50 protein-coding genes are annotated in these 56,801 nt (G+C 70.2%); 32 read left to right on the top strand and 18 right to left on the bottom strand.

Annotated features, from left to right (window positions below; all coding sequences use genetic code 11):
* The first annotated feature begins 123 nt into the window (after positions 1-123).
* The 3 genes from lipA to EAO73_RS19530 all read left to right on the top strand — a co-directional run bounded on the left by lipA (position 124) and on the right by EAO73_RS19530 (position 2,313).
* Complete coding sequence (gene lipA, locus EAO73_RS19540; protein ID WP_147973542.1) at positions 124-1,059, top strand: lipoyl synthase; 936 nt, start codon at positions 124-126, stop codon at positions 1,057-1,059.
* 317 nt (positions 1,060-1,376) lie between these two features.
* A complete protein-coding gene (locus tag EAO73_RS19535) occupies positions 1,377-1,592 on the top strand; it encodes a hypothetical protein (protein WP_147973541.1) in 216 nt (71 codons plus the stop codon).
* Between the two features lie 10 nt (positions 1,593-1,602).
* Positions 1,603-2,313 (top strand): DUF4191 domain-containing protein, encoded by a 711-nt coding sequence (locus EAO73_RS19530; RefSeq protein ID WP_147972812.1) that lies wholly within the window; start codon positions 1,603-1,605, stop codon positions 2,311-2,313.
* An 80-nt stretch (positions 2,314-2,393) separates the two neighbouring features.
* Here EAO73_RS19530 and EAO73_RS19525 read toward each other — a convergent pair whose 3' ends face one another.
* Complete coding sequence (locus EAO73_RS19525; protein WP_191134144.1) at positions 2,394-2,861, bottom strand: RDD family protein; 468 nt, start codon at positions 2,859-2,861, stop codon at positions 2,394-2,396.
* A 285-nt stretch (positions 2,862-3,146) separates the two neighbouring features.
* Between EAO73_RS19525 and glnA the strand changes: the two genes are divergently transcribed.
* The 4 genes from glnA (at position 3,147) to EAO73_RS19505 (ending at position 8,855) form a co-directional block, all read left to right on the top strand.
* Positions 3,147-4,556, top strand: a complete 1,410-nt coding sequence (gene glnA / locus EAO73_RS19520; RefSeq protein ID WP_147972811.1) for a type I glutamate--ammonia ligase — start codon at positions 3,147-3,149, stop codon at positions 4,554-4,556.
* 480 nt (positions 4,557-5,036) lie between these two features.
* Positions 5,037-6,437 (top strand): 3'-5' exonuclease, encoded by a 1,401-nt coding sequence (locus EAO73_RS19515; protein ID WP_147972810.1) that lies wholly within the window; start codon positions 5,037-5,039, stop codon positions 6,435-6,437.
* Positions 6,434-7,135, top strand: a complete 702-nt coding sequence (locus EAO73_RS19510) for a DarT ssDNA thymidine ADP-ribosyltransferase family protein (protein ID WP_147972809.1) — start codon at positions 6,434-6,436, stop codon at positions 7,133-7,135. The genes EAO73_RS19515 and EAO73_RS19510 overlap by 4 nt, the downstream gene beginning before the upstream one ends.
* 46 nt (positions 7,136-7,181) lie before the next feature.
* Positions 7,182-8,855 carry an ADP-ribosylglycohydrolase family protein gene (locus EAO73_RS19505; protein ID WP_224756414.1) on the top strand — a complete coding sequence of 558 codons (1,674 nt, stop codon included), beginning with the start codon at positions 7,182-7,184 and terminating at the stop codon, positions 8,853-8,855.
* 27 nt (positions 8,856-8,882) lie between these two features.
* Here EAO73_RS19505 and EAO73_RS19500 read toward each other — a convergent pair whose 3' ends face one another.
* Both EAO73_RS19500 and EAO73_RS19495 read right to left on the bottom strand, forming a co-directional pair.
* Positions 8,883-9,416: an NUDIX domain-containing protein gene (locus EAO73_RS19500; protein ID WP_147972807.1), complete on the bottom strand. Its 534-nt coding sequence runs from the start codon at positions 9,414-9,416 to the stop codon at positions 8,883-8,885.
* A gap of 1 nt (position 9,417) precedes the next feature.
* Complete coding sequence (locus tag EAO73_RS19495) at positions 9,418-10,776, bottom strand: tetratricopeptide repeat protein (RefSeq protein WP_147972806.1); 1,359 nt, start codon at positions 10,774-10,776, stop codon at positions 9,418-9,420.
* A gap of 228 nt (positions 10,777-11,004) precedes the next feature.
* On the opposite strand from EAO73_RS19495, the gene EAO73_RS19490 reads away from it, so the two are divergent.
* The 4 genes from EAO73_RS19490 (at position 11,005) to EAO73_RS19475 (ending at position 14,054) form a co-directional block, all read left to right on the top strand.
* A complete protein-coding gene (locus tag EAO73_RS19490; RefSeq protein WP_147972805.1) occupies positions 11,005-11,763 on the top strand; it encodes a hypothetical protein in 759 nt (252 codons plus the stop codon).
* Between the two features lie 75 nt (positions 11,764-11,838).
* Entirely contained in the window at positions 11,839-12,750 is a 912-nt protein-coding gene (locus EAO73_RS19485; protein WP_147972804.1) for a phosphotransferase family protein, read from the top strand.
* Positions 12,751-13,446, top strand: coding sequence for a class I SAM-dependent methyltransferase (locus tag EAO73_RS19480; protein WP_147972803.1), 696 nt, complete (start codon positions 12,751-12,753; stop codon positions 13,444-13,446).
* Positions 13,447-13,475: 29 nt separating this feature from the next.
* The gene (locus EAO73_RS19475; RefSeq protein WP_147972802.1) at positions 13,476-14,054 is read left to right on the top strand and encodes an HAD domain-containing protein; all 579 of its coding nucleotides are present in this window, start codon (positions 13,476-13,478) and stop codon (positions 14,052-14,054) included.
* A gap of 117 nt (positions 14,055-14,171) precedes the next feature.
* Here EAO73_RS19475 and EAO73_RS19470 read toward each other — a convergent pair whose 3' ends face one another.
* The 4 genes from EAO73_RS19470 to EAO73_RS19455 all read right to left on the bottom strand — a co-directional run bounded on the left by EAO73_RS19470 (position 14,172) and on the right by EAO73_RS19455 (position 18,962).
* Positions 14,172-15,860 (bottom strand): relaxase/mobilization nuclease domain-containing protein, encoded by a 1,689-nt coding sequence (locus EAO73_RS19470; RefSeq protein WP_147972801.1) that lies wholly within the window; start codon positions 15,858-15,860, stop codon positions 14,172-14,174.
* Complete coding sequence (gene mobC, locus EAO73_RS19465) at positions 15,850-16,461, bottom strand: plasmid mobilization relaxosome protein MobC (RefSeq protein ID WP_147973539.1); 612 nt, start codon at positions 16,459-16,461, stop codon at positions 15,850-15,852. The genes EAO73_RS19470 and mobC overlap by 11 nt, the downstream gene beginning before the upstream one ends.
* Positions 16,462-16,776: 315 nt before the next feature.
* Positions 16,777-17,991, bottom strand: a complete 1,215-nt coding sequence (locus EAO73_RS19460; RefSeq protein WP_224756374.1) for a DUF3631 domain-containing protein — start codon at positions 17,989-17,991, stop codon at positions 16,777-16,779.
* Positions 17,992-18,734: 743 nt separating this feature from the next.
* Positions 18,735-18,962 carry a helix-turn-helix domain-containing protein gene (locus EAO73_RS19455; RefSeq protein ID WP_147972799.1) on the bottom strand — a complete coding sequence of 76 codons (228 nt, stop codon included), beginning with the start codon at positions 18,960-18,962 and terminating at the stop codon, positions 18,735-18,737.
* A gap of 402 nt (positions 18,963-19,364) precedes the next feature.
* Between EAO73_RS19455 and EAO73_RS19450 the strand changes: the two genes are divergently transcribed.
* The 4 genes from EAO73_RS19450 (at position 19,365) to EAO73_RS19435 (ending at position 22,546) form a co-directional block, all read left to right on the top strand.
* Positions 19,365-19,631, top strand: coding sequence for a helix-turn-helix domain-containing protein (locus EAO73_RS19450; RefSeq protein WP_147972798.1), 267 nt, complete (start codon positions 19,365-19,367; stop codon positions 19,629-19,631).
* On the top strand, positions 19,624-20,901 hold the full coding sequence (locus EAO73_RS19445; RefSeq protein WP_147972797.1) for a tyrosine-type recombinase/integrase: 1,278 nt from the start codon (positions 19,624-19,626) through the stop codon (positions 20,899-20,901). Before EAO73_RS19450 ends, EAO73_RS19445 begins: the two co-directional genes overlap by 8 nt.
* Before the next feature lie 122 nt (positions 20,902-21,023).
* Complete coding sequence (locus tag EAO73_RS19440; RefSeq protein ID WP_147972796.1) at positions 21,024-21,389, top strand: effector-associated constant component EACC1; 366 nt, start codon at positions 21,024-21,026, stop codon at positions 21,387-21,389.
* Between the two features lie 2 nt (positions 21,390-21,391).
* Entirely contained in the window at positions 21,392-22,546 is a 1,155-nt protein-coding gene (locus EAO73_RS19435; protein ID WP_224756413.1) for a caspase family protein, read from the top strand.
* Between the two features lie 339 nt (positions 22,547-22,885).
* Here EAO73_RS19435 and EAO73_RS19430 read toward each other — a convergent pair whose 3' ends face one another.
* The gene (locus EAO73_RS19430; protein WP_147972794.1) at positions 22,886-23,716 is read right to left on the bottom strand and encodes a hypothetical protein; all 831 of its coding nucleotides are present in this window, start codon (positions 23,714-23,716) and stop codon (positions 22,886-22,888) included.
* 325 nt (positions 23,717-24,041) lie between these two features.
* Between EAO73_RS19430 and EAO73_RS19425 the strand changes: the two genes are divergently transcribed.
* Positions 24,042-24,644 (top strand): TetR/AcrR family transcriptional regulator, encoded by a 603-nt coding sequence (locus EAO73_RS19425; RefSeq protein WP_147972793.1) that lies wholly within the window; start codon positions 24,042-24,044, stop codon positions 24,642-24,644.
* A gap of 88 nt (positions 24,645-24,732) precedes the next feature.
* Here EAO73_RS19425 and EAO73_RS19420 read toward each other — a convergent pair whose 3' ends face one another.
* Positions 24,733-26,241: a SulP family inorganic anion transporter gene (locus EAO73_RS19420; protein ID WP_147972792.1), complete on the bottom strand. Its 1,509-nt coding sequence runs from the start codon at positions 26,239-26,241 to the stop codon at positions 24,733-24,735.
* Between the two features lie 315 nt (positions 26,242-26,556).
* Between EAO73_RS19420 and EAO73_RS19415 the strand changes: the two genes are divergently transcribed.
* Both EAO73_RS19415 and EAO73_RS19410 read left to right on the top strand, forming a co-directional pair.
* On the top strand, positions 26,557-26,931 hold the full coding sequence (locus EAO73_RS19415) for a VOC family protein (protein WP_147972791.1): 375 nt from the start codon (positions 26,557-26,559) through the stop codon (positions 26,929-26,931).
* Between the two features lie 77 nt (positions 26,932-27,008).
* A complete protein-coding gene (locus EAO73_RS19410; RefSeq protein WP_147972790.1) occupies positions 27,009-27,449 on the top strand; it encodes a hypothetical protein in 441 nt (146 codons plus the stop codon).
* A gap of 47 nt (positions 27,450-27,496) precedes the next feature.
* Here the strand turns inward: EAO73_RS19410 and EAO73_RS19405 are convergent, their stop codons facing one another.
* Positions 27,497-27,778 carry a hypothetical protein gene (locus tag EAO73_RS19405; RefSeq protein WP_147972789.1) on the bottom strand — a complete coding sequence of 94 codons (282 nt, stop codon included), beginning with the start codon at positions 27,776-27,778 and terminating at the stop codon, positions 27,497-27,499.
* 141 nt (positions 27,779-27,919) lie between these two features.
* Between EAO73_RS19405 and EAO73_RS19400 the strand changes: the two genes are divergently transcribed.
* The gene (locus EAO73_RS19400) at positions 27,920-28,288 is read left to right on the top strand and encodes an arsenate reductase family protein (RefSeq protein ID WP_147972788.1); all 369 of its coding nucleotides are present in this window, start codon (positions 27,920-27,922) and stop codon (positions 28,286-28,288) included.
* Here EAO73_RS19400 and EAO73_RS19395 read toward each other — a convergent pair.
* A complete protein-coding gene (locus EAO73_RS19395; RefSeq protein ID WP_147972787.1) occupies positions 28,285-29,148 on the bottom strand; it encodes an alpha/beta fold hydrolase in 864 nt (287 codons plus the stop codon). The two genes, EAO73_RS19400 and EAO73_RS19395, sit on opposite strands and share 4 nt — an antisense overlap.
* A gap of 70 nt (positions 29,149-29,218) precedes the next feature.
* Here EAO73_RS19395 and EAO73_RS19390 point away from each other — a divergent pair, with 70 nt between their 5' ends.
* Positions 29,219-29,701 (top strand): MarR family winged helix-turn-helix transcriptional regulator, encoded by a 483-nt coding sequence (locus tag EAO73_RS19390; RefSeq protein WP_147972786.1) that lies wholly within the window; start codon positions 29,219-29,221, stop codon positions 29,699-29,701.
* Between the two features lie 19 nt (positions 29,702-29,720).
* Here EAO73_RS19390 and EAO73_RS19385 read toward each other — a convergent pair whose 3' ends face one another.
* Positions 29,721-30,647, bottom strand: coding sequence for a Gfo/Idh/MocA family protein (locus EAO73_RS19385; RefSeq protein WP_147972785.1), 927 nt, complete (start codon positions 30,645-30,647; stop codon positions 29,721-29,723).
* Positions 30,648-30,900: 253 nt separating this feature from the next.
* Here EAO73_RS19385 and EAO73_RS19380 point away from each other — a divergent pair, with 253 nt between their 5' ends.
* The 5 genes from EAO73_RS19380 to EAO73_RS19360 all read left to right on the top strand — a co-directional run bounded on the left by EAO73_RS19380 (position 30,901) and on the right by EAO73_RS19360 (position 36,581).
* Positions 30,901-32,385, top strand: coding sequence for a hypothetical protein (locus tag EAO73_RS19380; protein WP_147972784.1), 1,485 nt, complete (start codon positions 30,901-30,903; stop codon positions 32,383-32,385).
* Positions 32,382-33,497 (top strand): ARPP-2 domain-containing protein, encoded by a 1,116-nt coding sequence (locus EAO73_RS19375; RefSeq protein ID WP_147972783.1) that lies wholly within the window; start codon positions 32,382-32,384, stop codon positions 33,495-33,497. The genes EAO73_RS19380 and EAO73_RS19375 overlap by 4 nt, the downstream gene beginning before the upstream one ends.
* Before the next feature lie 131 nt (positions 33,498-33,628).
* Positions 33,629-34,663 carry a glutamine synthetase gene (glnII, locus tag EAO73_RS19370; protein WP_147972782.1) on the top strand — a complete coding sequence of 345 codons (1,035 nt, stop codon included), beginning with the start codon at positions 33,629-33,631 and terminating at the stop codon, positions 34,661-34,663.
* An 84-nt stretch (positions 34,664-34,747) separates the two neighbouring features.
* Entirely contained in the window at positions 34,748-35,662 is a 915-nt protein-coding gene (locus EAO73_RS19365) for a DUF6891 domain-containing protein (RefSeq protein ID WP_147972781.1), read from the top strand.
* 316 nt (positions 35,663-35,978) lie between these two features.
* Positions 35,979-36,581, top strand: coding sequence for a winged helix-turn-helix domain-containing protein (locus tag EAO73_RS19360; RefSeq protein WP_147972780.1), 603 nt, complete (start codon positions 35,979-35,981; stop codon positions 36,579-36,581).
* Between the two features lie 78 nt (positions 36,582-36,659).
* Here the strand turns inward: EAO73_RS19360 and EAO73_RS19355 are convergent, their stop codons facing one another.
* Positions 36,660-38,792, bottom strand: coding sequence for an MMPL family transporter (locus tag EAO73_RS19355; RefSeq protein WP_191134141.1), 2,133 nt, complete (start codon positions 38,790-38,792; stop codon positions 36,660-36,662).
* Positions 38,793-39,030: 238 nt separating this feature from the next.
* Here EAO73_RS19355 and EAO73_RS19350 point away from each other — a divergent pair, with 238 nt between their 5' ends.
* Positions 39,031-40,299: a sensor histidine kinase gene (locus tag EAO73_RS19350; protein ID WP_147972779.1), complete on the top strand. Its 1,269-nt coding sequence runs from the start codon at positions 39,031-39,033 to the stop codon at positions 40,297-40,299.
* A complete protein-coding gene (locus tag EAO73_RS19345; protein WP_147972778.1) occupies positions 40,284-40,931 on the top strand; it encodes a LuxR C-terminal-related transcriptional regulator in 648 nt (215 codons plus the stop codon). Before EAO73_RS19350 ends, EAO73_RS19345 begins: the two co-directional genes overlap by 16 nt.
* Here the strand turns inward: EAO73_RS19345 and EAO73_RS19340 are convergent.
* Complete coding sequence (locus tag EAO73_RS19340) at positions 40,928-42,589, bottom strand: alpha-L-fucosidase (protein ID WP_224756373.1); 1,662 nt, start codon at positions 42,587-42,589, stop codon at positions 40,928-40,930. The genes EAO73_RS19345 and EAO73_RS19340 overlap by 4 nt on opposite strands.
* A 145-nt stretch (positions 42,590-42,734) precedes the next feature.
* On the bottom strand, positions 42,735-43,238 hold the full coding sequence (locus EAO73_RS19335; protein WP_147972777.1) for a MarR family winged helix-turn-helix transcriptional regulator: 504 nt from the start codon (positions 43,236-43,238) through the stop codon (positions 42,735-42,737).
* A 68-nt stretch (positions 43,239-43,306) separates the two neighbouring features.
* Between EAO73_RS19335 and EAO73_RS19330 the strand changes: the two genes are divergently transcribed.
* From EAO73_RS19330 to EAO73_RS19310, 5 genes are all read left to right on the top strand, one after another.
* On the top strand, positions 43,307-43,852 hold the full coding sequence (locus EAO73_RS19330) for a carboxymuconolactone decarboxylase family protein (RefSeq protein ID WP_147972776.1): 546 nt from the start codon (positions 43,307-43,309) through the stop codon (positions 43,850-43,852).
* 67 nt (positions 43,853-43,919) lie between these two features.
* On the top strand, positions 43,920-45,845 hold the full coding sequence (locus tag EAO73_RS19325; RefSeq protein WP_147972775.1) for a hypothetical protein: 1,926 nt from the start codon (positions 43,920-43,922) through the stop codon (positions 45,843-45,845).
* Between the two features lie 82 nt (positions 45,846-45,927).
* Entirely contained in the window at positions 45,928-46,833 is a 906-nt protein-coding gene (locus EAO73_RS19320; protein WP_147972774.1) for a metal-dependent hydrolase, read from the top strand.
* 2 nt (positions 46,834-46,835) lie between these two features.
* Positions 46,836-47,927: a PDR/VanB family oxidoreductase gene (locus EAO73_RS19315; protein WP_147972773.1), complete on the top strand. Its 1,092-nt coding sequence runs from the start codon at positions 46,836-46,838 to the stop codon at positions 47,925-47,927.
* A gap of 34 nt (positions 47,928-47,961) precedes the next feature.
* Positions 47,962-48,684, top strand: coding sequence for a TetR/AcrR family transcriptional regulator (locus EAO73_RS19310; RefSeq protein WP_147972772.1), 723 nt, complete (start codon positions 47,962-47,964; stop codon positions 48,682-48,684).
* A gap of 52 nt (positions 48,685-48,736) precedes the next feature.
* Here the strand turns inward: EAO73_RS19310 and EAO73_RS19305 are convergent, their stop codons facing one another.
* The 3 genes from EAO73_RS19305 to pulA form a co-directional block, all read right to left on the bottom strand.
* Positions 48,737-49,087 carry a 5-carboxymethyl-2-hydroxymuconate Delta-isomerase gene (locus EAO73_RS19305; RefSeq protein ID WP_147972771.1) on the bottom strand — a complete coding sequence of 117 codons (351 nt, stop codon included), beginning with the start codon at positions 49,085-49,087 and terminating at the stop codon, positions 48,737-48,739.
* 99 nt (positions 49,088-49,186) lie between these two features.
* Positions 49,187-51,223 (bottom strand): ATP-binding protein, encoded by a 2,037-nt coding sequence (locus EAO73_RS19300; protein ID WP_147972770.1) that lies wholly within the window; start codon positions 51,221-51,223, stop codon positions 49,187-49,189.
* Between the two features lie 200 nt (positions 51,224-51,423).
* Entirely contained in the window at positions 51,424-56,748 is a 5,325-nt protein-coding gene (gene pulA, locus EAO73_RS19295) for a pullulanase-type alpha-1,6-glucosidase (RefSeq protein WP_147972769.1), read from the bottom strand.
* Positions 56,749-56,801 lie beyond the last annotated feature (53 nt).

The following is a 56,801-nucleotide window of genomic DNA, read 5'->3' as shown; positions in this document are numbered from 1 at the left end:
CCCCAGGTTGGGCAGACGTACAACCGAATGAACTACGGGCGTACCCTGGTGTTCGCCGAAGAATCCAATGCAGTGAAAGCAAAGGGGAGTGCCGGAGTGTCTGTCGCACCCGACGGGCGCAAGATGCTGCGCCTTGAGGTCCGGAACAGCCAGACCCCCATCGAGCGCAAGCCCGAGTGGATCAAGACACGGGCGAAGATGGGCCCCGAGTACAACCAGCTGCAGAAACTCGTCAAGAGCGAGGGCCTGCACACGGTGTGCCAGGAGGCAGGCTGCCCCAACATCTTCGAGTGCTGGGAGGACCGCGAGGCCACGTTCCTCATCGGCGGCGACCAGTGCACCCGGCGCTGTGACTTCTGCCAGATCGACACGGGCAAACCGCAGGCGCTGGACCGGGACGAACCCCGCCGCGTCGGCGAGTCGGTCGTCACGATGGACCTGAACTACGCCACCATCACCGGCGTCGCCCGCGACGACCTGGAGGACGGCGGCTCCTGGCTGTACGCCGAGACCGTGCGCCAGATCCACCGGCTCACCGCGGACCGGGAGGCCGGCCGCACCAAGGTCGAGCTGCTGATCCCCGACTTCAACGCCGAGCCCGAGCAGCTCGCCGAGGTCTTCTCCTCGCGCCCCGAGGTGCTCGCGCACAACGTGGAGACGGTGCCGCGCATCTTCAAGCGCATCCGCCCCGGCTTCCGCTACGAGCGCTCCCTGGAGGTCATCACCCGCGCCCGCGAGGCCGGCCTGGTGACCAAGTCCAACCTCATCCTCGGCATGGGCGAGACCCGCGAAGAGGTCAGCGAGGCGCTCCAGGACCTGTACGACGCGGGCTGCGAGCTCATCACCATCACGCAGTACCTCCGCCCCTCGGTGCGCCACCACCCCGTCGAGCGCTGGGTGAAGCCCAACGAGTTCGTCGAGCTGAAGGACGAGGCCGACGCGATCGGGTACTCGGGCGTCATGTCCGGACCGCTCGTCCGCTCCTCGTACCGCGCGGGCCGGCTGTTCCAGCAGGCGATGGACCGGCGCGAGGCGCAGGTTCCGACGCCCTCCGCGTAAGCACTCCGCCGGTGGCCGCCCGTGTGAATCCGCACACAGGCGGCCATCGCCGTGTCATGCCCTCCCCCGCACGGTCCGCACGCCCGCCGCAGGTCCGGGAGGCCCCGCGGCGCGGACGGACCGCGTCGGCGTGCGCGGCGCCCGTATCAAGGTTTCATTGGTGTTTGACCGACCGGTCATGCGCTGGTAACACCGAACAGTGACCCTGGATGAACGCGCAGCGCGATGACGTGGTGACTCCGGCCACCACCGCCTCCCCTGCGCAGCGTCTCCAGTCCGCGCAGCACACGCACATCGTTTCCGAGGGGACTTCCACGATGCAGGCCGCGCCGGTACGCGCCACCGTCATTCCCACCGTCACCGATGCCCTCCGCGCCGTCGAGTCGCTGCTGCTCAGCAGCGGCCAGCGCACCGCCCGCCGCAACGCCTGGACGGCCGTCCTGGAGGACCGCCGCCGGGCCAGGGACCGGGCCGAGTCCGGCTACGCACTGGAACGGGAGGCCGTGGCCGCCCGTCGTTCCCGGGCCACGTAAACTTCATTGCATGGCGAGGAAGGCAAACACCACTGAAGGCGCGGACAGCGCCGAGAACGCGGGGCGGCTCAAGCAGATCGCTCTGACCTACAAGATGACCAGGCGGACCGACTCCAAGATCGGTCTTGTGGTCGCGGGTGTGGGAATCGTCACCTTCGGTGTCATCCTCGCGATCGGTTTCCTGATCGATCACCCGATCTACCTGGGCATCCTGGGCTTCGTGCTCGCCCTCCTCGCGATGGCGATCGTCTTCGGACGCCGCGCCGAGCGCGCCGCCTTCGGGCAGATGGAGGGCCAGCCGGGCGCGGCGGCGGCGGTGCTGGACCGCGTGGGCCGCGGCTGGACGACGACCCCGGCGGTCGCGATGAACCGCAGCCAGGACGTCGTCCACCGCGCCGTGGGCAAGGCAGGCATCGTGCTGGTCGCCGAGGGCAACCCGAACCGGGTGAAGAGCCTGCTCGCGGCCGAGAAGAAGAAGATGGCCCGCATCGTGGTCGACGTTCCCGTCCACGACATCATCGTCGGCAACGGCGAGGGCCAGGTGCCCCTGAAGAAGGTCCGCACCAAGATGCTCAAGCTCCCCCGCGTCCTGACCGGCCCCCAGGTCACGGCCGCCAACGACCGCCTCCGCGCGATGGGCGACCTGATGAGCAACATGCCCCTCCCGAAGGGGCCCCTCCCCGGCCGCGGCGGCGCCGGCCGCCCGCCCCGCGCACGCTAGGGCCTGTACGCCGGAAGCGCGAAGAGGGCGGGCCGTGAACCACCTGGTTCACGGCCCGCCCTCTTCGCGCTTCGTACGGCTCAGATGCGGATCTGGACCGCGCGGGCCAGGCGGTCGTGGAGGCCGCGGCCGTCGCGGTCCCAGACCAGGGCCGGGATCGCCAGGCAGAGGAGCACGCTGCGGACGAGGACGCGTACGAGGCCGAGGCGGCCGCCGTCCTCGGCGACGACGCGGATGCCCATGAGGCGCTTGCCCGGGGTGCAGCCGATGGTGCCGACGGTGAGCACGCTCATGACGAGGAAGATGCCGAGCGCCCAGTTTCCGGACGCCTGCTGGTCACCGCGAGCGAACAGCCCGTATGCGATCAGCAGGCACAGGGCCCAGTCGATGAAGAGGGCCCCGAAGCGCCGGCCGAGCGGGGCAACGGCCCCGGGACCCTGCTCGGGAAGGCCGAGCCGCTTGCCCCGGTAGCCGAAGTCGGCGCCCATCTCCTCGGCTGCCGCGCGCGGCCCGGAGAGCCACGATCCGATTGCTTGCCTATTGTCCACCCGACCACGGTACTGCGCCGGGCCGCGCGCCTTCCCCTGCGGGTGCCGTCCCACTCCTCGGACATCTGGTTGAGACGCCCCGGAAACCCGTCCGACCCCGGTACGACGCCGGTCCGGGGCCCGTAGGACCGTCTGTCGCACTCGCGCCGGTTAACTTCGGCGAAACAAATGGGTCATGCTTGAGAAATCCGGTCTGCCTATGGTCGGGTCCAGCGTGTGCCACCGCACTGGTCACACAACGAGCTGCAACCCCGTCCCTCCCGGGCCGGGAGTAGGAGGAGTTGGATGTTCCAGAACGCCGACGACGCGAAGAAGTTCATCGCCGACAACGACGTCAAGTTCATCGATGTCCGGTTCTGCGACCTGCCCGGTGTGATGCAGCACGTCACCGTGCCGGCGGCGACCTTCAACCCGGCCGACGAGCTTGCCTTCGACGGCTCGTCGATCCGCGGCTTCCAGGCCATCCACGAGTCCGACATGTCGCTCCGCGCGGACCTGTCGACCGCCCGTGTCGACCCCTTCCGCCGCGACAAGACCGTCAACATCAACTTCTTCATCCACGACCCGATCACCGGCGAGCAGTACAGCCGTGACCCGCGCAACGTGGCCAAGAAGGCGGAGGCGTACCTCGCCTCCACCGGCATCGCCGACACCGCGTACTTCGGTCCCGAGGCCGAGTTCTACGTCTTCGACAACGTCCGCTTCCAGACGTCGGCGAACGAGAGCTTCTACCACATCGACTCCGAGGCCGCGGCCTGGAACACCGGTGCGGTCGAGAACAACCGCGGTTACAAGGTCCGCTACAAGGGCGGCTACTTCCCGGTCTCCCCGGTCGACCACCACGCGGACCTGCGCGCCGAGATGTCCCTGGAGCTGCAGAAGAGCGGCCTGGAGATCGAGCGCCAGCACCACGAGGTCGGCACCGGCGGCCAGGCCGAGATCAACTACAAGTTCAACACGCTGCTCGCCGCGGCCGACGACCTGATGCTCTTCAAGTACATCGTGAAGAACGTCGCCTGGCGCAACGGCAAGACCGCGACCTTCATGCCGAAGCCGATCTTCGGCGACAACGGCTCGGGCATGCACGTCCACCAGTCCCTGTGGGCCGGCGGCGACCCGCTGTTCTACGACGAGCAGGGCTACGCGGGCCTCTCGGACACCGCCCGCTACTACATCGGCGGCATCCTGAAGCACGCCCCGTCGCTGCTGGCCTTCACCAACCCGACGGTGAACTCCTACCACCGCCTGGTGCCCGGCTTCGAGGCCCCGGTCAACATGGTGTACTCGCAGCGCAACCGCTCCGCCGCGATGCGCATCCCGATCACGGGCTCCAACCCGAAGGCCAAGCGCGTCGAGTTCCGCGCCCCGGACCCGTCGTCCAACCCGTACCTGGCGTTCTCGGCCCTCCTGATGGCCGGCCTGGACGGCATCAAGAACAAGATCGAGCCCGCCGAGCCGATCGACAAGGACCTGTACGAGCTGGCTCCCGAGGAGCACGCCAACGTCCAGCAGGTCCCGACGTCCCTCCCGGCCGTCCTGGACGCCCTGGAGGCGGACAACGAGTACCTCCAGGCCGGCGGCGTCTTCACGTCCGACCTGATCGAGACGTGGATCGACTACAAGCGCACGCACGAGATCGCCCCGATCCAGCTGCGCCCGCACCCGCACGAGTTCGAGCTGTACTTCGACATCTAAAGATCAGGTCCGGGTGACCTGGGAGGGCTCCTGGAAACATGCGTTGACCTGCGAAAACACTGCTCAGCAGTGCTCGTTGTTACCGCTTGATTTCCGCGCCCTTGTGCACCGCGTGTGCACCGCCGGACCGATCCTCTGACGTAGCGTCAGCAGCAGTGAGGCCGCCACCCCGCTTCGGGGGGCGGCCTCACTCGCCTTATGGCACAGCCTCGTCCGAGAACTACGCATTACGGCGGCATACAGGGTCGTAACAGCTGTCGCCGCAGTTGCGCATGGGGTCCCGTCCCGGCTGGCCAGGAGCACAGCGATGCCCACGTCCGCGATTCTTGATCCAACGCCTGCCTTCCCGTCCGCTCACACATCAGGACATATGCGGTTCGCACGTCGCCTCAACTCGATCGAGGGCGCTCAGGCAGGGTTCTCTTCAAGATTCCTCAACTCCCTATACCTAGACGAACGCGGAAGCGTCATACTGACGCGATGGGGCTTTCGTTACCGGACCCGAAGGGTCAACAACGCGATGTTGTCTTCCTGAACGGGCGCGGCCACTGCGCCGTTCTTGGTACAGCAGGCAGCGGCAAGACCACAATGGCCGTCCATCGCGCCCACTATCTGGCGACTGCGCCGGGCATAGGAGGGCGCACGCTACTGGTGACCTTCAACAAAGCGCTCGTCACCTACCTCAAGGGGATGGGCACTGCACCACCTAACTTGCAGATCGAGAACTACCACCGGTTCGCACTCGGCTACATAAGCCACCACACGGCCTCTCACGTACGCATCTGCAAGTTCAAGGGACGACTTGTCGAGCAAGCATTGGCGGAAGTGCAGAATCGCTACCCAACTCGAGCAATAACCCAGCGCCCGCTGGACTTCTATCTGGATGAGCTCCACTGGATGGTGGGTCACGGCATCACCGACCAGGCGATCTACATAGACGGCCGCACCCGACGCGTGGGCCGAGGCAGGCCCCTCCTGCCCGCCGACCGCGAGGTGGTCTTCGACGTCTATCAACGGTACGTACAGCTACGCCGCGAATCGGGCTATGAACACGACTGGGACGACGTCGCATCCACTGCATTGGCGTCTCTCCAGGACGACCTATCCGATCGACATTACCGACATGTAGTCGTCGACGAGGGCCAAGACTTCACCCCTGAGATGATCCGAAGCCTGGCAGCAGCCATACCCGACGATGGTTCACTCACGTTCTTCGGGGACTACGCACAGCAGATCTACGGGAGCCGCATGTCGTGGAGGTCACTGGGGCTTCGGGTGACCAGCGTAGTGGAATTTGCCCACAATTACCGCAACAGCCGACAGATAGCCCAACTGGCCCAGGCTGCCTCTGAGATGCCTCACTTCCGTGACGACGTGGACCTGGTCCAACCCACTCGCCCTGCAGCCGATGGGCCGAAGCCCACCATCCTTGAGGTCGCCGACAAGGACGAGCAGCTAAGACACGCTGCCGCCAACGCGATCGCGTTGGGGGTCGATCGCCAAGTAGCCATCCTCACGCGGACTCGCGATCATGAAGAGGGAATCAGATCGCTCCTTGCTGGCACTCGGGTACCAATTCACCGCCTTCATCGCGAACTGGCCAGGTGGACAGACGAACCCGGAATCTTCTACGGAACCTACTCTTCAGCCAAGGGTCTTGAGTTCGACTCGGTGATCCTCCCTCTATGCGACGCCGATGAACTACCCAAGCCTGCCGAGGTCGAGGCCCACGGCCTCGACGAAGCGCGAGCGCGTGAGGCGCGCCAGCTGTATGTGGCCATCACACGAGCCCGGTCGGAGCTGATCCTTCTGCATTCAAGCAAGCTCACCGATCTACTGCCGAGCGAAATGTCGGACCTCTACCTTCGGGTCACCTCATGAACGCGATCGTCGATCAGGCGCAAACTCAGGGCATCACCCGGTTGTGCCACTTCACCAAGTCGGCCAATTTGGCGCATATCCTGGCCAGCCGCGAGCTACTTCCAGTCGCCGATCTCAAGGCCAACGAGGATGCATACCGCCCTGCTGACGCTAAACGCATGGACGGCGCCTTGGGGCACAGCTTCCTGAGCGTCGAGTACCCGAACACGTGGTACCTGTCTCAAGCCTCAGACCGAGACCCTAATTTCCGGGAATGGGTCATTTTGACATTGACCGTCGAACTCCTTGCCACCCCTGGCGCTAAGTTCTGCCCCTACAACTCCGCACGAGACAGAAGCGCCGGAGCTCGACAAGGACTTGACGGCTTCAAGGCCATGTTTGCACCATCCGTTACAGGCAACACCACTCGGCACCGCGAGGGCAGGCATCCAGACTGGTGGCCTACCGACGACCAGGCCGAGATACAGCATCCTGGGCCGATCCCTCTAACCGCCGTGCAATCCGTAATCGTTCGGGACGAAGGCCAGGCCGAACTGGAGTACTACAGACTCGCTGTGCATCTCGGCATGGCAGCCGTGCTGCCACCCTTGGTCGTTGCACCCGTAATCTTCAACAAGTACGACTTGAGTAACTCTGTGCGCGCAGGCAGGCGCCCGCGAGAGACCCCCTACATACCACGAACGACTCTGGCAGAGTGAGCACGTGAACGCTGAGCTGCATCCATGGACCGACAGGGCCTGCGGCATGCTGGTTGGAGCAGCCGTCGGGGACGCCATGGGCTGGCCCTATGAACGACGCGACCGAACAGGCTCACTCCCGCCCCTCAGTCAAGTATCTGGACGATTCTTCCCTTGGCCCCGGATGGCAGGCAGCCGCTTCCGTCCGATCTCCGAAGAGATCGGTTCAGGCGAGTACAGCGATGACACCCAGATGCTGATCGCAGTGGCCCGCGCCCGCCTCACCTCAGGGGACGACTGGCTCCACTGGCTACAGCGCGTGGAATGGCCTGCCCTCCTAGATTACGAGCGCGGAGCCGGCGCCAGCGTCAAGCGGGCCTGTCGAGCTTGGGAGAAGCACGGAACGGCATGGGGGAAGAGAGCCGATGATCGCGCCAAGTACTTCAGCACTGGCGCCAACGGTGCCGCCATGCGCATCGCCCCTCACGTCATTGCGCACCATGAAGGTTCGTTCGGCGCGTTGGCTACTGACGTCACTAGCGACGCGGTAACTACCCACGGGCACCCCAGAGCCATTCTGGGCGCTTTGGTGCATGCATATGCCCTTTGGGTCAGCATGCGACAGCCTGCGCCATTGGCCTACGGATGGCTGATCGAGGCAACCCTGGACGGCTTGAAGGACTGGCGGGAGCCCGTTTGGCAAGGCTTGGACCAGTCATGGCTCGACGCCGCGTCTAAGGCATTTGCGCCCAGCTACGAACGCGTCTGGGACGATACGGTGTTGGAGGTGGAGGACCTCCTCAACAGCGCCAGGACTACCTTGGAAAGCGGGGCGCTCAGCGCTCCCTCCAGCTACCTTGAATCGCAGGGGCTGACACGGGTCAAGACTCGTGGATCAGGAACACTGTGCGCGGTGGCAGCCATCTACCTTGCAGCCCGTTCCGCTGCCAGCCCCGAACGCGGCATCAGCGTTCCCGCACGCCAAGAGGGGGCGGACACGGACACATTGGCATCCATGACCGCCAGCTTGCTCGGTGCTGGGCTGGGGCAGGAGTGGCTCGGTTCATACGGCCGAACAGTCCAGGACGGTCAGCTGCTCGCCACGCTGGCCGAGAAGCTGCTGTGCCCAGTTTCCACAGTGGTACCGCTTCCTTCCCCGGACGAAGCCGCTAGGGCACGGTCTAGCTTCCAAGAGGCGCTCAACACCGTCGAGAGCGGTGGCAGCCTTCTGCTACCAGATCGGCGCGAAGCACGCGTAGTCGCCCGGGAAGACCTGAGGTCTGGTGAGTGGGGCGCACGGCGCACACAACTCCTCACCTCAGATGGCCAGAATGTCTTTCTAATCCGCGGAGTTCACAGGGCGAAGACGAAGCCTTCGGATGACGTCCACCCCGCACCACCAGATGTCAGCGCGCGCCTTCAGGGGGTGTACTTGCCAGTAGCCGACATCAGCCGTGTGAAGGAAGCCCTCACCTCGATGGGACTATCATCAACCCGCTACGGCAACGACTGGGTCTCGTACGAGAATCTAGTCCTAAGGCAACTGCAAGTCCGGGAAAAAGCAACGGACACCCCAGTTGCCCAACTGCGTGTCGCTGTCGAAGACACTCCGGCGGTGTGGGAGCGCGTGCGCGGAATGCAATTCGAAGGCGGCCTGCAGCGCAACGGAGCTGCCTTCTGGGTTCGCGTCGATACCTACCTGATCGTCGCAGTGAACAACGCAGAACCGCCAGTCTCATGACGGATTGAGAAGCCAACGTCGGAACCATCATGACCAGCTATCCAGTGAAACCTGCGGGCCACCAGCGAGGTAGCAGGCAAGAGCGCTGGCCGTGGTATCAACGAACTCCTCGGGAATGGCCTCGACGTCGACCCAACAGACTTGGGAGTGCTTGCGCGGTTCGCAGTTGGCGGGTTCGCCAGTCCATTTGTGGGCTGCGAAGACGACAGTCAGGAATCCGTTGGGTGCCTCGACTCCCCAGGCGCCGTGGATGATGTGAGCGACATTCAGGGCCTCCGGCTTCACCGTCAGGCCAGTCTCCTCATACAGCTCGCGGACCGCGGTCGCGGTGATGGGTTCGCCAGGTTCGCTCTTGCCCACCGGCAGGTCCCACATGCCCTGGGCGAACTTGGCATTCTCACTTCGTTGAAGGAGCAGGACGCGATTGGTCGCCTTGTCATGGACGATGACGGCGGCGACCAGCAGGGTCATGGATTCGAGGGCGGGCTTGAGAGCTTTGGGCTGGTCCTCGGTCTGCTGCTGAATCACAATGGTCCTCTCATCGGCCGGGTTGTCGGGCATGTTAGGCGAGTGCCTCCCGCGCACGGCGGGCCAGTTCGGAGGCTCCGGGCACCTTGCGTCGTTGATAGATCACGAGGGTGGACCGGAGCGACGTGATCGCCTTGCGGGTGCGGTCCGAGGTCATGCCCTCCATCAACGTCACGGCCTGGCTCCAGGCGGCGACGGCCTCATCGGCGCGGGTCTGTGCGGCCAGGCTGTCACCAAGGTCGGCGTACGTGAGGGCATGGACACGCTTGTACTTCTCCGGGTCCCAGCGGGTGAGCGCGTCGCGGTGCTGCTGCTCTGTCCCGACGTGGTCGGCGAGGTCGGTCAGGGTGCGGGCGGTATGGCTGGCTACGGTGCCGGCGGCCGGGCCGCTGACGCGGGAGTAGCTGGGCTGCGGGCCGTCCTCGCGGAGCAGAGCATCTTCCGCGGCGAGCAAGGCGCGGGCGGCGTGTGGCCGCTCTCCCGTGGCTGCGTAGGCGCGGGCGTGGGTGATGTGAAGGAGGGCTTCGGTCTGGCCGTCGATGTGGCCGAGGCCACCTGCGAGCGCGGCTTCGGCGAGGTCGATGCAGTGGTGGGGCTGCTTGAGGCTGAGGGCCTGGTGGGCGAGGGCCCGCATCATCCAGGCGGCGTGGCCGTGGGGGTCTGCCTCACAGGCGAGTTGGTAGCCAACTTGGTAGTAGCGCTGGGCGGCGCCTTCCTGGCCGAGGTCGTGGTGCTTCCAGCCTGCCAGGTAGGCGAGTTCGGCGACCGCGCCGAAGGCGGCTCTGCGTAAGGCGTCAGCCGGAAAGCGGGCGCGGAGCATGGGGGCGGCTGTGTCGGCAAGGTAGGCGGTCACAGTGGTCAGCCCGTGGCCTCCGCCCAGGCGTTCGTCGGCGGCGCTGAAGGCGGCAGTGATCTGGCGTACGACGTCCACGTCCTCCGCTCCCACCAAGGCCGTGCCGGTGCGGGCGCGGAGCATGCGGGCGGCGGCCTCGTGGTCGTACACGAGGGGCATGGCGACGCCGGCGGTGGTGAAGGCGGCGATGGCGAGGAAGCGGCGGCGTTCTACGTCGGCGCGGCCGAGGTCTGTTGCGGCAAGGACCGGATCCGGGTTCGGTTCGTCGGCCGCGGATTCCAGTTCAGTCAGGCCGAGCTCGACCTGAGTGATGTTCCTGTGGGCGCGGCGGGAGAGGGCTTCGGCGAGGTACTGGCCGGTCCTGCCGGTGGGCTGGCGGGCACCGCTTACCCAGTGCGAGATGGCTGACTTGTTGGTCTGCAGCATCTCGCCGTTCTCCGCAGCCACACGGCGGACGTCCTTGGCGAGGGCCTCGAAGGTACAGCCGACGGCCTCGATGATCTCGCGCAGGCGGGAGTTGGGCTCTCTCGGCGCTGCCACGCTCGCCTCCACTCCGGGGCTGTAAACCGCGTATACCGCTTGGCCTGCCCTTCACCGTACCCACTGAGCGTGACGGGCGGTTCACTAATCATCAGCCGCCCGGAACGGTTCCAGGTCCAACCGTGAATCCAGGCTCCCCACTTGGCCGGGCGGCCCCAAGTTCCGTACGCCCGCTCCGGGTCGGGCACTCCTATGCCCGAACCCGGCCGATCAGAGACGGAGACCCCGGTGACCATCATCGACACAGCACCCGCCACGACCATCACGGTCGAACTGCCCGACGCATTCGACGAGCGCTGGAGCCGCCTTCCCGGCATCCAGGTCGAAGGCCGACGCATCAGCATCGATCCGGCCGAGTATTTCTTCCGCTTCGAGTCCAACACCTGGCTCGTCGCCGACTGGGAGCTGGTCAAGTCCCAGCTCCTGGACGTCGACGAGACCACACAGAGCGCGGTCGAGCAGCTCGCCCTCGACTTCGTGAGGTCCAACGCCTCCTCCACGTCGGACGCGGCTCAGGTAATGGCCACCGCGTACGAGGTGTACGCGTACCTGTTCCGCGAGGAGCACCTCGCCGGCCTCGGCCTTCCGCAGATCACCCCGGCACACCTGCGGATGCTCCGCGAGGCGGCCACCCTGATGGCGTTGAACAAGGTCGAGCTGGACGGGCACATCTCGAACGTCGGCCCGTGCTGGTTCTTCCCTGCCGCCACCTCCGTCGTCTTCGACCTGGACGACGAGACCGGCGGCATGCTCGACGAGGTCTACCACGGCGGCTGGTTCAACGAGCACCGCCGCATCGAGTCCATCAAGGCCCACGCCGCACTCGGCGGGCGGCTCGTGCACGGTTGCCAGTCCGTGCCGGACCAGTCCGGCGGCGTCATCGCGCCCTACGGTGCCTCGATGGCCAACTTCCGTGACGACCTTGCCCAGTTCAAGGCCGAATGGATCGACCAGGTCTACGCCCACCGCGTGACCAGCGCCGCATAGCGCGTACCGGACCTGGCTCCGGGGCGGGCCGGCACCTTCGCCCGCCCCGGACGCCCTCAACCACAGGAGTCCCCCATGGATGCGGCCCTCAACGCCGAACTCTTGGACAACGTACTGACCGCCGCCGGGCAGCCCGCCGCGAAGCGCGCGGAGGTACGCGTCTGGTCCATGTCCGGCGTCGAACGCCTGACGTTCCCCGACGGCGCCACCGCCATCTTCAAGTACGCCAAGAAGCCCTTCGACAGCGAAGATCAGGCCCTCCGCCTGGCTGACACCCTCGGCGTCCCGGTCCCCAAGGTGCGGGCCTCTGCGGTGCTTGACGGCTGGCTCGGAATGCTGCTGGAGGATCTCGGCGCCCCTATCCGGGATGCCGATGACCTCGACGGTGCTGCCGCAGCGGTGGTCCTGCACCACACCCGCACTGCCGCTGCCCTGCCCGTCCTCGACGGAGAAGCCCTGCGCTCCTTGCCCGGCCGGGCACTGGATCACCTCGATCAGCTTCGCAAGGCCGAGCGATGGCAGGATGCCGACGACATCGAGACCGCACTCGACCGGCTCGCCCAGGCCGCCGAAGCACGCTCGGCCGGAACGACGATGGCGCCGTTCGGCTGGGTGCACTCCGAGTTCCACCCCACCAGCCTGCACATCGGCCAACGCGGCTGGCGCCTACTGGACTTCGCCCGTGCCTTCACGGGCCCCGGCCTGCTCGACCTCGCCAGTTGGCACGGCACCCTCGACGAGCCGGAACCGTACCGGCTTCGGGTCTTCCTCGAGCAGTACGTCGCCGAGGGCGGCACCCCCGACGCCCTCGCCGTGCGGGGCGGTCTCGCCGCCGAGCAGTGGGCGCTGGGCTGGCACCGGATGTGGGCAGTGGAGTGGTTCATGGAGCAAGCCATCCGATGGATCAACGACCCGGCCACCGACCCCGCGTACATCAAGGTCGTGCGCCGCCATCTCACCGATGCCCTCCGGCTCCTGGAGGTATAGATGCCTCTCGCTCAGGCATCTCCCTGGCACGCACACGCACTCCAGCGCACCGCCGCCGGGCCCGCCACAGCGCTACCTGTGCGAGCCCGTATGGAATGGACCACCAGGCCCGGTAGCGGCCCAGGTGCAGAGATCCTCGGTCCCGACCTACACGGGAGGCGGCTGCTCGAACTCGGCTGCGGCCCCGGCCACAACGCCGCCCACCTCGCCACCCGGCAGGGTGCGCGCGTCACCGGCCTCGACCTCGTGGGCCTTCAGATCCGCAGGGCCCGTACCCACTACGGCCGACTCAGCAACCTCACCTTCGTCGCCGGCCACGCCCTGCACTACCTGCAAGCCAGCGACGAGCAGTTCGACGGCATCTACTCGGTCTTCGGCGCCGTCGGCCTGGTCACCCCCGAGCTCCTGCTCCCGGCCATCGCCCAGCACCTGAAACCCGGCCGCACTCTGGCCTTCACGGTGCCTCACCCCGAACGCGGAGGCCGTCGCCCGTCACTGGACGACCGGCCACGCCGCGATCACGTCCTGCTCCCTGACCGCACCCGGCTCCCCGTCGCTCGCTGGGACTTCGACGCCGGCCGCTGGGAGACACACCTCAACCGCGCGGGCCTCTGGGTCACCTCGGCCCAGGAGTTCCATGACGCCCGTCACGGTCGCTGGCCCACCACCTTGCTGATCACTGCCCGCAAGCTCTGATCCCTGCTCCAGCTCCCTTGGAGGTACCGATGCGCCGGCCTTTCCTGCTCCTCGACATTGACGGCGTCCTCATTCCGTTCCCGGCCGAAGACGGGGCCACCCCGGCCACCCACGTCCGGCACGACGTCGTTCCTACCGGCCGGAGCGCCGAGGACTCCGTCGCCGTCTGGCTCAACCCCGACCATGGCCCTCTATTGACGGACGTGTTCCGTACCGGCCTGGTCAGCCCGGTCTGGTGCACCAGCTGGCGCAGGGACGCCACCACCTTGATCGGCCCGCTCCTCGGCCTCCCGACCCTGCCGTACGTGGACCTCCCCCGCCCGCAGATCACCACCAGTCACCCCGACGGCTACCTCTGGAAGCGCGACCATGTCGAGACCTGGCTCGGCGACGCACCCGTCGCTTGGATCGACGACGACTTCACCAACCTCGACCACGCCTGGGCCGCAGAACGCACCGCCCGCGGCTCGGCGACCCTGCTCGTCCAGCCAGACCCCCACGTCGGGCTCCGATGCGAGCACCTGGCATGCGTGCGGGCGTGGGCCGCACAGCTGATCACCACGTCGACCGGAGAGCCGACAGCCACGAGCAAGGTCCAAGCCGCGTGATCTACCCGGCGCACAGGCAAGTTGATGCCCTCGCCGCGACGAGCGGCGAGGGCATCCGTACTCGCTCAGCACTGCTGATTGAGGCAAGACTGCCTCGGTTACGGGTGGCCGCTGCTGCTACCGATGTCGGCCGCGTTCCTCGGTATTCGTACTCATCGTGGAAGACGCGGGTCGTGTCGCATTCGGCGCAGGTGACACGGGCACCGTGCTGGCGCGAGTGCTTGGTGTCCGTGCCGCCTGTGCGCGCTTGTTCGGCTGTGCGGTGATGCGCCAGTTGAGGACTTCCGCCGGACGTTCAGCCGTGTCGAGCTCTCGGCTGGCGGCCACTTCAACGAGGAGGCGCCTGGTGTCGTAACCAGCAGTTTCCGCTCGGGCGAGCGTGGTGGCCAAGGCCGGCCAGGCGACGTCGGCGAGGACACGCTCGGCATGGCCGGGTATTGCCTGGCGTACTGCGGCCTCGAAGCGCTGCACGGTCTGAGGGCGTGGGGCGCGACGGGCGAGGTCCGCCAGGACGGGCTCGGCGGCTTGGCGGTACACCTCCTGAAGGTGGCGGAAGGCTTCCTCGGCCGCGGCGGCCTGCTGCTCGTGGCCGCGCTGCTCGTGCCACTTGGCAGCGGCTCGGGCCAGGTGCAGGGCGGTGAAGATCAGCGCAATGGTGAGTCCGCCCGGAATGTTGGCGGCGTGGGTGAGTTCCCTGGCTGCATGACGGAGTTCGGCGGCCGCCTGGTGATCGGCACGGATCGCTGAGCGGCGTGCGCGGTTGAACGCCCCTGCTGCCGCTTGAAGTTCAGCCTGATGAGGGCCGGGTGCCCTGCGGGCCAGGTTGTGCAGAGTGTCGGCGAAGGCATCCAGATGGTCCTGGGCGGCGGCGGCGTCGCCCGAGTCGAGCACGGCGAGAGCCGTACGTGCGGCGGATTCCGTACGACGCCACGGCTCACCCGGATCCGCCATCCACTCCGGTCGGTCCGCCACATCCTGAGTGGGGAGGCGTTCGGTCAGCCGGTTGTACGACAGGTCGGGAGCTAGCGCGGAGCCGCCGAAGAAGATGCTGTCGCCGGGAGCGGCCAGGCTGTAGCCGTCCACCTCACCGGTCTTGGCGCTGACGCGCGGCTTGACCTGGATGCCCAGCGACGCGAGCACACTGAAGTAGTCATCGATGTTGCGGACAGCGGCAGCAGCCTCGTACGCGTGCTCGCGCAGCCATTCTCGCGTGGTCAACTTCTGGCCCAACCGCTCGGCCTTGGCTCGCTCCGCCCCGGTAGGCGTCCTGGGTGCGGTCAGGTCTCCGGACTTGAGACGGCGGAGCCCGAACTCGGCCTCGATCCTTCGGCACTCCTGCTGCGCCCGCCAGCCATCCCGATTCGTACGCGGACGGCGGCCGTCGGCGCGGACGCTGGTGGCCAGGATGTGGATGTGGTCGTCCGCGTGCCGCACGGCGATCCACCGGCACGCCTGCTCGTCGCCTTCGGGGGCGATGCCTGTGGCGGCGACGACGCGGCGGGCAACGTCGGCCCACTCGGCGTCGGTCAGGTAGCGGTCGCCAGGCGCGGTGCGAACCGGGCAGTGCCACACGTGCTTCGGCGGCTTCTGCCCACCCAGCTCGCGGGTGCGCAGATCGACGTGATGGTCGAGGCGGCGGGCGAGCTGGGTGTACGTGGCTTCGGGGTCGCGGCCGGGGTCGGGGGCGCCGGCCATGCCCCAGGCCGCGACGATGTGAGGGTCGGTGTGCTCGTCCCGACGGCCCTTGCCGAAGAGGTAGTTGATCAACCCGAGGGTGCTGGAGCCGGTGGAGACGTCAGGCACCATGGCCGGCCCCGCCTTCCGCTACGAGTTCGTCCACCAACTCGTAGCTGCGCTGGACGGCCCGATCGACGTGGTCGAGTACGACCTCGGTCTGCTCGGGAACAGCTCCGCTGTTGATGGCCACGGTGATCTGGTTGAGGTTAGTGCCGATCCGGTTCAACGTCTTGATGTGCGACTCGATGGCCTCCACCAGCGGGCGGACGGGATCGTCCTCCGGGCTGCCGGTCATGTTCGCCTTGCCAAGCGCGACGGCGAGGGCGGCGTCCCCGACGAACCCGGCGAATGTCAGTCGGCGCCGCTTGGCTGCCTCGTCGATGAGGCGCACTGCGGTCGCGGTGAAGCGGATCTTCTTCTCTTGGTCTCGCTTCTCAGTGGTACGCCTGCGGTTCAACCGCGCGGGCAGCGAGAGGGCGTCGGGCTCACGCCACGAGAGCTGCTCAACAGGCAACGGAGGGCGGGCAGATGACTCGGACGACGGGACGGCGAGCTCGGCGGGCAGTTCGTCGCATACGGCGGAAGGGTTGGCGGCGGACGTAGCGTTGGGCTCGGTCACCCCCTCTCCCGGCTCGGGTGCCCGCTGGCGCTCGGCCTCCTCCCCCGCCACCCCAGGGGCGGGGGCAAGCGCGGACGAAGCCCCGTTAGGGGCTCGAACGCTCCAGCTTGCTGCTGTTCGTGCGCTGAGGCCGAGCCATCCCCGACGGCGAGGGGTGCGGTGGTTTTCGGTGTCGCTGTCGGGCATCGTGGTGCTCCAGTGTCTTGGGGCGGTGCGGTGTCACATCCGTTGCATGCGTCGCATGCCTGGTCAGCACAGGTACGGACGGCCGGGCAGGTACGGATACATCCGTCCCGGTGAGAGAGTCCGTCCCCGCGCTGACCTGCGCGGGGACGGATGCGACGCAGCGATACGGACCTGTTGCGGTCAGGGCGTCCGCTTCGACCCGGCAGGTCCTCCGGGCAGGCCGACGGGGAGCGAACCCGCCGGTGCGGTAGGCGGCTTGCGTTGCGTCGGGCGGTCAGTGGAAGTGCCGTATGCGGGCTCTGGCGGAGCCTCCGCCTGGGCCAGGTCGGGGCAGTGGCGAGCCCAGGCGTCCAGGAACCGGTTACGCAGATACGCCTTGGCCTGTTTGCCTTGGTCGAAGCGATAGTTGACCGGGCCGATGCCGAAGTCCCGCAGCAGATTGCCCAGGTGGTAGGCGTTCAGACCCTTCGCGCCGTGATCCGCCCACGGAGCGTCCGCGTCCTGGATCAGGGCAGCCACCAGGTCCAGGGTGGGCAGGGCCTCGGGGTTCTTCGCCCGCTCGAAGATGCGGTGGATGTCTCGTAGCAGTCGTGTCTTCAGGCTGGTCTGTTCGTCCTGCACCGCCTCGTGCCGGGTCATGGCCAGGCAGGCGGCGCGGGCCTGGGCGGGCCAATGACCGCCGGCCAGGTCGGCGATGATGACCAGCGGCTCCCAGGTGTCCGCTGCCCGGTCCTCCACCGGCATCGCCGGAACCATGCGGGCAGCCGTGCCGCGTAGCGGCCCAAGCCAAGCAGCCAACCGGTCACGCAGAGCGTTGAGTTCAGGCGCTGCGTATCGCGTCCGGAACGGGGCGACCTTCTCGCCGGGCTTGCGCTTCTGCATCCGCAGTACGACCGACCGGTCGGTGATCGTGTCCGGCAGGTCACCGATCCCCGCGATGGCGGCCATCGCGAAGGTGGGGAACGGGGTGGGCTTGTGTTCCGGCCCGGAGATCCGCCAGGCCGGTCGGTTGCGCTGGTGCCCGGCATTCAGCAGACCGCGCAGGATCTCGCTGTCGCCCGCTGCCTTGGGGCTGAAAATGGTGTCCGCCTCGTCCACCAGCAGAGTGGGCGGGATCTTGCCGATGGTGCGGAAGATGACCGCCGGCGAGGTGTTCACGGTCATCATCGGGTCGTGGACGGTCTCGTAAAGCACGTCCAGGACACGGGACTTGCCGCAGCCCTTGGTCGGGCTCATCACCGCCAGGCGTGGCGCGTGCTGCAGCGCGGTCTGGATGTGCGTGGCCGCCACCCACAGGGTGACCGCGGTCAGTGCTTCCTCGCTCGGCAGCACGACATACTTGCCGATCGTCGACCGCAGCTCGTCGAGCAGCACCGCCCCCTCACGATCGGTCACGTCCCCACCGTCCCCGGTCCCCGATCGGCAAGTATGTCGTGCTGCCGAGCGAGGAAGCACTGACCGCGGTCACCCTGTGGGTGGCGGCCACGCACATCCAGACCGCGCTGCAGCACGCGCCACGCCTGGCGGTGATGAGCCCGACCAAGGGCTGCGGCAAGTCCCGTGTCCGTCCCCGAATGGTCATCCGTCCCCAGCTCCCGGCGGGGACCGAAACCCCCGTCCCCAAGGCGCTGCGATGCGTCCCCCGACGGTCCCGGCGCGTCCCCGCTGCGGTCCCCGAACTCGGTCCCCATCGCACTGACCTGCAGACCAACAGCAGAATCAGAGCTTCGGTCGGCGGCAGGGACCGGTCCCCAACCGGCAATGTGGATATCCGGCCCCCGACATCCCGTCCCCGTGTACCGGTCTCGTTTTGGGGACCGTGGTGGTCCCCATCGACCGCAATGGCCATCTGTCCGGGGACGGCATCCACGGACAGCGTGTCCTCGTGGTCCCGGGCGAGCCTGGGGATTCCCTGGCCGGGGACGGCGACCGTGGGCCAGGCAGGTTTGGGGGATGCGCCGGCGGCTGGGGTGGACGTAGAGTCCTCCATAGACGTTCCTCTCCGATGAGGGCAGGTCCGGCAAGACCCGCCCTCACCCGTTCGTTCCTTCAGATATGGGCGATCAGTTGGGGAATCCTCGGCCCTCGGCGGTGGCTCGCCGGGGGCCGCTTCGTTGTCCCCGTGGGTTGTTGCAGGGTCAGACCGTGAGGTCGTACGAGGTCTGCGCGTCCAGCCACGCGTCCACCTCCCACCACCGGTAGCGCAGGTGCCGGCCGACCTTGTGCACGGTCGGGCCGATACGGCGATGGCGCCACTGGTAGAGCGTCTTCACGGGCACTCCCAGGTAGGCCGCGACCTCCTCCGGCGTGGCCAGCGGGACAGGACCAGTACCGCTGGGCGCTGCGGCACGAGGGGTTCGAGGCATAGGGGCTCCTTCAGGGAAGTGGCGGGGGTGGACAAGACAGCCACAGAATTACCTACCGCGTCCAGCGGCATTGTGCGGAAATTCCACGGCCACCCCAAACAGCTTGTCGCCGGGTGGGATAAAAACCGTAGACCCGGATCCCCGGTTGCCGAAATCGCACCGGAGGCAGGGAGATTCTGTCCACGTTCTCGGCAGACGCCCCGGTCGCCCCAATTCATCCATGTCGCCATGACCGACCACAGGTCAGCGATCCATCCAAGCACCCCCGCGACAACGGCGCGGGACCGTAGCACGAGAATCCGGCTTCACCGAACCGCCCGAATTGCCAAGCACCGCCGAGTTTTCACAACTCCTTGAGCAACCCTTGCCATGGCCGCCGAATTCGAGTTACAGCTATCTGTCATGGCAACCCGACCCATTGAAATAGGCCCGGCCGGAATCCAGGCCGCGCGCAATATCGAGACCCTGCGTCTGCTGCGCGGGCTCTCCCAGCAGACCCTCGCCGAGCGGTGCACCGCCCTCGGCCGACCCATGACCAACATCGCCCTCAGTCGCACCGAACGCGCCCGCCGCCGGTGCGACATCGACGGTCTCGTCGCCATCGCTACCGCACTCGGCGTCTCGCCGAGCTCCCTGCTCACGGCCACAGTTGCGGGGCAGCGTGGCTGAGCCGTACGACCGCTGGCACAAGAAGCGGCCGCAGGCCGGCGACGAGACCTGCACGGCCCACAAGAAGGTCCCGTCCCGCGAACACGGTCGCGGGAAGCGATGGTTGGCCCGATGGCGCGACCCCGATGGGCAGCAGCAGAGCGAGAGCTTCGACCGGTACGAGGACGCCCGCCAGCACCTCACCAAGATGCAGGGCAGCGTCGACGACGGCACATACATCGACCCGAGGAAGGGCGAGGCCCTGCTCAAGTCGGTGGCCGAGCAGTGGCTGGCGAACCAGACGTTCGACAACCCTCGGACGTACGCCCAGTACGAGTCCCGGGTCCGGAACCACATCATCGGGCCACTGGGTTCGCTCAAGCTGCGCCAGATCAAGGCGTCCACCGTGCAGACCTGGATCAAGCGGCGGTTGCAGGTGCTCGACGAGACGACTGTCGGCCTGGTCTTCACGCACCTGTCATCGATCCTGGCCATGGCCGTGGACGACGACCTGATCGCCAAGAACCCTTGCGAGACCGGCTCGGTGAAGCGCGTGAAGCCCCGGCGGTCGAAGAAGGCCGCGAAGGACGTACCGCTGTCATGGGAGCAGACGGACGCCCTGCGACTCCACCTGCCTGAGCGCTACCAGGCCACGGTCGACTGCGGCCGGGGACTGGGCATGCGGCAGGGCGAGATCTTCGGGTTCAGCCCGGACGACATCAACTGGCTGCAGAAGGACAAGGTCGCCCACATCCGCCGCCAGATCACCCACGACCGCGGCACGCTAGTCTTCGCCCCGCCGAAAGGCGGCACGGACGACGACCCCAAGGATCGCTTCGTGCCGGTCGGCGATCCGCTGGCCTTGCTGCTCAGCGAGCACATGCGCAAGCACCCGCCGGTCGAGGTCACCCTGCCGTGGATGACCAAGGACGGCGAGCCGGTCACCGTACGCCTGGTGTTCACCACGCGGGAGCGCAAGCCGCTGAACGGGAACTACTTCAACTACCTCTGGAAGAGCGCTCTTGAGGCGATCGGCGCGATAACGGCCCTCAACGACAGGCCCGTTGGCAGGGGCCGTAAGTGGGAGAAGTGCCGCAACAAGATGATGCACGCCCTGCGGCACCTCTTCGCCTCCGAGGCGATCAACGAAGGCGTCGACGTCTACACCCTCGCCGATCTCCTTGGCCATGAAGACCCTGCGTTCACGCTCCGCCGCTACGTCCATCGTGTGACGGGGGCCGTGGAGAAGGCCCGCAAAGCGATCGGCCGACGATATCGAGCCGCCGCATAGATCCTTCTGCGTCTCGTTCTGTCGGTCCAAAGAGCGGTTGGTCGAAGAGGGCCACTTCGGCTACGGCCGTACACGACGATGATGAGGACCGCCAAGCCCGGAGTGCGAAAGAGGGGGACGACATGCGCGTCGAGATTCGTGTGGAGCCAGCGGATGACGAGCTCCGCTCCCTGCTGACCTGGCTCCGCCGCGACCCCGACATCCGGCGTACTGCCAGCGTGGAGCTGTGCGAACAACCGCCGCGCGAGGGTGAGATGGGGGCGGTCGCCGACGTCCTGCAATTGGTCACTGAGAATGGCTGGAGTGCCGCGAACTTCGCTGTGGCGCTTGCCGCGTGGAAGCAAACGCGGCGGCGCGCCGAGCGCGTGACGGTTCGGTACGAGGATCTCGTTGACGCCTTGACCGACTGCAGCCCCGAGGAGATCGAGCGCATCACGCGACTGCTCCAAGAGGGCCGGCAAAGCGACGAGGACGGCTCGGCGAGTTGAGCGTGTTCCCGGATCCTGGCGCTTCGAGGGCGGTATTGATCGGGACGAGCACCTACGATTTCCTCGAGGATCTCCCTGCCGTCGCCAACAACCTCACCTCCCTGGCAGATCTGCTTACCGGGCCCGCTTCGTGGAATCTCAGCAGTGACGCCTGCGACGTACTCGCTGACCCGCCCAGCGCGACAGCCGCAATGGACACGCTGTGGGAAGCGAGTGACACGGCAAGAGACACGCTGCTCGTGTACTACGCAGGACACGGCCTGGTCACGCCCGAGGGTGAGCTCTACCTGGGGCTCCCCCGGTCCAAGCAGCAGCGTGTCGATACCGGCATCCCGTACAACTGGCTCCGTGATGCCCTGCTGGACGGGCGAGCGGAGCGGACCGTCGTCATTCTCGACTGCTGCTACGGCGGCTTGGCCCTCGGAACAATGGGTTCGTCGGACTTGGCTGTCCAAGCTGACGTAGAGGGGACGTACTTGCTCGCCGCGGCCTCGGAGAACCGCCAGGCACTCGCGCCACCGGGAGAACAGCACACGGCCTTCACCGGTGAACTGCTCTCTCTCCTCACCACCGGTATCGCGGGAGGCCCCGAGCAGCTTGACCTCGACAGCATCCTGCGCGAGCTGAGGAGGTCACTTTCGGCGAAGGGCCGGCCGGTTCCCCAAGGGCGGGAGCGCAACAGCAACGGCCGGCTCGCGCTCAGCTGGAATCCTGCGTTCAGCCGTCCGCCTGTGTCCGGAACCCCGAGCGGTAAGAGTGAGGACCGCCGTGAATGGCCGGACCCCGCAGGCATCCGCACCGTCGAGGGGTTCTTCAGCGCTCTGGGCCAAGTGCGCATCACCAGCGCTCTCAGCCACGTCGCCATCAGCCATCGCTCCGGCGGGCAAATCGCTCCCGGGACGGTCGGCGGCCTGCTCAACCGTAAGGAACTACCCAAGACATGGCGGACCACGGACGTCTATCTGACCGCCTGTGGGGTCCCTGACGAGCAGCTGGACGTCTGGCGACAGTGCTGGGAGCGCCTTCGGTCCGCTCCTCTAGCTGAACGCACGGCTGAATCCGAAGAGACACGTGAGCACAGTCAGCAGCACTCAGCCGCCTCGTCACCTTGGAGGCGAACCATTCGGAAGCTAGCGGGACGACGAATCCGTAACTGATTGGGACGTCCGCTGAGGCTCCGGCGTCGTGCCGTCGCCGTCGTTGCTGAAGAGGGTGTTCCAGGCAGCGATCAGCAGGATCACACCGACCACGATCACCCAGAGCGGAGGCCGCTTGACCTTGCTGGACGTGGTCGTCGGCCGCACGTAATGCGCGGCTCGGTAGTACCCCTTCCGCGGCTTCGCCATGGTGCTGTACCCCCGGTTCAATGCCCTTAGCCGTCAGGTGTGGAGTGTGGCAGAGGCCCTGCTCCGGCGACCGGTCAATGGAGTGCAGCGGCCGGATCTGGTCGGCGTGCGGCGCTCGGCGACTCCTTGTCACTGTCGCAGAAGGCGTGATCAGCCATTGCCCGAGAGGGGCGGCGTTCCCAGAGCCGCGCGTACCTCGGCCGTGAATTGCTCGCGGCTGGCTTCACGTGCAGCTTGGTTGCGCCTCAACAGGTCGACCACTGCCGTGGCTTGATCAGCAAGGCTCGCCAACTGATCAAGGTTAGCCTGAAGGTCACCCAGGGTCTCCTGGGAAACCGTCTGATATCGGTTGCCGGCCTCCAAGTACTCAGCCAGAAGAGGGTGGCCGTCAACGCTTTCACCGCTCTCCTGCGCACCCGCCAGGAGCTCACGCAATTGGTCTGCCTTGTTCGTAAAGGCTTTTGTGGCAGCGTGTACCCCATCGATGTCGCCAGGACGTCCGTCCAAAACCAACGTTCCGGCCTCGGCCTCTCGCAAGAACTCGGCAGTGGCGTCTACGTCCTGCTGCATCGTCTCGGCCAGTTCCTCAGCCGCCTGCGTCACCGCTGGAGGCCCCAAGAGAGCGATGCGTCTGGCACGCTCCGCCATGTGGCCCGCAGCCGCTCGCAGTGGTTCCACACCGGGCGGGTCGCTCTCGTGCGGATCAGCTGACGCCCGAGTGAGACGGAGGCACTCGTCCCAGGCTTCCAGAAACCCTTCGTAGGCAGTCAGGCGCTGTTGCCTCAACCAATGAGCGTGCTCAGCAGTTGCCTGGTCCTCTACCTGTCGTCGGGCTGTCTCAGCGTTCTTGTCAGCGCCGGCCTTCGCGGCTCGTGCAGCGACAACAGCTCCCACCACGGTGCCCGCCAGGCCGAACACGGCGGCCACGAGTGCGATCAATAGCTCGTCCACAACGGCCATCATTTCCGGGGCGCCGACCATGGGGAACAACCCGGCTGGCCATAATCAACGCCGCGCACCCGCATCCCTTGCCTGCGTGAAGTGCACCGGTTGTGCACCGCCCCTCCATGACCGATGCATCTATGCAGGTCAAAGCAGCTTCTAAGCTGTACTTCGACCTCTAAATCGCGCGGGCCGGATCCGCTCTCGCGCGCTCCGGCCGGTATCCGGTCGTTTCAAGGGCCGTGCCTTCCCCCGTCGAGGGGGAAGGCACGGCCCTTGGTCATTCGTGCCCGGAGCGTTCACCCAGAGCGGAGTGAGGACTCACTCATTGACGGAGTGAGCACTCACTCCGTATGGTCGGGGCATGACCGAATCCAAGGAGAACCCGACCACCCGCCGCCGCGCACCCGGCATGTCGCCGGAGCAGCGGCGCGCGATGATCATCCAGACCGCGATCCCGCTGATCGCCGAGTACGGTTCCGCCGTCACGACCGCGAAGATCGCCCGTGCCGCGGGCATCGGGGAGGGCACCATCTTCCGGGTCTTCGCAGACAAGGACGAACTGATGCAGGCATGTGTGGCCGAGGCGCTGTCCCCCGAGCACGCCGTCCGTGAGCTCGACGGGATCGATCTGACCCAGCCGCTGTCCGACCGGCTCGTGGAGGCGGCGGAGGCGCTCCAGGCGCACATGGCCAGGATGGGCGCGATCCTCGGGTCGCTGGGGCATGGCGGCGGCAAGCACCCCGGACCGGTGCGCGGCGCGGGGCGCAATGAGTCGTCGGCCCGGATCCGCGCGGCCGTGGCGGAGTTGCTGGAGCCCGACCGGGCCGCCCTGCGCCGGACCCCGGAGCAGATCGCGGCGCTCTTCTTCGGGCTGCTGTTCACGCAGCCGCGTACGGAGGACGAGCCGGACCTCACCTCGCGGGAGCTGGTCGAGGTCTTCCTGCACGGGGCCGTCGCGGGGTAGGCGGTCCGGGTCCCGGGGCCGGGCGGCCGCTCCCCCGGGCCCTAGGTGCCCGCCTGGTTCCGCTCCCCCGGGCCCGGGGTGCTTCGCCTCAGTGCCCGCCGGTCAGTTCGCCGCTGAGGGTGCCGTGCAGGTCCGCGCTCGGGCGGTTGAGGCCCACGATCTCGACCGTCTTGCCGCGTCCGGCGTACTTCGTTTCGATCGCGTCCAGGGCCGCGACAGAAGAGGCGTCCCAGATGTGGGTGGCCGAGAGGTCGATGACCACCTTGTCGGGGTCGGTGGCGTACGCGAAGCGGTTGACCAGGTCGTTGGAGGAGGCGAAGAAGAGTTCGCCGGTCACCGAGTAGACGACCTGGCTCCCGTCGGGGTCGACGACCGCGGTGACGTCGGCGAAGTGGGCGACGCGGCGGGCGAAGACGACCATGGCGGTGACCGAGCCGACCACGACGCCGATCGCCAGGTTGGACGTGGCGACGACGACGGCCACGGTGAGGACCATGACGGCCGTCTCACCGACCGGCATGCGCCGCAGGGTCTTCGGGGCGATGGAGTGCCAGTCGAACGTGGCGAAGGAGACCATCACCATCACGGCGACCAGCGCGGCCATCGGGATGTCGGAGACGACCGGGCCGAAGGCGATGCAGAGCACCATCAGGAAGGAGCCGGCGAGGAACGTGGAGAGGCGGGTGCGGGCCCCGGAGACGCGGACGTTGATCATCGTCTGGCCGATCATGGCGCAGCCGCCCATGCCGCCGAAGAAGCCGGTGACGATGTTGGCGACGCCCTGGCCGACCGACTCGCGGGTCTTGTCGGAGCGGGTGTCCGTGATGTCGTCGACCAGCTGGGCGGTCATGAGGGATTCCATGAGGCCGACCAGGGCCATCGCCAGGGCGTAGGGGGCGATGGTGGTCAGGGTGTCCAGGGTGAACGGCACGTCGGGCAGGCCGGGCACGGGGAGCGAGGAGGGCAGGTCGCCCTTGTCGCCGACGGCCGGGACCGCGAGGCCCGCCGCCAGGGTGATGGTGGTGAGCACGACGATGGAAACCAGGGGCGCCGGGATCACCCGGGTGACCTTCGGGAAGAACACCATCAGCAGCAGGCCGCCGGCGATGAGCGGGTAGACCTCCCACGGCACGTCGTGCATCTCGGGCACCTGGGCCATGAAGATCAGGATCGCCAGGGCGTTGACGAAGCCGGTCATCACGGAGCGCGGCACGAACCGCATCAGCCTGGCGATGCCCAGAGCGCCCAGGACGATCTGGAAGAGGCCGGCCAGGATCACGGTGGCGACCAGGTAGCCGAAGCCGTGCTCGCGGTTGACCGGGGCGATGACCAGAGCGACGGCGCCCGTGGCGGCGGAGATCATCGCGCGGCGCCCGCCGACGATTGAGATCGTGACCGCCATGGTGAACGAGGCGAACAGGCCGATCGCGGGGTCCACTCCGGCGATGATCGAGAAGGAGATGGCCTCCGGGATCAGGGCGAGCGCGACGACGAGTCCGGCGAGGACTTCGGTGCGCCACACCTTGGGGTCGGCGATCCAGTCGGGCTTGAGGGCACGCAGCCGGAACGGGGACGCGGGCGTGGCGGAGGAGGACAAGAAGGCGTACCTGTCGGTCGGGGGACGGCGTCCACCAGGTCCGCGGTGGCCGGGCGTGGAACCTGCACACGCGTACGCGCGCGTCCTCGGGCGCCAAACAACTGTACACACCCGGCCCCGCACCCCTAGGGTCGTACCCGTGAACACCGGACCGGCTATACGCCATGCACGGAACGGCTATCCGGTGGTGGGCTGAGCCCCCGCCGGAAGCGCCCCCTCGGGCGTTCCGCATGCCGGACACGAGGACCTCCCCCGGCTCGTACAGCGTCGCGTTTTCCCCTGTGCCGAGCCGAAGAGATCAAGAGGTCATCAAGCGTGTCCGTTTCGTTCAACCACACCATCATCGCCGCCGTGGACCGTCATGCGTCCGCGCGGTTCTTCCGGGAGCTGCTGGAGCTGGACGAGGCTCCGTCCTGGGGGCCGTTCGTCAACATCCAGCTGGAGGACGGCGTGCTGCTCCAGTTCGCCGAGCCGCCGGTGGAGATCCAGATGCAGCACTACGCGCTCCTCGTCGACGACGGGTTGTTCGACCGGGCCTACGGGCGGCTGGTCGAGGGCGGGATCGAGCACTGGGCGGACCCGCAGATGAAGCGGCCCGGTGAGACCAACACCGAGCACGGCGGGCGGGGCGTCTACTTCAAGGACCCGGCCGGGCACGCGATCGAGCTGATCACGCGGCCGTATCTGTAGCCCTCCGGATCCGCGGCCCCCAGCCGGACGGACGCGGAGGGGTCGCGGTGCGGGGCCAAAGCGCGGAGGCTGGGTGGATGAGTGAGCAGGTGCCGCCCGGCGAACCGGTCCCGCCGCCGCCTCCGCGGCGGCGGATGTGGCCGTGGGTGCTGTTGCTGGTCGCCGTGCTGCTGGCGCTCGCGGCGGGTGCGGTCACGGCGGTGCTGTCGGACGTGCTCCGCTCGGAGGGCTCGCAGAAGGTGCACATCCGGTACGAGGTGACGGGCAGCGCGCGGGACGTGGTGCTCACCTACAGCACCTGGCGGGGTGAGGAGTTGTCGACCGGGCGGCTGGCGCTGCGGTCGCTGCCGTGGGCCGGGGAGCTGGACACCAAGGGCTTCATGAGCGGCGGCTCGTTCGTCGTGAGCGTGGGCCGGGGTGGTGGTGACGTGTCGTGCGCGGTGACCGTGGACGACGGTACGCGGCGTACGGACTCGGCCTCGGGTGCGTACGCGACGGCGACCTGCGACGGGTACTGAGAAGGGGCGGGTCCCCGGGGTCTTCCCGGGGACCCGCCCCGCGTCGGTCAGCGGCCGTAGCGGATCAGGGCGCGGACCATGCGGCAGGTGGTGTCGGACGGCGGGTGGATGGCGAGGCGCTCGGCGGTCGCGCGTATCCGGGCGTTGTTCGCGGTGGACGGGATGTAGACGCCGGTGTCGAGCAGGGCGATGGCCAGGCGCATGGCCTTCAGCCGGCGGTTGTGCGAGACGTACCACTCACGGGGCCGGCCGGCGGGGAGCGGCTTCTTCTTCAGCGGCTGGTGCAGGGGCTTGTCGAGCGGCTTGGTCGTGACTGCGGCAACGGCCATGGGCAACCTCCTGGCACGGTGGCGGAACTCGTCGGAACCCTCACGATCTGTGTTCCATTCTACTGCCCGGCACTGACAATCGCCCCTGGCCAGAGGGGTTTTCGGCCCACTCGGCGAGGTCCATCCCGTACCTTTGGCCCCATGGAGATCTGGATCAATCCCGCGTGTTCCAAGTGCCGCAGCGCGGTGCAGCTGCTCGACGCGGAAGGGGCCGATTACACGGTCCGCCGTTACCTGGAGGACGTGCCGGCGCCGGACGAGATCCGGGCCGTGCTCGACCGGCTCGGCCTCGAACCGTGGGACATCACACGGACGCAGGAGGCGGAGGCGAAGGAGCTGGGGCTGAAGGACTGGCCTCGTGACGCGGATGCCCGGGAGCGGTGGATCGCGGCACTCGCCGGGCACCCGAAGCTGATTCAGCGGCCGATCATCACTGCGGAGGACGGCACGGCGGTCGTCGGCCGGTCGGAGGAGGCGGTCCGGGACGCGCTGGGACGCGGGGCCTCCTAGCCGACGAACTCCGTGATCCTGCGGTTGAGTTCGGGGGCCGTCGGGGCGTGCAGAGGAAGCGCGTGGTGGGAGACGTCCGGCAGGACGGCCGCCTCTGCCCGGGGCAGCAGCCGGTGCGCGACGGCGGCCGCCTTTTCGGCGTCGTGGGCGCGGCTCCGGCCGGCGAGGAGGACGAGTGTCGGCACGGCGAGTGCGCGCAGGGCCTCCGGCTTCGGGCGGGGTCCGGTGACCGGGCGCGCCGAGGGGAAGCCGGCCGCCGCCTCCCGCAGCCGCAGCCAGTGGGGGTCGAGGGCGGCGCCGCGGGTCTCCCAGCGCAGGAAGGCGCGGGTGCGGGCGGCGTTCGGGCGGAGCAGCATCGGCAGGGCGTGGAGCAGGTAGTCGGGGCGGAAGCCGCTGAAGCAGCCGGTGGGATCGAGGAGGATCAGCTTCCGGAGCCGGTCGGGTGCGCGCAGGGCGTAGTGCAGGGAGATCCAGCCGCCGTACGAGTGGCCGCCGAGGGCGACCGGTTCGGTGGCGCCCAGGCCGTCGAGCAGGGCGTCGAGCCAGCCGCGGAGGTCGTCGACGCTGCGGATGGTGCGCTTCCCCGCGGTGCTGCGGCCCGGTTCGCCGATGAGGTCGACGGCGTGGACACGGTAGGTACGGCCGAGTGCGGCGGCCTGGGCGTACCAGGCGGTGGAGGTGGCGCCGCCGCCGGGGAGCAGCAGCAGGGGCGGGGCGTCCTCGGGGCCGTGACTGTTGAGGTGGGTGGTGCCGTACGGGGTGGGGACCGTGGTCGCTGCGGTGCCGGGGGGCCAGGTGGCGGCGAGGGTCTCGTCGTAGGCGGCGAGGAAGGCCGGGCTCGCGGGCGGGGTGGATGTCATGGTTGCTCCCTGGACTCCGTACACCTGGATATTATCTCGCTGAGCGAGATAATATGGGGAGAGGCCGGAGATGGGCGAGCAGGGTTCTGAGCTGGACATCGTGCATCTGTTGCGGCGGGTGACGTCGGAATTCGGGCTGCGGCAGGCGGAGTTCGCGGCCCGGCACGGGATGCATCCCACCGATGTGCGCGCGTTGGTATGCCTGCTGGACGCGGAGCGCGAGGGGAGGGGAGTCACCGCCGGGCGGCTGGGGGCGGAGCTGGGCCTCAACTCGGCGGGCACTACAGGACTCATCGACCGGCTGGAGCGGCTGGGGCATCTGGCACGGACGCGCGACGAGCGGGACCGGCGGCGGGTACTGCTGCGGGTAACCCCGCAGGCGGTGGAGCTGGGGTGGGCGGCGTTCGGCCCGGCGATCGGGAGCGCCGTGGCGCTGCTGCGGGAGTTCGATGCGGGGGAGGTCGCGGCAGTACGGCGATTCCTGGACGGGTTCCTGGCGGCGGTGTCGAAGGTGTCGGCCGATGAGGAGGGCGGGGCGGGGTCCGACGCCTGACCCCGCCGCGCCTCGGCCCCTACTTCCCCGCCGCCGGCCGGGCTTGCGCCTGGGCCTCCGCCTCCGCGAGGAGTTCCGTCAGCCGCAGGCCGAAGCGTACGTCGCAGGGGTGGGCCTCGCCCGTGCGTACCGAGGTGATCAGCGCGTCGACCGCCGCCGCGAACGCGTCCACCGCGCCGTCCCACCTCGGAAGCGAGGCGATGCCGTGCTCGCCCCGCAGGACGACCTCGACCCCGGCGGCGGCCGTCGGAGCGCCCAGGGAGAGCGTCACCGTGCTGGAGGCTCCCGAGGTGTGGCGCAGGACGAGGTGGTGGACGTCGGAGGGGCCGCGGGCGGCGGTCAGTTCGGTGACGTCGCCCAGGAGCGGGATCAGGACCGAGAGGGCGTGCGGGCCGACGTCCCAGAGGCCGCCCCGCTCGCGGCGCCAGGGCGACGCGGCGTACTCGCTGTCGCTGCCCGGGGCCCACAGCGCGCCGATCCAGTCGGCGCGGGCGGTGAACCAGTCGCCCACCGCGCCCTGTTCGGCGATCCACGCGGCGGTCTGCGGGGCGAACCTGAGCGTGCAGAACACGACGGACGCCACCCGGGCCTGCTCGGCGGCCTCGGCCACCTCGCGTGCTCCGGCGACCGTGGTGGCGACCGGCTTGTCCATGATCAGGTGGCAGCCGGCCGCGGCGGCGCGGGCGGCCAGCGGGGCCTGCACGTCCGGCGGCAGCGCGAAGGCGACGGCGTCGCTCACGGCGAACAGCTCGTCGAGCCCCGTGTCGCCGGAGAAGGCGGGGGCGCCGTACACCCCGGCCAGCTCCCCGGCCGCCTCCGCCCGGCGGCCCCACACCCCGCTGAGCACGACGTCCGGGTGGGCGGCGAGCGCGGGGGCGTGGGTGTTGCGGGCCCAGGGTCCGGTGCCGGCGAGGCCGATGCGCAGGGGGGTCTCGGGTGTGGTCATGGGGACAGTCTGCCTGGTGGGGGCCGCTGGGCCGAGGCCCCGGTGCCCCGTCGCGGTGGCCCGGAGGCGGCGGGGCCGCAATGCGGTGGCGTGGGCCGCGCCCCGGAGGTTACGTTGGCCGGGCCGGCCGCGGGACTCCGGTGCGACTTCCGGGACTTGCCTCTGAAGCAATCATTTCGCTGCTCGCGCCCCCATTCCCCGGCCGGCTTCCGCATGCGCGCACCGCCGTACGGAACACCACGGGGGACCCACCATGACGACTGCCGCAACCGGCACCGAGACCTTCGCCGACCTCGTCGCCGCCGAGGACGTGCTCCTCTTCGTCAACGCCGCGATCACCGCGACCGGGCAGCGCGAGTTCCGCTCACAGGCCGGCTCGCAGCAGCTCTCGCTCGACTTCCTGCACGCGTACGTACGGGTCAACTACCGCCGGGTGTACGCGGCTTCGCTGGCCCTGGACATCAACGACCACAACGCCGTACGCATCGTGCGCGGCCTGCTGGAGCATGCCGCCGAAGCGTCGGTGGAGGAGAAGCGGGCCGAGGGGACGCTGATCGCGGCCCGGCTGGCGAAGCTGCCGCCGCAGCGCGTCTACCGGCTGTTCGGGGAGCTGCGCACGGCGAAGGTGAACAACCGGCGGACCCGGGCGATCATGCGGGACTGGCTGGCCGCGCGGCCGGACGCGGCGCACGACGCGGTGAAGTACCGGACGGGGATGAAGGCCGCCGTCCGCCATGCCCACCTGCCGCTCGACGGGGTCCGGAACGTGCCGGACGGGGAACTGGGCGCGTTCCTGTTCCGGCCCGGGAGGCTGCCGCGCTACGAGCACCGGCTGCTGGACGCCTGGCGGCGCGCGCACTACGAGCAGGGCGCGGTCGGCGAGCTGCCGTTCACGGTCGCGGAGGGCTTCGCGGCCCGGCACGGGATGAAGCGCGAGGCGTTCGTGGAGCGGATGGTGCCCCGGATGACCCGGCTGGAGCGGCTGCGCACGCAGGGGCAGCGGGGAGCTGGTGCGGACACGCTGCCGGACGTGGATCTGACGGTGATGCCGCTGACCCGGCTCGCCCTGTACGTCCTGTCGCTGGACCGGGACGCGCGGGTGCGGCACCGGGCGGAGCTGACTCACGCCCTGCGCGCCGCCGCCCGCCGCGCGGCCGGTCCGCATGCGGGGAGCTGGGGGCGGGTGGCCGCCGTACTGGACGACAGCTACTCCTCGTCGGGTTCGGGCGAGAAGCGGCGGCGTCCGCTCGCCGTGGCGCTGGCCTGCCACTTCCTGCTGGAGGCGCTCGCCGCCCCCGGCGCGTACACCCCGCTGTGGACCACCGGGGCCCGTGACCCGCTGCTCGTACGCCCGTGGGGGCCGACCCCGCTCGGCACCCGGATCATCGACGCGCTGGAGCACGGCCCGCAGCGGCTGGTGATCGTCTCGGACGGCTGGGACAACGCGCCGCCGGGGCTGGCGGGCGAGGTGTTGCGGGTATGGCGGACGCGGCTCGACCGGGACCGGCGGACGGCGGTGGTGCATGTGAACCCCGTATACGACGCGGCCGGTTTTGACGTGCGGCGGCTGTCCGCGAGCGTGCCGACGGCGGGCATCCGGGACGCGGAGGATCTGCCCGCGCTGGTGGAGATCGCACGGTTCTCCGAGGGGCGCACGGGGGCCGCCGAGCTGTACGCGTATCTGGACCGGCAGGTCGCCCGGTTCACGGGCACGGGCCGGGAGGGAGGGCCGCGATGAACAGGCTGGAGCTGACCGGGCTGACCGCCCGTCCTTCGCAGGTGTGGGGCGGCATCCGCCTGGTGCCGCTCGTACGCGAGAGCCCCGTCGACGGGCTGCGGCTGCACCGCGAGGTGTACGGCGGCCCCGGGGCGGTGGAGGTGGGGCCGCGCAGCCACTACACCTCGTACATCCCGCACGGGTTCGTCGCCGACTGGTCCGGCGAGGGGACACAGAGCGCCGCGTACGGAACGCAGTTCGGCGTGGAGGACGGCGCTCCGGCCCGGACCGTGCGGCTGCCGCGCCACCGCCACCACCGGCTCGCCAAGCGGCGGCCCGGTGACCGGCTGCGGTTCCTGCCGCTGCATCTGGCGCTGGAGGGGTATCTCGCGCTGCACTTCGGGGGGCCGTCGACCGCCTGGGAGGAGTGGTCGCGGCAGGCGCTGCGCGACGGGCTCTCGCCGCGCGCCGAGGACGCGTACCTGGGGTGGTCGGTGCAGGGGCTGGGGGACGCGCTGCGGGCGTTCGAGATCCACCCGGGCCAGTGCGGGGTGATGGTGTACGCGGCCGACGCCCTGGCCGCCGCCTTCGTCGTCCCGCACCCCGACGACTACCGCCTTCTGCACCCGACGCTCGTGGAGGACCTGTACGGGGAGCTGGTGCACCAGTACGCGCATTTCGGGGCGCCGGTGCCGGAGTTCGGGGCGCGCATCGCGGACGGGCCGGGGCTGCGGTCGCTCGACGGGCTGCGGGCGGCGGCGCGGGAGCAGGAGCGGGCGTGGGCCGAGGCGCACGGGTCGCTGTTCGCGCGGGAGCTGCTGGACAGCTCGTACGCCTTCGACCGGGTGTACCGGATGGGGGCGTTCACGCTGTGGCGGTTCCTGCCGCCGTTCGTACGCGACGGGGCCGGGCAGCACATCGGCGAGACGATCACCGACCACAAGGGCCGGGTGGCGTACCTGAAGACGTTCCGGCTGTCCGACGCGCAGATCCGGCGCGGTCATCTGCTGCACCGGCTGGCCGGCTCCGACTGGCGGCTCCCGGACGCCGCGCGGGCGCTGGGCACCAGCGAGGAGGAGCTGCGGCGGCGGATCAGGAGCGCGGGCTTCGAGGCGCTGCTGAGGCACCGCTGAGGGGCCGGGACAGTGGGGGAACGCTGCCGGAAACCTCGGTAACACGGGGTTCACACGAGGGCAACGGTCGGGAAATCGCGCCTTGCGAAGCTGCACGGCATAGACCGCAGCACCCGCAAAGGATGGCTTCCGTGACGTTCAAGGCTGAGTACATCTGGATCGACGGCACCGAGCCGACCGCCAAGCTCCGCTCCAAGACCAAGATCATGTCCGGCAGCCCGTCGTCCGACGTGGCCGGGCTGCCGATCTGGGGCTTCGACGGTTCGAGCACCAACCAGGCCGAGGGCCACGCCTCCGACCGGGTGCTGAAGCCGGTCTTCACCTGCCCGGACCCGATCCGCGGCGGCGACGACGTCCTGGTCCTGTGCGAGGTCTTCGACATCGACATGACCCCGCACGCGTCCAACACCCGGGCGCTGCTGCGTCCGGTCGCCGAGCAGTTCGCCGGGCAGGAGGCGATCTTCGGCATCGAGCAGGAGTACACCTTCTTCGACGGCCACCGGCCGCTCGGTTTCCCGGAGGGCGGCTTCCCGGCCGCGCAGGGCGGTTACTACTGCGGTGTCGGCTCGGACGAGATCTTCGGCCGCGAGATCGTCGAGAAGCACCTCGACAACTGTCTGAAGGCGGGCCTGGGCATCTCGGGCATCAACGCCGAGGTCATGCCGGGCCAGTGGGAGTTCCAGGTGGGCCCGCTGTCCCCGCTGGAGGTCTCCGACCAGCTGTGGATCGCGCGCTGGCTGCTCTACCGCACCGCCGAGGACTTCAACGTCTCCGCGACCCTGGACCCGAAGCCGGTCAAGGGTGACTGGAACGGCGCGGGAGCGCACACCAACTTCTCCACGAAGGCGATGCGCGAGGGCTACGACGCGATCATCACGGCCTGCGAGTCGCTGGGCGAGGGCTCGAAGCCGATGGACCACGTCAAGAACTACGGCGCGGGCATCGACGACCGGCTGACCGGTCTGCACGAGACCGCCCCGTGGAACGAGTACAGCTACGGCGTCTCCGACCGCGGGGCCTCGGTGCGCATCCCGTGGCAGGTCGAGCAGGACCGCAAGGGCTACATCGAGGACCGCCGCCCGAACGCGAACGTCGACCCGTACGTCGTCACCCGGCTGATCGTGGACACCTGCTGCTCGGCCCTGGAGAAGGCCGGCCAGGTCTGATCCGGCCCGCACGTCACGGGAGGCGCCCACCGCACGTCGCGGTGGGCGCCTCCCGTTGTCAGTGGGGTGTGCCAGGCTGGTCGCATGCTCAGCGTCAAGGTCGAGACCGAGAACCAGCAGACCCACACCCGCGTTTCGGAGCGGGCGTTGGGCGACCTTGTGCACCGCATCGGCGGGCGCGGGGACAACTTCCTGGTCGTCCAGCGGATACCGGACCTCCCGGGCACCTTCGTCCAGGTGTGGCACGAGACCGGCGCGGGCTACACGGTGGAGCACCGCACGGGCCCGGCGGCGAGCCATGTCCGGACGGAGGTCGACGACCCCGAGCGGGTGGTCGCGCTGATGACGCGCTGGGCGCGCGAGGAGCCCGGCTGGGACGCGGGAACCGTCTGGGAGAGCGCCGGGATACCCGAGCCCGAGCCCGCCCCGGAGCTTCCCCCGGAGATCCGGGAGCAGTTGGAGACGCGGGTCCGGGAGCTGCTGCGCGGTGGTTACGGAAGCGTGCGGACGCTCACCGAGACGGCCGAGGACTACCTCGTGAAGGACGGGGTGCGGCCGGTGTCCCGGGCGCAGGCGCGGGAGTTGGTGGAGCGGCTCTGGCTGGAGCGGGTCGAGGAGCAGCGGGGCTGGGCGGACGACGTGACGGACCCGGACCGCGTGGAGCGGGCGTTCGCCGAGCTGGACGGGCGCGGGATCACCGCCCGGGAGCACTTCACGTGCTGCCGCTCGTGCGGGATGAGCGAGATTTACGCGGACGGGCGCGAGGATGCCCGGGGCTTCGTCTTCTTCCACCTCCAGGGCACGGAGAGCGCGGCGGCCGGGCACGGTCTCACGCTGTACTACGGCGGATTCGACGATTCCGCGAAGACGACCGCGGCGGTGGGCCGCGAGGTGGCGGCCGTGCTGGGTGAGGCCGGGCTGACCGTGGAATGGAACGGTTCGCCGGACCGGGCGATCGAGCTGACGGGCCTGAACTGGCGGAAGCGGCTGGTGGGGTAGGGCCTTTCCGGAGGGGCCGCCTCCGCCCCGGCGTGAGGAACGTAACGCAAAGGGTCCGTATCGACGGGTGGGAGAGGTCTGCTCCCGGGCCGTGTTCTCTGCTTCAATGGGGGCATGGCCAGCTTCCCGCACACCTCGACAGGTCGCAGCGACCTCGAGCCGTTCTGGCCCTCCCGTCAGCACCACGACTTCGACCGGGTGTGTTGCCGCGCGCTGAACGCGCCGGCCCTCTAACGCCCTCACCCGGCCTTCGGTCCGCGCGCACGCAGCAAGTCCGTCCACCGACGACTCCCTCGCGCGAAAGAGCTGACCCCTCATGGCGAACACCCGTTCCTTCTCCGCCGCCGCTGCCACCGCAGCGCCGGCGGTGGCCGCTGCGACCGCCCCCGTCCGTTCCCACTCCCCCCACCGGCACCGCCTGCGCGCCGTCGCCCCCGACGAGGTCGTCCAGCAGGCCGACGTCTCCGCGCTCCTGGCGCCGGGGGCCACCTGGCTACCGGCGCCCCAGCACACCCTGCCCAGCCTGCCGGGCCGGCCGCCGATGGTCGGCTACCTGGTGCTCGTGCCCGCCGACCAGCAGCCGGCCTTCGCTGCCGCCGCCGCCCAGTACGCGGTGCCGGAGCCTCCCCCGGAGGCGGCGGGTCCGGTGAGCATCGACTCCGTCCAGCGCTCCGCCTCGGTGAACGGGCGGGTGCTGGACCTCACCTACCTGGAGTTCGAGCTCCTCGCCCATCTGGTGGCCCACCCCCACCGCGTCCACTCCCGCGACCAGCTGGTGACCACGGTCTGGGGCTACGGGCACGTGGGCGACGGCCGCACGGTGGACGTCCACATCGCCCGGCTGCGCCGCAAGCTGGGCGCCGAGCACCGCCGCTCGATCCAGACCGTGCGCCGGGTCGGGTACAAGTACACGCCCTGACCTGCGGTACGCGACGAGAACGGCCCCGGCCCCCGGTACGCGCTACCGGGGGCCGGGGCCGTTCTCGTACCGCTCGGGTCAGCCGCGCACCCCCGGTCCGACCGGCGTCACGACGGCGGCCGGCTCCGGCTCGCTGTGGTCCAGGCCCGGCAGGCGGCCGAGGCCGCGCGGGGTGCGCCAGTTGCGCTCGCCGAGCAGCGCCATCACGGAGGGCAGCAGCACCATCCGTACGAGCGTGGCGTCCAGCAGGACCGCGACCGCCAGGCCGACGCCCATCTGCTGCATGTCCTGCATGGACAGGGTCGCGAAGACCGAGAACACCGCGACCATGATCACGGCCGCGCCGGTCACCGCGCCCGCCGTGCGGCGGATGCCCTCGTCGATCGCGGCCCGGTTGCCGATCCCCCGGCCGTGGGCCTCGCGGATCCGGGAGACCACGAAGACGTGGTAGTCCATCGAGAGCCCGAACAGGACGACGAGGACGAACAGCGGCATCCAGGACTCGACCGCGCCGACGCCCTCCGAGCCGATCAGTCCGGCGCCCCAGCCGTGCTGGAAGACCGCGGTCATGACCCCGTACGCGGCGGCCACCGAGAGCAGGTTGAGGAGGATGGACGTCACGGCGATGACGTAGGACCGGAAGCAGAACAGCATGAGCAGGAACGTCACCGCGGTGATGAAGAGGAAGACGGGTGCGATGCCGCGCTTGAGCTGGTCGTTGAAGTCGACGGACCCGGCCACCTCGCCGGTCACGTAGACGTGGGCGCCGCTGCCGTCGAAGGCGGCCGGCAGGCGGTCCTCACGGAGTCCGGCGAGGCTCTTCTCGCCGCCGGGCAGCGGGACCTCGAACTCGGCGACGTTCTGCGCCCGGTGGACGGTGACGTGGTCGAAGCCGGCGAGGGCCTTGCGTACGGCGGGGGCGGTGATGTCACCGGCCTCGACGACGACCTGGGCCGGGGCGGGGCCGCCGGGGAAGGTCTCGCTGATGTCGCGGTAGGCGACGGACAGCGCGGAGCCGGAGCCGAACTGCTTCTCCAGACCCAGGGATTCGGTCTTCATGCCGATCGCGGGCGCGGCGAGCACCAGCAGGACGGCGACGGAGGCGGCGGCGAAGAACTTCGGCCGGTTCAGGACGGGGCGCAGCACCCGTCCCGCGATGCGGCCGCTCTGCTTGTCGCCCCGCTTGGAGCGCCGGTTCAGCAGCGGCACCCGGCCCGCCTCGATGCGGTCGCCGAGCCAGGAGAGCAGGGCGGGCAGCACGGTGACGGAGCCCAGCATGGCGATGAACACGACGGTGATGGTGGCGAGGGCGAAGCCCTTGAAGAGCATCAGCCCGGACAGGAACATGCCGGCCATGGCGACCATCACGGTGAGCCCGGAGACAAGGACGGCCCGGCCGCTGGTGGCGGCGGCGATGCGCAGGGCGGTCTCGGCGTCGCGGCCGGCGGCCCGCTCGTCGCGTTCGCGGCGCAGGTAGAACAGGCAGTAGTCGACGCCGACGGCGAAGCCCATCAGGAACATCACGGAGTACGTGGTCTGGAACAGGTGCAGCTGGTGGCTGGCGAGCGAGAGCACTCCGAAGGCGGCCATGCACGCGGTGAGCGCGAGCCCCACGGGCAGCAGGGCGGCGACGACGGCACCGAAGGCGACGAGCAGGATGCCGAGGGCCAGCGGTACGGCGGTGAACTCGGCCTTCTTGAAGTCGTCGGAGAGCAGGTCACCGAGCCACTTGCCGGCGCTCGCGTCACCGAACTGGCTGACGGTGACGTCGGGTTGCTTCTCCTTCACGCCGGCGACGGCGTCCAGCACGGGCTGGACCCGGTCGGCCGCGGTGTCCGGGTCGCCCTTCATCTCGAAGGTGATCAGCGCGTCCTTGCGGTCCTTCGAGGCGACCGGGTCCGCGAGGCCGGTGACCTCGCCGGTGTCCTCGATGGCGGCGGTGAGTGCGCGGGCGGCGGTGCGCCAGCCGTCGGGCTCGGCCGACGTCACCATGACGAGTTCGCCGGCCCGGTGGCCGAGTCCGGCGTCGGAGAGGATCTGCTCGGCGCGGGCCGAGTCCCCGGCGCCGTTCTCCGCGTCGGTCATCTCGACCATGCCCGAGGCGCCGCCGATGCCCGCGGCGAGTACGACGAAGAGCAGCCAGCCGAGAATGGCCGTCTTGCGGTGGTGTGCACTCCACACACCGATACGTGCCGCGAGGTTACGCCTCATGGCGGGTTCGCCCCCTGTTGGTGGAAGTCCGACGATGCCCCTCGAATCTAGGAACGCCGGGGCGGGCGCCCCAGCCGGTGAAACCCCCGGTAGCGCGGCACGTAGGGCGAGGGGGCGGGGTGGTGCTGGGTACACCCCCACCGGGTGGCGAACCGGCTGACGTGCGCGGGGTGCGGCGGGTCAGACTGTGTGCGACACGGGTCCGGCACAGGGCCCGGCGAGGGAATGAGGGACCGGGATGGACGCGATACGGGGCCGGATCGGGTCGGCGCTGCTGGCCGCGTGGCGCGGGCTGCTGCTGTCGATCGCCGCGATCGCCGGGTCGTGCACGCTGTTCGTGCTGGCGCTGGTCTCCATCGCCATGATCCCGCTGGGCATCGGCCTGATCACCACGCCGTACATCCTTCAGGCGGTCCGCAAGCACGCCAACCAGCGCCGGCTGCTGGCGGTCACCTGGTCGGACGTCCGTATCCCGGTCCCGTACCGGCCGTTCCCGAAGGATCTGCGCAGCGGGTTCACCGGGCAGGTGGAGCGGACCACGCTGATGCTGAAGGACCCGGCGACCTGGCGGGACATGCGCTGGATGATGGCCGACATGACGGCCGGGTACGTGGTGGCCGTACTGGCGGCGGCGCTGATGGCCTACCCGGTGGAGGGGTTCGTCCTGGCGGCGGGCCTGTGGCGGGTGTTCAGGAACGACCAGTACTGGTACGGGTTCGTCCCGGTCGACAGCCAGGCGACGGCGCTGATGGCCGCCGCGCTCGGCCTGGCGCTCTTCGCCTTCGGGGTGCTGGTGAGCGAACGGCTGCTGCGGGCGCACTTCGTGCTCGCCCGGTCGGTCCTTGCCCCCACCCAGGAGCAGGAACTGGCCCTGCGCATCGACCGGTTGACCGAGACCCGGCACGAGGCGGTCGACACCGCCGCCTCCGAGCTGCGGCGCATCGAGCGGGATCTGCACGACGGGGCGCAGGCCCGGCTGGTGGCCATGGGGATGAACCTCGGCACCGTCGAGGCGCTGATCGAGAAGGACCCGGCGCAGGCGAAGAAGCTGCTGTCGATGGCCCGGGAGTCCTCGGCCGAGGCGCTGACGGAGCTGCGCGACCTGGTCCGGGGCATCCACCCGCCGGTGCTCGCCGAGCGCGGGCTCGGGGACGCGGTCAGGGCGCTGGCACTGCGGCTGCCGATCCCGTGCGACGTGGACGTGGAGCTGGACGGGCGGGCCGAGGCGCCGGTCGAGTCGGCGGCGTACTTCGCGATCAGCGAGGCCCTGACGAACGCGGCGAAGCACTCGGGGGCCGACCGGATCTGGGTGGACCTGCGCCACAGCGACCGGGCGCTCAAGTTCTCGGTCACCGACAACGGCAGGGGCGGCGCCTCGGTCGGGGCGGGCTCGGGCCTGAGCGGAATCGAACGCCGGCTCGGTACATTCGACGGCATCATGGCCGTCAGCAGCCCTGCGGGCGGCCCCACCATGGTGACCATGGAGATCCCTTGCGAGTTGTCCTAGCCGAAGATCTCTTCCTGCTGCGCGACGGCCTGGTCCGGATGCTGGAGGCGTACGACTTCGAGATCGCGGCGGCCGTCGAGACCGGGCCCGAACTGACCAAGGCCCTTGCCGAGCGGGAGCCGGACGTCGCCGTCGTCGACGTCCGGCTCCCGCCGTCCCACACGGACGAGGGGCTGCAGTGCGCGCTGGCGGCCCGGCGGGCACGGCCCGGCCTTCCGGTCCTCGTACTCTCCCAGCATGTCGAGCAGTTGTACGCGCGCGAGCTGCTGGCGGACGGCAACGGCGGGATCGGCTATCTGCTCAAGGACCGGGTCTTCGACGCGGAGCAGTTCATCGACGCGGTACGCCGGGTGGCGGCGGGCGGGACGGCGATGGACCCGCAGGTCATCTCGCAGCTGCTGACGCGGCGTTCGCAGGACAAGCCGATGGGCGGGCTGACACCGCGCGAGCGAGAGGTCATGGAGCTGATGGCCCAGGGCCGGTCGAACGCGGCGATCGCCTCGCAGATGGTGATCACGGAGCGGGCGGTGGCCAAGCACACCTCGAACATCTTCGGGAAGCTGAGCCTGCCGCCCTCCGACGACGACAACCGCCGCGTTCTGGCCGTACTGGCGTATCTGGACCGGGGCTAGCCCCTACTGGTCAGGTGCAGGGTGGTGGCGCCCAGGTGCGGCTTCGCCCGGGATTCCAGCACCTTGACGCGGACCGCCGACGCGGTGACGGCCTCGGGCAGCGGCAGGATGCGTTCGTGGCCGATGGTGGTGCCCTCGGCGATCCGCTGCCAGGCGCCGTTGACCCTGGCCTCGACCGCGAACTTCTCCACCCGCTGGCCGTGCCGGATGTCCTCGCGGACAGCGACCCGGTCGAAGGTGTACGGGCCCTGGGCGTGGTCGCGTACGTCGGTGCCGTAGATCCGGCGCACGTCCGCGCCGAAAGCGGTCAGTTGCGTGACGTCCTCGGCGGCGATCCGGCCGTCGGGGGCGGGCGGCACGTTGAGCAGGAGCGAGGCGTTGCGGCCGACGCTCTTCTCGTACAGGTTCATCAACTGCGCTGCGGTCTTGGGCTGTTCGTCCTGGTGGTAGAACCAGCCGGGCCGGTTGGAGACGTCCGCCTCGGCCGAGTACCACTGGAGGTAGTTGACCTCGGGTTCGAGGAGCCGGTCGCGGGAGCCGATGTCGGGATCCGTGGAGTCGTTGGGCAGCGAGCCGAGGCCGGTCCACGGGTCGGTGGTGTGCGGGGTGACACTCCACTCGGTCTCGCGGGCGGTGCCGTTCTCGTTGCCGACCCAGCGCACGCCCTGGGGGCCCTGGAAGACGACGGTGTCCGGCGAGAGCGCCTTGACCATGTCGAACCACTGCTTGACGTCGTACTTCTGCGTGATGCCGGAGCCCGACCAGGGGTTGGCGCCGTCGAGCCACAGCTCCTCGACGGGTCCGTACTGCGTGAAGATCTCGTAGAGCTGGTTGAGGTAGTACGCGTCGTAGTCGTCGGCCCGGACCTTGAACGTGGGCAGCTTGCCGCTCTTCACGCGGGCGGCGCGGTCGTCGCCGGGGACCAGGGTGGGGATGGTGCGCGCGGTGACCGGGCTGCCGTTGCCGAAGCGGCCCTGTCCGGCCGGTGCGCGGTCGCCGTCCTCCAGGGCCATCCGCTCGGGCAGGCTCAGCGACTGGCCGGCGTCCTGCTTGGCGCGGATCTTCTCGACCCACTCGGCGTGCCAGGCGTGCGGGAGTTCGGCGCCGTCGGAGGGCGAGAGGTAGAAGCCGACCTTCAGCCCGGCCTTGCGGGCGGCCTTCACATAGGCGGCGACGACGTCGGGGCTGCCGGGGCTGAGGGCGACCGAGTGGTCGGTGTAGCGGCTGGGGTAGAGGACGAAGCCGTCGTGGTGCTTGACGGTGAGCATGACCTGCTCGGCGCCGGCGGCCTTGTAGGCGCGCATCCACTGGTCGGCGTCGATGGCGGCGGGCGCGAAGAGCTTCTCGTCCTCGGTGCCGGAGCCCCACTCGCGGCCGGTGAAGGTGTTCATCCCGAAGTGCGTGAAGGCGGTGACCTCCCGCTGCTGCCAGGCGAGCTGGCCGGCGGTGGGGACGATGTTCGCCGCCTTCTCGATGATCCGGGCGGGGCTGTCGCAGTCCTCGACCGTCATCTGCGAGGCGGGTCTCACGGGCCCGCGGCACGCGCCCGCAGCGGCGGACGGCCCGGGTGCGGCCTGCTGCGCGGTGGCGGTGACGGGGATGAGCGCGGCGGCGGCCGCCAGCGCGAGCGCGCTGAGCACATGGGTGCGTCGTGCCATGGTTCCCTCTCCTTCACGACCACAAGTGGTCGGATCTCTTGGGTGCCGACGCGTGCATGGTGCCGCACGGTGAGACTTCCGGAAAGGGTTCGGACTCGATACGTCCTATGTCTCGTCCGAGAAGTCCAAGTACTCAGGACTGCGCTCAGCCGTTGAACCAGGCCGCGACATCGAGCCGGAAGGCTCCGTCCGGGGCCATCGCGCGCAGGTCGGCCTCCAGGGCGCGGACCCGCTCGGCCCCGAGGGTCCGGACCCACTCGGCGCGCAGCCGGTCGAAGCCCTCCGCGGACCGCGTGAGCACGTCGACGCCCCGCGCGGTCAGCCGGACCAGCTTGCGGCGCCCGTCGTCCGGATCGTCGGCGCGCTCCACGTACCCCAGGCCCTCCAGCCTGTCGACGGTCTTGCCGGCGGCCTGCTTGGAGACGTCGAGGCGGCGGCCGATCTCACTGGCGGTCGCCCCCTCGACGCCCACGGCCTGGAGGGCGTAGCCGTACGCGGGCCGCATGTCGGGGTGGCCCTGCTCGGCCAGCTCTCGATGGAGCGCGTCGATGACCGAGCGGAAGCCGGCGAACAGCAGCAGGGGCAGCTCGAAGCCCCTGCCCGCCTCCTCGGGACGCGCCCCTCCCCGCCCGCCCGCGCGCTCAGCCATTGCGAAACTCGACAACCTGGTTTACGTTTTCGTCAATCACGTTGTCGAGTTTACGCGAGAGGCCCACCATGCCCACGACCGCCTTCCCCGACCACACCCTCGAATCCGCCCCCGCCGCCGCCCGCCCCGGGCTGTCGGCCATCGCACGGAAGCAGGGCTTCCTGCCGGCCGCCGCCGGACGGATGGCCACCTCCCCCGAGGTGCTGGGCGGCTTCCTGAAGATGAACGCGCTCTTCGAGTCCACCACCCTGGACAAGCTCTCCCGCGAGGTGCTGAGCATGACCATGGCCACCCGGAACGGCTGCCACGTCTGCGTGGCGATGCACACCGGAATCCTCACCGCCCTCGAAGCCGAGCCCGCACTCGTCGCCGCCCTGCGCGAGAGCACCCCGCTCCCCGACGAACGCCTCGAAGCCATGCGGCAGTTCACCCTGGCCGTCCTCGCCGCGAACGGGGCCGTCGACGACGCGACACTGCGGGCGTTCACCGCGCACGGCTACACCGCCCGCAACGCGCTGGAGGTGACCCTCGGCATCGCCGCCTACACCCTGTCCACGCTCGCCAACCGCATGACGGACGCCCCCGTCGACGGCCCGCTCGCCCGGTTCGCCTGACCACTCCGGGGCGCCCGGCGCACGCGCCCCGGAGTGACCATCGCACCATTCGCTCGTTCAGCTGAATGTGCGCCCACCGTCAGAGCTACCGACAGCCGTCGCCCCGGTCGACGTGGAACAGGCCGAGGCCGCGCTCGTCGAGCACTACCCGCGCCTGGTGCGGATCGGCTACCTCCTGCTGCCGCCCTCGGTGAGCCGCGGCCGGCGCGTGCTGGCCGCCCACGCCCTCGCCCAGCGCTCCCTCCAGGCGGCCCACCGCGCCGGAGCCGCCGCCGTCCCGCTCCCCCGCCGCCCCGGCCGCACCGAGAGCGCCGACCCCGGATACGCGTACGTGCGCCGCCAGGTGCTGCGCCGGGCCCTGGCACCGGGGCGCCTCGGCAGGCTGCGTCTCCGGTCGCGCCGGCTGCCGCCCGTCCTGCCGTCGGCCTGGGGCCTGCGTCTGCTCCCCCATCCGGGCGGGGCCGGTGCACTCGCCCTCGAACGGGAGCTGGCGGCGGCCGGCGCCCCCGCCCGCGCCGCGTTCGTCCTGCGCGGCCTGGAGGGGCTGGCGGACGGGGAGGTCCGGCGGGAGCTGGCCGCCGCCGGGGTGGCCGATCCGCACGCGGCCCTGACGGAGGCCGACGGGATCACCGCCGGCCACGCGCTCCTCGTCTCCCCGGAGTTCGACCCCTGCTCGCTCCAGGCCCGGCCGCCCGATCTGCCGCGGCGCCGCCGGCGGGCCCGGACCGCGCTCGCGGCCTTCGCCGCGCTGCTGGTGTGCGGGGCGCTCCTCGGGATGCCCGGCGGCGGCTGGGGGCGCGTGTCGTTGTCCGCCCCGCTGTACGCGCGCAACCCGGCGTCCGAAGCGGCCCTGGACCCGGGGGCGTTGCACAGGGTCGCGGCCGGCTTCTGGCGGCACTCGGCGCGTACGGACTTCACGGCCTGGCCCACACGCGGCGACCGCACCCAGGACACCCGGCTGCTGCGGCGGGCCCTGGAGGTGTGGGCCCGGCCGGGCGCCGGGGTACGGACGTCCGCGACACCGGGCACACCGGTGGGCCCGCCCATGGGGGCGCCGCAGCTGCTGTACGCGGGCGAGGTGGGCGAATCGGCGGTGGTGCTGTTCCACGACGGACTGCGCGTCGTGCGGTACGCCCAGCCGCGCAACGCCGACCCTTCGCTGGGCGCCGCGCTCGACTTCGCCCGGGTGGACGGGGCGGACGAGGCGTCGTCGGGCGCCCTGGTCGTGGGCCGCACCCGGGACGGGGTGCGGTATCTGACGGCGCCCTGGGTGCGGGGCGTCCGGGTGCGCGACCTGCTCGCGCCGGACCGGGCGCCGCGTCCGCTCCCCCGCTCCCCCGACGGGGTGACCGGCGCGCTGGCCGACCCGGCGGCGGGCTCCGGCTGCCGGGCCTGGCCGGCCGTCGAGCTGTCCGGGGGCGAGGCGGTGCGGCTGGTCACGGACCTGGGGGAGCTGGCCCCGGCCCGGCTGACCTCGGGCGCGCCCGGTTCGCCGCACGATGTCGCCGGACGGGCCGAACGGGAGAGCTGGGCGCGGACCGCGTGCCTGCTCCCGGCGGTCCGGTCGCACGGGGTGCGGTCGGTGAACTCCTGGGCGTACGCGCGCCAGCCGCTGCCGGAGGGCGACGGCTCGGCACAGTGGCTGTGCACCCGGGCCGAGACCTGGCGGGGCACCGGGAGCCGGGTCATCGCGCAGTTCCAGGAGCCGTCCGCGCGTCCGCAGGTGCCGGGGGCGGTCGCGGCGCGCGCCGAGGACTCGCCGGAGTGCGGGGCGCGCACGCCCCGAGCGCTGGCGGGCGTGCTGTGGAAGTCGCCGGGCGGCCGGTGGTACGTACTGGCGGCGGGCAGCACGCAGTTCGCGTCGCTGTCCACGTCGGGCGGGGTGACGGGCAGTGCCCGGGGGCGGCTGCTCGCGGTGCCCGCCGCCGAGGGCGCCCGGCCCCGGCTCGACGGGCGGCTCAAGGACGGCAGCCGGGTGGCCGCGCTGCACTGAACCACCGCTCCCCGACCAGGTGGGCACGGGAATTCGGCGCACACCCCTGTTCCCCGGGCCTACCGCTCAGTATTTTGACAACATGTCTAACACGCAGCCGGCAGCGGTCGCAACGGAGCACATCCCCCTCAAGGCCCGGCGGGTCAGCTTCGCCTGGGACCGGACCCCCTTGCACTGGGTGCCGGGCGACCCGTTCACCACGCACACCATCAATGTGCTCCACCTCCTGCTCCCGGCCGGGGAGCGCTGGTTCATCCACGTCTACCGCCAGGTGCTCCCGTACATCCAGGACGAGGAGCTGCGGCAGGACGTCATCGGCTTCATCGGCCAGGAGGCGATGCACTCCCAGGCCCACGACGACGTGCTCCCGCACCTGAAGGACCTGGGGCTCGACCCGACGCCGTACACCGCCCAGGTCGACTGGCTCTTCGAGAAGCTGCTCGGCGACCGGACCCTGCCGCCCGGCCGGGCGCGCAAGTGGTGGCTGCTGGAACGGGTGGCGACGATAGCCGCGATCGAGCACTACACCGCGTTCCTCGGCGACTGGATACTCAACGCCGACGAGCTGGACCGGCGCGGCGCCGACCCGACCATGCTGGACCTGCTGCGCTGGCACGGCGCCGAGGAGGTCGAGCACCGCTCGGTCGCCTTCGACGTGTTCATGCATGTCGACGGCAGCTACCGGCGGCGGGTGCGGACCTGGGCGACGGCGTTCAGCGCGCTGGCCTTCCTCTGGCAGCGCGGCGCCCGCTTCTTCATGGAGAACGACCCGAGCCTGCTGGACGGCAAGGCTTCCTTCGGGCAGTTCTACCGCAGCGGCCGGCGCGGCACCCTGCCCAGCACCCCGGCCATGCTGAAGTCGATCCCGCGCTATCTGAGCCGTTCGTACCACCCCTCCCAGGAGGGCAGCACGGCCCAGGCCGTCGACTACCTCACCCGCTCGCCCGCCGCCGTCGCGGCCGAGGCCCGTACGACGGAAGCCCGCTGACCATGCCGCGTTCCCTGCCCCTCCCCCGCCTGCGTACGGTCGCCGTGGCGGCCGGAGCCGCGCTGCTCGCCAAGCGGGCGCTGCGCCGGCGCATCCAGAAGTCCCCGCTGTGGCCGCTGCCCGCGCTGGACGAGCCCATATCCGGCCGGTCCCAGCGGCGTTCGACCACCGGGCGGCGGCTGCTGATCACCGAGCGCACCGGCCCCGCCGACGGCGTCGTCCAACTCCGCCTGGAGGGCCCGGACCTGCCGGCGTGGGAGCCCGGCGCCCATCTGGACCTGGTGCTGCCCTCCGGCCTGGTCCGGCAGTACTCGCTGTGCGGCGACCCGGCCGACGACGGCGCCTACACCGTGGCGGCCCGGCTGGTCGAGGACGGGCGCGGCGGCTCCCGCGAGGTGCACACCGCGCTCCACGAGGGCATGGAGGTCGAGGTGCGCGGCCCGCGCAACCGCTTCCCGCTGACCGGGGCGCCCGCCCACGTCCTGATCGCCGGCGGCATCGGCATCACCCCCGTCCTGCCGATGCTGCGCCGGCTCGCCGCCGAGGGCGCCGACTGGCGGCTGCTGTACGGGGGACGGAGCCGGGCCACCATGCCGTTCCTGGAGGAGGTCGAGAAGCTGGGCGCCGACGGCGGCCGGGTCACGGTCGTCCCGCAGGACGAGGCCGGCCACCCGGACATCGCCGCCGTCCTCGCGGACGCGGCCGAGGGCACGGCGGTCCACTGCTGCGGCCCGCAGCCCCTGATGGACGCGGTCGCCGCCGCCCTCCCGGACGGCTGCACCCTGCACCTGGAACGTTTCTCGGCGGCGGGGACGGATCCGGCGGACGCGGTGCCCTTCGAGGTGGAGCTGCGCCGCTCGGGGCGTACGGTCCCGGTCGCGGCGGACCAGTCGGTGCTGGCCGCCGTACGCGCCGAACTGCCGCACATCTCGTACTCGTGCGAACAGGGGTTCTGCGGAACGTGCCAACAGCGCGTCCTGGAGGGCGAGGTGGAGCACCGCGACGACCTGCTGACGGACGCCGAGCGCGCGGAGTCCATGCTGATCTGCGTCTCCCGCTGCCGGGACGGCGGACGGCTGGTGCTGGACCTGTGATCCGGCCGGACCCACCGGTCGGTACGCTGGGGGCATGACGACCGGGGTGCGGCGCAGGATGGGCGTCGAGGAGCGCAGGGAGCAGCTGATCGGCGTCGCGCTGGAGTTGTTCAGCCACCGGACGCCGGACGAGGTGTCGATCGACGAGATCGCCGCCGCGGCCGGTATCTCCAGACCGCTGGTCTACCACTACTTCCCGGGCAAGCAGAGCCTGTACGAGGCGGCGTTGCGGCGGGCGGCCGACGAGCTGGCAACCAGGTTCCTGGAGCCGCGCGAAGGCCCGCTCGGCGCACGGCTGCTGCGGGTGATGGGCCGGTTCTTCGACTTCGTCGACGAGCACGGCCCCGGGTTCGCCGCGCTGATGCGGGGCGGCCCGGCCGTGGGCTCCTCCACGGCGAACGCCATGATCGACGGGGTGCGCCAGGCCGCCTGCGAACAGATCCTGGCCCATCTGGACGTCGGGAAGCCCCCGGCCCGGCTGGAGTTGGTGGTACGTTCCTGGGTCTCCCTCGCCGAGTCCACGGCACTGCTCTGGCTGGACGGCCGGCGGGTCCCCCGGGCCGAGCTGGAGTTGCAGCTCGTGCACGACTTCGCCGCGCTGGCCGCCGTGAGCGCCGCGTACGACGAGGAGATGGCGGGCATCGTGCTGCGGGTCCTGGCGCAGGAGCCGGCGGACGGGCCGTTCGGGGACCTGCTGACGCGGCTCTCCACACTGGCGCCGGCCATCCCGGCGGTCCCGGCGCAGCGGCTGCCGTAGGGCCTGTCGTCAAACTCCCCTCTGCCGCGCGACGCCTGGCCCTGGGCGCCGTTCAGGCCTTGCGGTAGGAGGCGTCGAGGTCGCGGGCCTCGACCGAGAGGTGCAGGGTCGGCCCGGTGACCGTGCGGAGGTGCCCGGTCAGCAGCGCCAGGACGGATTCGGTGAGCCGGGCCTTGGTCTCCGGGGTGCGGCCGGCCAGCAGCGAGATGTCCACGTGCACGAGCGCGTCGCCCTCCGGCGCGTCCGCCACCACCGTCTCCTCGGTCCGCCGGAAGCGGGTCTTGCAGGCGGCGATCCCGGTGTCGACGGTCTCCGCGACCAGCGGGTGCAGTGCGAGGGCGAAGGCGGGGCGGTCGAAGGCCTCGTCGAGCTCGGCGGAGTAGTCGACGGTGATCTGCGGCATGACGGGCTCCAGGGGCGCGTGGTGGACGGACGCCACCCAGCCTTTCCCGGACCGGTGAGTGCGCACAACACCGATTCACCATGTGGGCACGGGAGGCCGTTACGTCAGCAGCTCCCCGTGCAGTGCCAGGGCGAGGCCCGCCTCCGCGTTGTCGGCGCGGCCCTGTTCGAAGGCGCGCCGGTACGCCGCGTCGCCGACGGCCGCGCGGGCCCGCCGTTCGCAGGCCTCGCGGACCGGGCCCAGTTCGGGGGTGCCGCGCTGCGGGTGGCCGACCATGCGCCAGTAGATCTGTCCGGTGCCGTAGACCCGGGCCGCCCTGGCCCCCTCGCCCTGGGCGGCGATGGCGGCGGCCAGGATGTCCAGGCCGAGCGCGATCCCGAAGCGGTCGCGGAGCCGGTGCTTGCCGGCGAGCATGGACCGGGCGTGCGCGGCGGCGGGGGCGGCGCGGCCCTGGAGCAGGGCGATCAGGGCGAGTTGGTAGTCGACGTAGGAGCGGGTCCAGCACTCGTCCTGGGCCTCGCAGGCGGCGCGCAGCACGACGGCTGCCGAGGCCGCCTCCTCCAGCCGGCCGAGTCCGGTCAGGGCGAAGACGGTGATGAGGTGGCAGCGCAGCCGGTAGGCCGATTCGAGCGGGGTGCCCGTCCGGGTGGTGCGCAGCACCCGCTCGGCCTCGCGCAGCCCCTTCGCGGGGTCGCCGGTCATCAGGTGGGTGAGGCCGCGCAGATAGGCGGCGGCGAGGATGCCCTCGTCGGTGCCGTCGGCGGCGGCTGCGCGGACGCACTCCTCACCGATCCGTTCGGCGGCCGCGTAGTCGCCCTGGAGCAGCACGCAGATGCCAAGCACCCACAGGACCCGGGTGCGGTGGGGGCCGTCGGCCGGTCCGGTGTCCAGGGCACGCTGGGCATAGCCGCGGGTCTGGGGCAGGTGGCCGCAGCAGCACCAGAAGAAGCCGATGCGCCCGGCCATCTCCTGGGCGGCGGCGGGGTCGTGGGCGAGGAGGTGGTCGAGCGCGGCGCACAGGTCGGCGTGCGCGTCGGCGATGCGGTGGTACCAGAGGATCTGGTCGTCACCGGTCCAGCCGGCGTGGGCGCTGCGGGCGAGGCTCAGGAAGCAGGCGGCGTGCCGGTCGGCGGCGGCCCGCTCCTCGCCGAGTTCCGCGAGCCACATCCGGCCGTACTCGCGCAGGGTGTCGAGCATGCGGTGGCGGGTTCCGTCGCGGGCGACGACGGACTTGGCGACCAGACCGTACAGCGCGGTGCGGACGCCGTCCTCGGTGAGGGGGCCGCCCGCGCAGACGGTGACGGCGGTGGCCTCGTCGAAGTCGCCGCGCAGCACGGTCAGCCGGGCCCACAGCAGCCGTTCGAGCGGGGTGCACAGTTCGTGGGACCAGCCGATGGTGGTGCGCAGGGTCCGGTGGCGGACCGGGCGGAGCGTGGCGTCGGCGAACACGTCGAGCCGGGAGCCGAGGCGCTGGGCGATCTCCTGGACGCTCTGCCGGCCGACGGCGGCGGCGGCGAGTTCGATGGCGAGCGGGATGCCTTCGAGGCGGTGGCAGATCTCGGCGGCGGCCTCGGCGGTGCCGAGATCGCGGAAGGGGGTGGCCGGAGCGGCGGCCGTGGCCCGTTCCCGGAAGAGGGTGAGCGCGTCGGCGGCGCCGTCGACGGGGAGCGGGTCGACCTCGACGAGCTGTTCGCCGCGCAGGTCCAGGGGCTGGCGGCTGGTGGCGAGGACGGTGAGGCCGGGCGAGGTGGTGAGGATCTCGCCGAGGAGGTGGGCGCAGGCGGGGCGCAGGTGTTCGCAGGAGTCGAGGACGAGCAGGAGCTGTTTGTCGGCGAGCCATTCGCACAGCACGTCGATGGGGGTGCGCAGGGTGTGGTCGCTGAGGCCGACCGCGTCGGAGACGGTGGCGAGGAGGAGTTCGTCGTCGTGCAGCGGGGCGAGGTCGGCCCACCGGACGCCGTCGCGGTAGCCGGGGGCCGCGCGGCGGGCGGCGCGCAGGGCGAGCCGGGTCTTGCCGACGCCGCCGGTGCCGGTGAGGGTGGTCAGCCGGCCGGCGGCGAGGGCGTGTTCCAGCCCGGCCAGCTCGGCCGTCCGTCCGACAAAGCTGGTGGTCTCCTCGGGGAGGTTGCTGGCCATCGTCACCGTCGCTGCACAGGTGGAGCGGCCGGTCCCGGCCCCCGCGTCCGCACGGCCCGGCGAGGAGGACGCCGGTGCGCGCGGAGGGGGCCGGGACCGGCCGGGTGGAGTGGAAGGCATGCCCGGGGGTTACGGGGGCGTGCTTCGCGACGCCCCTGCGGCGCCCCCGGGCGGCTGCCCATACGGTAGTCCTGTCGGGGTCAGCGCAGGGTGAACACCGCCACCGTGCGTCCCGGAACGGTGAAGCTTCCCGAACTCCGCTCGTACGAGGACTTCTTGACGATAGAATCCGCGCCCTTCGCCTGGACGGGGTGCAGGGCGTAGTCCTTTCCGGCCGGCGCGGCGACCTTCTGGGTGGCGGTGGCGGGGGCGGCGTTGAAGACGACGACCAGCTTGCCGAGCCGCATGGTGATCACGCCCGGGGTCTCGTCCTTGCCGGAGAGCGGGAAGGAGAGCCGGGACTGCACCTGCGCGGCGGAGGCCAGACCGAAGTCCGGCTCCGTGGTGCGGAGGGTGAGCAGGTCCTGGTACGCGGCCGAGACGCCGTTGATCTGCGCACAGCCCGGGGTGACCTTCGCGTTGGTCAGCAGCGGCTTGGCGTAGGGCCACTTGGCCTCGTTGTCCGCGGCCGGCGGCAGTCCGCGTCCGAAGCCGTTGCCGGCCCGGCAGTCCCAGTGCAGGGCGTTGAACCAGTCGCCGCTGTCGAAGGAGTTGCGGTCCAGCGACTTGGAGCGCAGCAGGTCCGTGCCGGCCTGGGAGAGCGCGGGGCCCTGCGAGAGGGTCGCCGTCGCCATGGCCAGGACCTGCATCCGGGCCCGGTCGGCGGCCGAGGTGCCCGCCGGGAGCTTGAACGCGAGCGCGTCGTACAGGGACTCGTTGTCGTGGGCGTCCGCGTAGGCGAGGGCGTCGCCGGGGGCGGCGGCGTAACCGGCCGGGGCCCCGTTGTAGTCGACGCCTGAGCCCTTGACGGTGTTCCCGGAGGTGTCGGTGAAAGTGTAGTCGGCGAGGTTGCCGGTGAGGCCGACCTTGATCAGGTCCTGGTAGTGCAGCAGGCGGGCCTTCTGCTCGGCCTGCGTACCGTTGGCGGTGGAGGTGTTGGGGTCGGTGTAGAGGCCGGTGGCGAAGCCCTGGACGCCGGGGTCCTCGTCGAACGGGGAACCGCCGCGCACGGCGTCGCGGGCCCGGTCGGAGAAGGTGGCGATGCCGGTGCCGGCCATGTTCTTCTGGGTGGCCTGGACGAAGCGGGCGTCGTCGGCGATCTCACCGAAGTTCCAGCCCTCGCCGTACAGGATGATCTTCTTGCCGTCCACGCCGTCCTTGGCGACGGTCAGCGCGTCGAGGGCCTTGCGGACGGCCAGGATGTTGGCCTTCGGGTGGTGGCCCATCAGGTCGAAGCGGAAGCCGTCGACCTTGTACTCCTTGGCCCAGGTGACGACCGAGTCCACGACGAGCTTGCCCATCATGGTGTTCTCGGGGGCGGTGTTGGCGCAGCAGGTGGAGGTGGCGACGGTGCCGTCCTCCAGGAGCCGCTGGTAGTAGCCGGGCACGATCCGGTCGAGGACGGACTTGGCGTCCTGGCCGGAGGCGACGGTGTGGTTGTAGACGACGTCCATGACCGTGCGCAGTCCGGCGCCGTTGAGGCCCTGGACCATCTGCCGGAACTCGACGGTGCGCTTCGTGCCGTCCGGGTCGGAGGCGTAGCTGCCCTCGGGGACGGTGTAGTGCAGCGGGTCGTAGCCCCAGTTGAAGCCGTCCTTCGCGGCGGCCTTCGCCACGCAGGCCTGCTGCTCGGCGGAGTCGGGGGCGTGGACGGACAGGTCGCAGGCCGGCTTCTGCTGGTCCTTCTTCTTCTCGGGGATGGTGCCGATGTCGAAGGCGGGCAGCAGGTGGACGTAGCTGGTGCCGGAGTCGGCGAGCTGCTTGAGGTGCTTCATCCCGTCGGAGCGGGTGTCGGTGAACGCCAGGTACTCACCGGGGTGCTTCGAGGTGCGGTCCGCGATGGAGAAGTCGCGGATCTGGAGCTCCTGGATCTGCGCGTCGCGCAGCGGCACGGCGGCGGGCTTGCGGAGCGTGTCCCAGCCCTTGGGGGCGAGCTCGCGGTCCTCCAGGTCGACGACGAGGCTGCGGGCGGAGTCGGTGGTCAGGGCGGTGGAGTAGGGGTCGGTGACCTTGTTGGTGACGAGCTTCTGGACGGTGGGCGCCCAGACGTTCACGACGTACCGGTAGGGCTTGCCGTTCCAGCTCCTCTTCCCGGTGACGGACCAGACGCCGGTGCGGTCGTCGCGCCGCATGGGGACGGTACGGCCGTCGAGTTCGAGCGCGACGGTACGGGCGGTGGGCGCCCACACCGAGAGGGTGGGGGTGCCGTGGCGGAAGACCGGGCCGAGGGCGGCGCCGCTCGCCTTCGCGCCGTAGAGGTCGTCGAGCACCCCGGCGCTCTGCACCCCGGTGGCGGCGAGCAGGGCGCCGTTGGCGGCGCGCTGGGTGGCGATGAGCTGGCCGCGCAGGGCCTCGCGGACGCGGTCGCGGTCCCGGGCGTCGACGGTGAAGGCGGGGTAGTCCTTGAGGTGCGGGTACTTCGCCTTCTGTGCGTCGGTGAGCGCGGACGGGGTGAGCCGCAGCCACTGGCCCTCGTCGCTCAGGGCGCCGTCCTTGACGGTGATGCCGCCCTTCTTCGCGTAGACGAGCTGCTGGCTGGTGGCCTCGGTGGCCTTCACCTTCCAGACGACGGTTCCGGCGTCGATCCACTGCGCCTCGGCCTTGGTGAGGTCGGGCGTCGGGACGCCGCCGGCCTGCGGGAGCAGGTAGCCGGCCTGTCCGCCGAGCAGCCATACCTCGTGGCCGTAGGTGGCGAGGTCGAGTGCCTGGTCGCTGGGCAGGTCCTTCTCGTCGCCCCGGTGCAGGATGTAGCTGAGCGAGGTGGCCCCGTCGGTGAGCGGGACCTCGAAGGTGAGTCCGGAGGCGTCCTTCTTCACGGGCTGGAGCGGCTTCGCCCAGTCGGTGGGCTCCTTCGCGCCGGTCCAGGTGTGCAGACCCCAGCCGTCGTAGTCGCCGTCGGCGCGGTAGTAGTGCAGGACGGCCTTGGTCTTGTCCTGCGCCGGGTAGGCCCCGTCGGGCGCGGTGTCGGCCTGGCCGTCCTCGCCCTGCGCGATCCACACCTCGCCGGTCTTCGCCAGGTCTACGGTGCGCTCGGGCCCGTCGGCGGCGTTGGACTTCTCGACGGTGTACGGGACGGTGGCGGCGCCCTCGGGCACCTTGATCCACGCAAACGCGCCGTACGCGTCGCGCCCGGTGAACGCGGCGGTCGTCTCGCCGGACTTCGCCTGCCAGCCGTCGTAGTCGCCGTCGGCGCGCTGGTAGTGGACGACGGCGTAGTCGCGCTCGACGGCGACGGGCTTGGCGGGGGCGGGTGCCTGCCCGGCGGTGGACGCGGCGGTGGCGCTCGCGGTGCGGCCGGTGCGGTCGACGACAACGGCCTTGTAGCGCAGGGGCGTACCGGCTGCGGTGCTGTCGCTCAGGGTCTGGGTGACCTTGTACGGGGCGTGGTCGGCAGTGCCGAGAGTGGTCCACTTGCCGTTGCCGGTCTGGGCGGCGAAGACGACCCGGTTGAGGGAGCCGCCGTCCACGTCGGCGGTCAGCTCGACGGTGCCGGTGGCGCCGGCGGCCGGGGCCTTCAGCGTGACGGAGGGCTTGGCGGCCGGGGCCGCGAGCGGCCCGGAGGCGCGGAGCACGAGGCTCGACAGGGCCGGGACGGTGACCGTGATCTTCTTGTCGGCGCCGCTGCGGACCGTGCCGGTACCGCCGTACAGGGTGCGGAAGTCCATCCGCGCGGACCCGGTGGGCAGCTCGACGGTCTTCGCGGAGGTGCCGTTGTTGGTGGCGACGACGTACTCGGTGCCGCGCGCCGCGTCCGTACGGGAGAAGGCGTAGACGGAGCCCTCGGCGTACCGCTCGGTCTGCACGCCGTCGCGCAGCGCCGGGTTGTCCCGGGTCAGCTTCGAGAGCGCGGCGATGGAGCGGTAGAGCGGGTGGGTCTCGTCGTACGCGTCGGAGGCGTGGGTGCGGTCGGTGCCCAGCTCGTCGTCGTCGAGGTAGTCGGCGGTCTTCGAGGCGAACATCGTCTGGCGGGCGTCCTTGTCACCGCCGGCGCCGGTGAAGCCCTGCTCGTCGCCGTAATAGACGACGGGGTTGCCGCGGCCGAGGAACATCAGCTCGTTGGCGAGCTCCGCGCGCTTGACCAGCTCCGCGTCACCGGCCTTCGGGTTGTCCTGCTTGAGGAACGTCCCGATGCGGCCCATGTCGTGGTTGCCGAGGAAGGTCACCTGCTCGTAGGCGTTGGCCTTGTCGGTGGTGTACCGGTAGTCGTCGCCGAAGACGGCGGCGAGCTTCGAGGCCGGGGCGCCCTGCGAGGCGTACTGGCGGGCCGCCTCCTGGAACGGGAAGTCGAGCGTGGCGTCCAGCCGGCCCTGGGTGACATACGGCGAGGTGACGGCGGTGTCCGAGGAGTAGACCTCGCCGAACATGAAGAAGTCCTTGCGCCCGTGCTTCGCCGCGTACGCGTCGAGTGCTGTGGCCCACTGGGTCCAGAAGTCCATGTCGACGTGTTTGACGGTGTCGATCCGGAACCCGTCGATGTCGAAGTCGCGGACCCACTTCTCGTAGATCTTCTCCATGCCGGAGACGACCTCGGGGCGCTCGGTCCAGAGGTCGTCGAGACCGGAGAAGTCGCCGTAGGTGGTGGACTCGCCGGCGTACGTCGAGTCGCCCCGGTTGTGGTACATCGTCGGGTCGTTGAGCCAGGACGGCGTCTTGCCGCCGCCGCTCACCGGCTTGTACGGGAAGGAGTCCGCGTCCGTCTTCGCCATGCCGGCGGCGTCGTCGAAGGGGCGGCCGTCGCGGTCGAGGTAGGGGTAGGCGCCCTTGGACCGGTAGCCGTAGGTCTTCTCGGCGTAGTCGACGGTGTCGGCGGTGTGGTTGGTGATGACGTCGAAGAAGACCTTCATGCCCTTGCGGTGGGCCTTGTCGATCAGCTTCGTCAGGTCGGCGTTGGTGCCGAAGTGCGGGTCGACCTGGGTGAAGTCGGTGATCCAGTAACCGTGGTAGCCGGCCGAGGCGTCCTTGCCGGTGCCCTGCACAGGACGGTTCTTGAAGATCGGCGCGAGCCATATCGCGGTGGTGCCGAGCCCCTTGATGTAGTCGAGCCTGCTGGTCAGCCCCTTGAGGTCACCGCCCTGGTAGAACCCCTTGTCGGTGGGGTCGTAGCCGGTCTCCAGCCGCGAACCGGTCAGCCCGCCGCGGTCGTTGCCGGTGTCGCCGTTGGCGAACCGGTCGGGCATCACGAAGTAGAACTGCTCACGGGTCAGGTCGTGCCGGGTGGCCTGGGCGGCCAGCTTGGCGTCCGAGGGCGCGGCGGGCGGCCGGGCCGCGGCGGCGGGCAGCGCGGGCACCAGGGCCGCGCACAGGGCGGCCGCGACGACGGCGGTCGCCGTTCTGCGTGCGGGCACGCGCGGGTACGGACGTTTCACTCGGGCTCTCCTCGGAGGGGTACGGGGGTGTGCGGGGCCGGACGGGCCGCGTG

This window comes from Streptomyces sp. col6 (genome assembly GCF_008042035.1).
Lineage (GTDB): Bacteria > Actinomycetota > Actinomycetes > Streptomycetales > Streptomycetaceae > Streptomyces.
The sequence above is the reverse complement of the archived record's forward strand: the minus strand, read 5'-3'. Positions and strand labels throughout refer to the sequence as shown.

Excerpts from the sequence above, each read along its gene's own strand:
- EAO73_RS19380 (WP_147972784.1), top strand. The coding sequence starts at position 30,901 with ATGACGACTGCCGCAACCGGCACCGAGACCTTCGCCGACCTCGTCGCC.
- EAO73_RS19405 (WP_147972789.1), bottom strand. The coding sequence starts at position 27,778 with ATGGCCGTTGCCGCAGTCACGACCAAGCCGCTCGACAAGCCCCTGCAC.
- EAO73_RS19400 (WP_147972788.1), top strand. The coding sequence starts at position 27,920 with ATGGAGATCTGGATCAATCCCGCGTGTTCCAAGTGCCGCAGCGCGGTG.
- EAO73_RS19515 (WP_147972810.1), top strand. The coding sequence starts at position 5,037 with ATGGGGCTTTCGTTACCGGACCCGAAGGGTCAACAACGCGATGTTGTC.
- EAO73_RS19340 (WP_224756373.1), bottom strand. The coding sequence starts at position 42,589 with ATGGCACGACGCACCCATGTGCTCAGCGCGCTCGCGCTGGCGGCCGCC.
- EAO73_RS19470 (WP_147972801.1), bottom strand. The coding sequence starts at position 15,860 with ATGGTGCCTGACGTCTCCACCGGCTCCAGCACCCTCGGGTTGATCAAC.
- EAO73_RS19530 (WP_147972812.1), top strand. The coding sequence starts at position 1,603 with ATGGCGAGGAAGGCAAACACCACTGAAGGCGCGGACAGCGCCGAGAAC.
- EAO73_RS19375 (WP_147972783.1), top strand. The coding sequence starts at position 32,382 with ATGAACAGGCTGGAGCTGACCGGGCTGACCGCCCGTCCTTCGCAGGTG.
- EAO73_RS19355 (WP_191134141.1), bottom strand. The coding sequence starts at position 38,792 with ATGAGGCGTAACCTCGCGGCACGTATCGGTGTGTGGAGTGCACACCAC.
- EAO73_RS19305 (WP_147972771.1), bottom strand. The coding sequence starts at position 49,087 with ATGCCGCAGATCACCGTCGACTACTCCGCCGAGCTCGACGAGGCCTTC.
- EAO73_RS19390 (WP_147972786.1), top strand. The coding sequence starts at position 29,219 with ATGGGCGAGCAGGGTTCTGAGCTGGACATCGTGCATCTGTTGCGGCGG.
- EAO73_RS19320 (WP_147972774.1), top strand. The coding sequence starts at position 45,928 with ATGTCTAACACGCAGCCGGCAGCGGTCGCAACGGAGCACATCCCCCTC.
- EAO73_RS19315 (WP_147972773.1), top strand. The coding sequence starts at position 46,836 with ATGCCGCGTTCCCTGCCCCTCCCCCGCCTGCGTACGGTCGCCGTGGCG.
- EAO73_RS19535 (WP_147973541.1), top strand. The coding sequence starts at position 1,377 with ATGCAGGCCGCGCCGGTACGCGCCACCGTCATTCCCACCGTCACCGAT.
- EAO73_RS19440 (WP_147972796.1), top strand. The coding sequence starts at position 21,024 with ATGCGCGTCGAGATTCGTGTGGAGCCAGCGGATGACGAGCTCCGCTCC.
- EAO73_RS19385 (WP_147972785.1), bottom strand. The coding sequence starts at position 30,647 with ATGACCACACCCGAGACCCCCCTGCGCATCGGCCTCGCCGGCACCGGA.
- EAO73_RS19330 (WP_147972776.1), top strand. The coding sequence starts at position 43,307 with ATGCCCACGACCGCCTTCCCCGACCACACCCTCGAATCCGCCCCCGCC.
- EAO73_RS19410 (WP_147972790.1), top strand. The coding sequence starts at position 27,009 with ATGAGTGAGCAGGTGCCGCCCGGCGAACCGGTCCCGCCGCCGCCTCCG.
- EAO73_RS19505 (WP_224756414.1), top strand. The coding sequence starts at position 7,182 with ATGCTGGTTGGAGCAGCCGTCGGGGACGCCATGGGCTGGCCCTATGAA.
- EAO73_RS19450 (WP_147972798.1), top strand. The coding sequence starts at position 19,365 with ATGGCAACCCGACCCATTGAAATAGGCCCGGCCGGAATCCAGGCCGCG.
- EAO73_RS19365 (WP_147972781.1), top strand. The coding sequence starts at position 34,748 with ATGCTCAGCGTCAAGGTCGAGACCGAGAACCAGCAGACCCACACCCGC.
- EAO73_RS19310 (WP_147972772.1), top strand. The coding sequence starts at position 47,962 with ATGACGACCGGGGTGCGGCGCAGGATGGGCGTCGAGGAGCGCAGGGAG.
- EAO73_RS19350 (WP_147972779.1), top strand. The coding sequence starts at position 39,031 with ATGGACGCGATACGGGGCCGGATCGGGTCGGCGCTGCTGGCCGCGTGG.
- EAO73_RS19480 (WP_147972803.1), top strand. The coding sequence starts at position 12,751 with ATGCCTCTCGCTCAGGCATCTCCCTGGCACGCACACGCACTCCAGCGC.
- EAO73_RS19455 (WP_147972799.1), bottom strand. The coding sequence starts at position 18,962 with ATGCCTCGAACCCCTCGTGCCGCAGCGCCCAGCGGTACTGGTCCTGTC.
- EAO73_RS19395 (WP_147972787.1), bottom strand. The coding sequence starts at position 29,148 with ATGACATCCACCCCGCCCGCGAGCCCGGCCTTCCTCGCCGCCTACGAC.
- EAO73_RS19500 (WP_147972807.1), bottom strand. The coding sequence starts at position 9,416 with ATGCCCGACAACCCGGCCGATGAGAGGACCATTGTGATTCAGCAGCAG.
- EAO73_RS19485 (WP_147972804.1), top strand. The coding sequence starts at position 11,839 with ATGGATGCGGCCCTCAACGCCGAACTCTTGGACAACGTACTGACCGCC.
- EAO73_RS19360 (WP_147972780.1), top strand. The coding sequence starts at position 35,979 with ATGGCGAACACCCGTTCCTTCTCCGCCGCCGCTGCCACCGCAGCGCCG.
- EAO73_RS19335 (WP_147972777.1), bottom strand. The coding sequence starts at position 43,238 with ATGGCTGAGCGCGCGGGCGGGCGGGGAGGGGCGCGTCCCGAGGAGGCG.
- lipA (WP_147973542.1), top strand. The coding sequence starts at position 124 with ATGCTGCGCCTTGAGGTCCGGAACAGCCAGACCCCCATCGAGCGCAAG.
- EAO73_RS19425 (WP_147972793.1), top strand. The coding sequence starts at position 24,042 with ATGACCGAATCCAAGGAGAACCCGACCACCCGCCGCCGCGCACCCGGC.
- EAO73_RS19300 (WP_147972770.1), bottom strand. The coding sequence starts at position 51,223 with ATGGCCAGCAACCTCCCCGAGGAGACCACCAGCTTTGTCGGACGGACG.
- EAO73_RS19510 (WP_147972809.1), top strand. The coding sequence starts at position 6,434 with ATGAACGCGATCGTCGATCAGGCGCAAACTCAGGGCATCACCCGGTTG.
- glnA (WP_147972811.1), top strand. The coding sequence starts at position 3,147 with ATGTTCCAGAACGCCGACGACGCGAAGAAGTTCATCGCCGACAACGAC.
- EAO73_RS19475 (WP_147972802.1), top strand. The coding sequence starts at position 13,476 with ATGCGCCGGCCTTTCCTGCTCCTCGACATTGACGGCGTCCTCATTCCG.
- EAO73_RS19430 (WP_147972794.1), bottom strand. The coding sequence starts at position 23,716 with ATGGTCGGCGCCCCGGAAATGATGGCCGTTGTGGACGAGCTATTGATC.